Source organism: Halomonas campaniensis (assembly GCF_014193375.1).
Classification (GTDB): domain Bacteria; phylum Pseudomonadota; class Gammaproteobacteria; order Pseudomonadales; family Halomonadaceae; genus Halomonas; species Halomonas campaniensis.
Genome location: NZ_JACHZF010000005.1, coordinates 110,114 through 165,594 on the forward strand (window position 1 = coordinate 110,114; position 55,481 = coordinate 165,594).

Annotated in this window: 54 protein-coding genes (1 of these 54 cut by a window edge); 45 read left to right on the top strand and 9 right to left on the bottom strand. The window is 70.9% G+C overall.

Annotated features, from left to right (window positions below; all coding sequences use genetic code 11):
• Positions 1-69 precede the first annotated feature (69 nt).
• Positions 70-1,125 carry an agmatine deiminase family protein gene (locus tag BDK63_RS04410; RefSeq protein ID WP_183330126.1) on the bottom strand — a complete coding sequence of 352 codons (1,056 nt, stop codon included), beginning with the start codon at positions 1,123-1,125 and terminating at the stop codon, positions 70-72.
• 165 nt (positions 1,126-1,290) lie between these two features.
• Between BDK63_RS04410 and BDK63_RS04415 the strand changes: the two genes are divergently transcribed.
• The 4 genes from BDK63_RS04415 (at position 1,291) to BDK63_RS04430 (ending at position 6,464) form a co-directional block, all read left to right on the top strand.
• Complete coding sequence (locus BDK63_RS04415) at positions 1,291-2,112, top strand: sel1 repeat family protein (protein ID WP_183330128.1); 822 nt, start codon at positions 1,291-1,293, stop codon at positions 2,110-2,112.
• The gene (locus BDK63_RS04420) at positions 2,109-4,370 is read left to right on the top strand and encodes a bifunctional diguanylate cyclase/phosphodiesterase (protein ID WP_183330130.1); all 2,262 of its coding nucleotides are present in this window, start codon (positions 2,109-2,111) and stop codon (positions 4,368-4,370) included. Before BDK63_RS04415 ends, BDK63_RS04420 begins: the two co-directional genes overlap by 4 nt.
• Positions 4,371-4,468: 98 nt before the next feature.
• The gene (locus tag BDK63_RS04425) at positions 4,469-5,710 is read left to right on the top strand and encodes a lipoprotein-releasing ABC transporter permease subunit (protein ID WP_183330131.1); all 1,242 of its coding nucleotides are present in this window, start codon (positions 4,469-4,471) and stop codon (positions 5,708-5,710) included.
• Between the two features lie 37 nt (positions 5,711-5,747).
• Entirely contained in the window at positions 5,748-6,464 is a 717-nt protein-coding gene (locus BDK63_RS04430) for an ABC transporter ATP-binding protein (RefSeq protein WP_183330220.1), read from the top strand.
• Between the two features lie 64 nt (positions 6,465-6,528).
• Here BDK63_RS04430 and BDK63_RS04435 read toward each other — a convergent pair whose 3' ends face one another.
• The gene (locus BDK63_RS04435; protein ID WP_183330133.1) at positions 6,529-7,068 is read right to left on the bottom strand and encodes a DUF2062 domain-containing protein; all 540 of its coding nucleotides are present in this window, start codon (positions 7,066-7,068) and stop codon (positions 6,529-6,531) included.
• Between the two features lie 136 nt (positions 7,069-7,204).
• Here BDK63_RS04435 and BDK63_RS04440 point away from each other — a divergent pair, with 136 nt between their 5' ends.
• From BDK63_RS04440 to murB, 9 genes are all read left to right on the top strand, one after another.
• Positions 7,205-9,499 (top strand): DNA internalization-related competence protein ComEC/Rec2, encoded by a 2,295-nt coding sequence (locus BDK63_RS04440; RefSeq protein ID WP_183330135.1) that lies wholly within the window; start codon positions 7,205-7,207, stop codon positions 9,497-9,499.
• A gap of 38 nt (positions 9,500-9,537) precedes the next feature.
• The gene (locus BDK63_RS04445) at positions 9,538-10,230 is read left to right on the top strand and encodes a MotA/TolQ/ExbB proton channel family protein (RefSeq protein ID WP_183330136.1); all 693 of its coding nucleotides are present in this window, start codon (positions 9,538-9,540) and stop codon (positions 10,228-10,230) included.
• Positions 10,227-10,649, top strand: coding sequence for a biopolymer transporter ExbD (locus BDK63_RS04450; RefSeq protein ID WP_183330138.1), 423 nt, complete (start codon positions 10,227-10,229; stop codon positions 10,647-10,649). Before BDK63_RS04445 ends, BDK63_RS04450 begins: the two co-directional genes overlap by 4 nt.
• A complete protein-coding gene (gene msbA, locus BDK63_RS04455; protein ID WP_183330139.1) occupies positions 10,646-12,406 on the top strand; it encodes a lipid A export permease/ATP-binding protein MsbA in 1,761 nt (586 codons plus the stop codon). The genes BDK63_RS04450 and msbA overlap by 4 nt, the downstream gene beginning before the upstream one ends.
• Positions 12,407-12,485: 79 nt before the next feature.
• Positions 12,486-13,523 (top strand): tetraacyldisaccharide 4'-kinase, encoded by a 1,038-nt coding sequence (lpxK, locus tag BDK63_RS04460; protein WP_183330140.1) that lies wholly within the window; start codon positions 12,486-12,488, stop codon positions 13,521-13,523.
• Positions 13,524-13,551: 28 nt separating this feature from the next.
• Positions 13,552-13,761, top strand: coding sequence for a Trm112 family protein (locus tag BDK63_RS04465; protein ID WP_183330141.1), 210 nt, complete (start codon positions 13,552-13,554; stop codon positions 13,759-13,761).
• A complete protein-coding gene (gene kdsB, locus BDK63_RS04470) occupies positions 13,761-14,549 on the top strand; it encodes a 3-deoxy-manno-octulosonate cytidylyltransferase (protein WP_183330142.1) in 789 nt (262 codons plus the stop codon). Before BDK63_RS04465 ends, kdsB begins: the two co-directional genes overlap by 1 nt.
• Positions 14,549-15,025, top strand: a complete 477-nt coding sequence (locus BDK63_RS04475; RefSeq protein ID WP_183330143.1) for a low molecular weight protein-tyrosine-phosphatase — start codon at positions 14,549-14,551, stop codon at positions 15,023-15,025. Before kdsB ends, BDK63_RS04475 begins: the two co-directional genes overlap by 1 nt.
• A complete protein-coding gene (gene murB, locus BDK63_RS04480) occupies positions 15,022-16,044 on the top strand; it encodes a UDP-N-acetylmuramate dehydrogenase (RefSeq protein WP_183330144.1) in 1,023 nt (340 codons plus the stop codon). The genes BDK63_RS04475 and murB overlap by 4 nt, the downstream gene beginning before the upstream one ends.
• 91 nt (positions 16,045-16,135) lie before the next feature.
• On the opposite strand, the gene rne is transcribed toward murB, so the two are convergent.
• Positions 16,136-19,456: a ribonuclease E gene (gene rne / locus BDK63_RS04485; RefSeq protein ID WP_183330145.1), complete on the bottom strand. Its 3,321-nt coding sequence runs from the start codon at positions 19,454-19,456 to the stop codon at positions 16,136-16,138.
• Between the two features lie 567 nt (positions 19,457-20,023).
• On the opposite strand from rne, the gene BDK63_RS04490 reads away from it, so the two are divergent.
• Genes BDK63_RS04490 through sppA form a run of 3 tightly spaced genes read left to right on the top strand, consistent with a single transcriptional unit; the run spans position 20,024 to position 22,775 of the window.
• On the top strand, positions 20,024-20,971 hold the full coding sequence (locus BDK63_RS04490; RefSeq protein ID WP_183330147.1) for an RluA family pseudouridine synthase: 948 nt from the start codon (positions 20,024-20,026) through the stop codon (positions 20,969-20,971).
• A 27-nt stretch (positions 20,972-20,998) separates the two neighbouring features.
• Complete coding sequence (locus tag BDK63_RS04495) at positions 20,999-21,673, top strand: HAD-IA family hydrolase (protein ID WP_183330149.1); 675 nt, start codon at positions 20,999-21,001, stop codon at positions 21,671-21,673.
• Between the two features lie 25 nt (positions 21,674-21,698).
• A complete protein-coding gene (gene sppA, locus BDK63_RS04500; RefSeq protein WP_183330151.1) occupies positions 21,699-22,775 on the top strand; it encodes a signal peptide peptidase SppA in 1,077 nt (358 codons plus the stop codon).
• Positions 22,776-22,902: 127 nt separating this feature from the next.
• Here sppA and BDK63_RS04505 read toward each other — a convergent pair whose 3' ends face one another.
• Entirely contained in the window at positions 22,903-23,493 is a 591-nt protein-coding gene (locus BDK63_RS04505; protein WP_183330153.1) for a Maf family protein, read from the bottom strand.
• A 172-nt stretch (positions 23,494-23,665) separates the two neighbouring features.
• On the opposite strand from BDK63_RS04505, the gene BDK63_RS04510 reads away from it, so the two are divergent.
• The 16 genes from BDK63_RS04510 to BDK63_RS04585 all read left to right on the top strand — a co-directional run bounded on the left by BDK63_RS04510 (position 23,666) and on the right by BDK63_RS04585 (position 37,624).
• The gene (locus tag BDK63_RS04510) at positions 23,666-24,193 is read left to right on the top strand and encodes a YceD family protein (protein ID WP_183330155.1); all 528 of its coding nucleotides are present in this window, start codon (positions 23,666-23,668) and stop codon (positions 24,191-24,193) included.
• Between the two features lie 33 nt (positions 24,194-24,226).
• Positions 24,227-24,397: a 50S ribosomal protein L32 gene (gene rpmF, locus BDK63_RS04515; protein ID WP_023005526.1), complete on the top strand. Its 171-nt coding sequence runs from the start codon at positions 24,227-24,229 to the stop codon at positions 24,395-24,397.
• Between the two features lie 44 nt (positions 24,398-24,441).
• Positions 24,442-25,557, top strand: coding sequence for a phosphate acyltransferase PlsX (gene plsX / locus BDK63_RS04520; RefSeq protein WP_183330157.1), 1,116 nt, complete (start codon positions 24,442-24,444; stop codon positions 25,555-25,557).
• A 5-nt stretch (positions 25,558-25,562) separates the two neighbouring features.
• Positions 25,563-26,531 (top strand): ACP S-malonyltransferase, encoded by a 969-nt coding sequence (gene fabD / locus BDK63_RS04525; RefSeq protein WP_183330159.1) that lies wholly within the window; start codon positions 25,563-25,565, stop codon positions 26,529-26,531.
• A 31-nt stretch (positions 26,532-26,562) separates the two neighbouring features.
• Complete coding sequence (gene fabG / locus BDK63_RS04530; RefSeq protein ID WP_183330161.1) at positions 26,563-27,306, top strand: 3-oxoacyl-ACP reductase FabG; 744 nt, start codon at positions 26,563-26,565, stop codon at positions 27,304-27,306.
• Between the two features lie 133 nt (positions 27,307-27,439).
• Entirely contained in the window at positions 27,440-27,673 is a 234-nt protein-coding gene (gene acpP, locus BDK63_RS04535) for an acyl carrier protein (RefSeq protein WP_008956801.1), read from the top strand.
• A gap of 204 nt (positions 27,674-27,877) precedes the next feature.
• Positions 27,878-29,116: a beta-ketoacyl-ACP synthase II gene (gene fabF, locus BDK63_RS04540; RefSeq protein WP_183330163.1), complete on the top strand. Its 1,239-nt coding sequence runs from the start codon at positions 27,878-27,880 to the stop codon at positions 29,114-29,116.
• Between the two features lie 23 nt (positions 29,117-29,139).
• Positions 29,140-29,961, top strand: a complete 822-nt coding sequence (pabC, locus tag BDK63_RS04545) for an aminodeoxychorismate lyase (protein WP_183330165.1) — start codon at positions 29,140-29,142, stop codon at positions 29,959-29,961.
• Between the two features lie 21 nt (positions 29,962-29,982).
• A complete protein-coding gene (gene mltG / locus BDK63_RS04550) occupies positions 29,983-30,990 on the top strand; it encodes an endolytic transglycosylase MltG (RefSeq protein ID WP_183330167.1) in 1,008 nt (335 codons plus the stop codon).
• Between the two features lie 10 nt (positions 30,991-31,000).
• A complete protein-coding gene (gene tmk, locus BDK63_RS04555; RefSeq protein ID WP_183330169.1) occupies positions 31,001-31,642 on the top strand; it encodes a dTMP kinase in 642 nt (213 codons plus the stop codon).
• Positions 31,633-32,661 (top strand): DNA polymerase III subunit delta', encoded by a 1,029-nt coding sequence (locus BDK63_RS04560; RefSeq protein ID WP_183330170.1) that lies wholly within the window; start codon positions 31,633-31,635, stop codon positions 32,659-32,661. The genes tmk and BDK63_RS04560 overlap by 10 nt, the downstream gene beginning before the upstream one ends.
• Before the next feature lie 16 nt (positions 32,662-32,677).
• On the top strand, positions 32,678-33,013 hold the full coding sequence (locus BDK63_RS04565; RefSeq protein WP_183330171.1) for a PilZ domain-containing protein: 336 nt from the start codon (positions 32,678-32,680) through the stop codon (positions 33,011-33,013).
• Between the two features lie 130 nt (positions 33,014-33,143).
• On the top strand, positions 33,144-33,989 hold the full coding sequence (locus BDK63_RS04570) for a TatD family hydrolase (RefSeq protein ID WP_183330172.1): 846 nt from the start codon (positions 33,144-33,146) through the stop codon (positions 33,987-33,989).
• A 46-nt stretch (positions 33,990-34,035) separates the two neighbouring features.
• Positions 34,036-34,605, top strand: a complete 570-nt coding sequence (locus tag BDK63_RS04575; protein WP_183330173.1) for a DUF1285 domain-containing protein — start codon at positions 34,036-34,038, stop codon at positions 34,603-34,605.
• Complete coding sequence (locus tag BDK63_RS04580) at positions 34,602-36,803, top strand: UvrD-helicase domain-containing protein (protein ID WP_183330174.1); 2,202 nt, start codon at positions 34,602-34,604, stop codon at positions 36,801-36,803. The genes BDK63_RS04575 and BDK63_RS04580 overlap by 4 nt, the downstream gene beginning before the upstream one ends.
• Complete coding sequence (locus BDK63_RS04585) at positions 36,800-37,624, top strand: sulfurtransferase (RefSeq protein ID WP_183330175.1); 825 nt, start codon at positions 36,800-36,802, stop codon at positions 37,622-37,624. Before BDK63_RS04580 ends, BDK63_RS04585 begins: the two co-directional genes overlap by 4 nt.
• 140 nt (positions 37,625-37,764) lie before the next feature.
• Here BDK63_RS04585 and BDK63_RS04590 read toward each other — a convergent pair whose 3' ends face one another.
• Positions 37,765-39,429, bottom strand: coding sequence for a 4Fe-4S dicluster domain-containing protein (locus tag BDK63_RS04590; protein WP_183330176.1), 1,665 nt, complete (start codon positions 39,427-39,429; stop codon positions 37,765-37,767).
• 342 nt (positions 39,430-39,771) lie between these two features.
• On the opposite strand from BDK63_RS04590, the gene BDK63_RS04595 reads away from it, so the two are divergent.
• The 8 genes from BDK63_RS04595 (at position 39,772) to BDK63_RS04630 (ending at position 46,424) form a co-directional block, all read left to right on the top strand.
• On the top strand, positions 39,772-40,521 hold the full coding sequence (locus tag BDK63_RS04595; RefSeq protein ID WP_183330178.1) for an electron transfer flavoprotein subunit beta/FixA family protein: 750 nt from the start codon (positions 39,772-39,774) through the stop codon (positions 40,519-40,521).
• Positions 40,522-40,535: 14 nt separating this feature from the next.
• Positions 40,536-41,474: an electron transfer flavoprotein subunit alpha/FixB family protein gene (locus tag BDK63_RS04600; RefSeq protein ID WP_183330180.1), complete on the top strand. Its 939-nt coding sequence runs from the start codon at positions 40,536-40,538 to the stop codon at positions 41,472-41,474.
• A gap of 281 nt (positions 41,475-41,755) precedes the next feature.
• Positions 41,756-42,367, top strand: coding sequence for a superoxide dismutase (locus tag BDK63_RS04605; protein ID WP_183330182.1), 612 nt, complete (start codon positions 41,756-41,758; stop codon positions 42,365-42,367).
• 241 nt (positions 42,368-42,608) lie between these two features.
• Positions 42,609-43,391: a DUF3450 domain-containing protein gene (locus BDK63_RS04610; RefSeq protein WP_343065272.1), complete on the top strand. Its 783-nt coding sequence runs from the start codon at positions 42,609-42,611 to the stop codon at positions 43,389-43,391.
• Positions 43,388-44,761 carry a MotA/TolQ/ExbB proton channel family protein gene (locus BDK63_RS04615; RefSeq protein ID WP_183330186.1) on the top strand — a complete coding sequence of 458 codons (1,374 nt, stop codon included), beginning with the start codon at positions 43,388-43,390 and terminating at the stop codon, positions 44,759-44,761. The genes BDK63_RS04610 and BDK63_RS04615 overlap by 4 nt, the downstream gene beginning before the upstream one ends.
• Positions 44,745-45,278 carry a MotA/TolQ/ExbB proton channel family protein gene (locus BDK63_RS04620; RefSeq protein WP_183330221.1) on the top strand — a complete coding sequence of 178 codons (534 nt, stop codon included), beginning with the start codon at positions 44,745-44,747 and terminating at the stop codon, positions 45,276-45,278. Before BDK63_RS04615 ends, BDK63_RS04620 begins: the two co-directional genes overlap by 17 nt.
• Positions 45,271-45,678 carry an ExbD/TolR family protein gene (locus BDK63_RS04625; RefSeq protein WP_183330188.1) on the top strand — a complete coding sequence of 136 codons (408 nt, stop codon included), beginning with the start codon at positions 45,271-45,273 and terminating at the stop codon, positions 45,676-45,678. The genes BDK63_RS04620 and BDK63_RS04625 overlap by 8 nt, the downstream gene beginning before the upstream one ends.
• The gene (locus BDK63_RS04630; RefSeq protein ID WP_183330190.1) at positions 45,675-46,424 is read left to right on the top strand and encodes a TonB family protein; all 750 of its coding nucleotides are present in this window, start codon (positions 45,675-45,677) and stop codon (positions 46,422-46,424) included. The genes BDK63_RS04625 and BDK63_RS04630 overlap by 4 nt, the downstream gene beginning before the upstream one ends.
• Positions 46,425-46,452: 28 nt before the next feature.
• Here BDK63_RS04630 and BDK63_RS04635 read toward each other — a convergent pair whose 3' ends face one another.
• From BDK63_RS04635 to BDK63_RS04645, 3 genes are all read right to left on the bottom strand, one after another.
• Positions 46,453-47,655 (bottom strand): iron-containing alcohol dehydrogenase, encoded by a 1,203-nt coding sequence (locus BDK63_RS04635; RefSeq protein WP_183330192.1) that lies wholly within the window; start codon positions 47,653-47,655, stop codon positions 46,453-46,455.
• A 102-nt stretch (positions 47,656-47,757) separates the two neighbouring features.
• Positions 47,758-48,585, bottom strand: coding sequence for an exodeoxyribonuclease III (gene xthA / locus BDK63_RS04640; protein ID WP_183330194.1), 828 nt, complete (start codon positions 48,583-48,585; stop codon positions 47,758-47,760).
• Positions 48,585-48,830 (bottom strand): hypothetical protein, encoded by a 246-nt coding sequence (locus tag BDK63_RS04645; protein WP_183330196.1) that lies wholly within the window; start codon positions 48,828-48,830, stop codon positions 48,585-48,587. Before BDK63_RS04645 ends, xthA begins: the two co-directional genes overlap by 1 nt.
• 157 nt (positions 48,831-48,987) lie before the next feature.
• Here BDK63_RS04645 and rhlB point away from each other — a divergent pair, with 157 nt between their 5' ends.
• A complete protein-coding gene (rhlB, locus tag BDK63_RS04650; protein WP_183330198.1) occupies positions 48,988-50,265 on the top strand; it encodes an ATP-dependent RNA helicase RhlB in 1,278 nt (425 codons plus the stop codon).
• A gap of 4 nt (positions 50,266-50,269) precedes the next feature.
• Positions 50,270-52,411 (top strand): ATP-dependent DNA helicase DinG, encoded by a 2,142-nt coding sequence (gene dinG, locus BDK63_RS04655; protein ID WP_183330200.1) that lies wholly within the window; start codon positions 50,270-50,272, stop codon positions 52,409-52,411.
• Between the two features lie 81 nt (positions 52,412-52,492).
• Here dinG and BDK63_RS04660 read toward each other — a convergent pair whose 3' ends face one another.
• Positions 52,493-53,572 (bottom strand): 3-deoxy-7-phosphoheptulonate synthase, encoded by a 1,080-nt coding sequence (locus BDK63_RS04660; protein ID WP_183330202.1) that lies wholly within the window; start codon positions 53,570-53,572, stop codon positions 52,493-52,495.
• Positions 53,573-53,886: 314 nt separating this feature from the next.
• Between BDK63_RS04660 and rpoE the strand changes: the two genes are divergently transcribed.
• The 3 genes from rpoE to BDK63_RS04675 all read left to right on the top strand — a co-directional run.
• Positions 53,887-54,492, top strand: a complete 606-nt coding sequence (gene rpoE, locus BDK63_RS04665) for an RNA polymerase sigma factor RpoE (protein WP_183330204.1) — start codon at positions 53,887-53,889, stop codon at positions 54,490-54,492.
• 194 nt (positions 54,493-54,686) lie between these two features.
• Positions 54,687-55,403 (top strand): sigma-E factor negative regulatory protein, encoded by a 717-nt coding sequence (locus tag BDK63_RS04670; RefSeq protein WP_183330205.1) that lies wholly within the window; start codon positions 54,687-54,689, stop codon positions 55,401-55,403.
• Positions 55,404-55,419: 16 nt separating this feature from the next.
• Positions 55,420-55,481 carry the beginning of a MucB/RseB C-terminal domain-containing protein gene (locus BDK63_RS04675; RefSeq protein WP_246385807.1) on the top strand. The gene runs 934 nt beyond the window's last position, so the window shows 62 of its 996 coding nt (coding positions 1-62); it begins with the start codon at positions 55,420-55,422; its stop codon lies beyond the right edge, outside the window.

Genomic DNA, 55,481 nt, shown 5'->3' on the forward strand with positions numbered 1-55,481 from the left:
CCCTGTACGCTACCTTTTCCTTCCCTGGAAAAGGACCCCCGCGACGACCTGTCCCCGGCGCCTCTTGCTTCAGGTGGCGGCCGTCTTCTCGATGGCCAGGCTGCCCTTGGGCAGCTGCATGGTCAGGCAGTGCAGGCTGCCGTGCTGGCGGATCACGCTTAGGCAATCGATGGGGATGATATCGCGCCCCGGGAAGGCGCCGGCCAGGGCGGTGAGCGCCCGGGTGTCGGCGGCGTCGCCGTAGGTGGGCACCAGCACGGCGCCGTTGATGATAAGGAAGTTGGCATAGGTGGCCGGCAGGCGGTGGCCGTCCACCGGGTCGAGGCAGGGCCTCGGCCAGGGCAGCGGCACCAGCCGGTAGGGCTCGCCGTCGATGCGGCGCAGCGCCCGGAGCTCGGCCTCCATGGCGGAGAGCGCCGGGAAGTGCGGGTCACGGGGGTCGTCGCAGCGCACATAGGCGATGGTGCCCGGGTCGCAGAAGCGCGCCAGGGTGTCCACGTGGCTGTCGGTGTCGTCGCCTTCCAGGTGGCCGTGGGCCAGCCACAGCACCCGGGTGACCCCGAAGTCCTCGTGCAGCCAGTCCTCCACCGCCTGGCGGTCCAGGCCGGGATTGCGGTTGGGGTTGAGCAGGCACGCCTCGGTGGTCAGCAGGGTGCCCTCGCCGTCGCTCTCGATGGCACCGCCCTCCAGCACCAGGCCGCGCTCGCTCACCGGGCAGGCGTAGAGGCCGGCCTCCGCCAGGCGACGGGTCAGGGTGTTGTCCCGGCCGGCGGGAAACTTGCCGCCCCAGCCGGTGAAGACGTAGTCATGCAGGCGCAGCGCGCCGTTCTCCTCCACGGTCAGCGGGCCGTGGTCGCGGGCCCAGGTGTCGTCGGCCGGTGCCACCACCAGGCGCAGCCGCTCGCCGGGCACGCCCAGGTGCGCGAAGCGGCCGGCCAAGTGGGTGCGGGTGGCGGTGTCGGGGACGCTGACCAGCACCGACTGGTAGCGGGTGATGGCGACCACCATGGCCTCGAGGGTGGCCTCGATGCGCTCGAGCATGGGGGCCCAGTCGCTCTCGGGGCCGGGCCAGGTGAGCTGGACGGCGTCCTGGGGATGCCATTCGGGGAGCAGGCGGATGGCCATCGTGCGGGGCCTCGTGGTGGCATGGGTGTGGTCGCGAATGTAGGGGGCAATGGCACGGGATGCAATAGCCGGTCTGCTCCGCTCGCCGCGAGGTGCTTTTCCGTTCCGGTGGCAATGGTATCCTTGTGGGAACGCCGACCGACTCCCCGGTCGCTAAGGAGCTGCATGCGTCCCCTCACTCCCTTGTCGCTTGTTGCCGCCTGCGGCCTGCTGCTGGCCGGTTGCGCCGGGCTGCCGGATGGCCAGGATGTCCTCTCCACTTCCAGCGAGTGGCTGTCCCGCTCGGGCGAGGTGATCAGCACCCAGGGGCAGCGGCTGGCCCGCCTCGCCGGCGGGCCGGAGGATGAGCCCCTCGACGAGGCAGAGCGGGAGGCCGAGGTGGAGGCGCTGCTGGCCCAGCCCTGGATCGACCCGCTGACCCGCTTCCTCGAGGCCCACGGCGACGATCCCCGCTACGCCGACCAGCTGGTCACGCTCTCCCGCGAGCGCGACCGGCGCTGTGCCGAGGTGGCCGAGCGCTACCGCGAACGGCCGGCCACGCGGGAGCACCTGGACCGCTACCGCCGCGGCTACCTCTACTCCTGCCCGGCCGACGTCAATGCCTTCTTCGCGCGGGTCAGGGAGCGAGAGGCGTCGACCGCCATGGCCGCCCCGACGCCCCCACCCGCCGAGTCGACACCGGCCCCGCGAGTCGCGGAGGAGGCCGACGTCGAGCAGGCGGTGGACCGCCGCCAGGCCAACGACTGCTATCTCTATTTCACCATCCGCAACCTCCAGCAGGCGCGCGAGGCGTGCGCCGGCCCCGCCGAGCAGGGCGATGCTCGGGCCCAGCACCACATGGGCCGCCTGGAGGAACTCGAGGGCGACACCGCGTCGGCGATTCGCTGGTTCCGGCGCGCCGCGGACAACGGCGACGAAGTGGCGGCCACCCGCCTCGAGGCCCTCGCCGAGGCGGCCGACGGCGATGATCTCGAGGCCACGCCATGAGGCCTCCCGGCACCGGGCTGGCCGGGCGCCACGTCATCATGCTGCTGCTGGCCCTGCTGGTGGCGCTCTTCCTCGGCGGCATGTGGCTGCTCTCCGGCCTGAATCTGCGCATCGCCGAGTCCTCCCTGGCCGAACTGCGCGAGCGCCAGATCCACGAGACCTTCCAGGCCAACCGTGGGCGCATCGATGCCCACCACCGGCGCATGGAGCAGAACACCCGTGACCTGGCGCGGACCGGCGAGCTGCTGGTGGCGCTGGACGGTGGGCGCGAGGCCGTCGAGGCCGCCCTGCGCCAGGCGCTGGTCGACTTTCCCGATGCCCAGGGGGTGACCCTATGGCTCACCGACCCGTCATTGACGCTGGGCGTGCATGCCTGGCGGGACGGCGAGACGCTGCGCGTCGAGCCGCTGGAGGCCGGCTGGAACGAGGCCGACTGGCTGCGGCGTCGCCTGGACGCCTGGCGGGAGGGCGCCCCGGCCATTCACTGGACCGCCGCCTACTTCAAGTCACGCATCGACGACGTGGTGGTCAGCGTCGGTGTCCCGGTGGTCGACGCCGAGGGGCGGCTGCTGGGCATGGCGGCCAGCGACTGGGTGGCCGGTGACATCATCGGCCTGGTCAGCGACGTGGACGTGACCCCGAGCGCCTTCGCCTTCCTGGTGGACCGCGAGAACCGCAACCTCTCGAGCCTGGCCTGGGCGGAGGACCAGGCCCGTGCCCAGCCGCTGATCGAGGCGATCATCGACCTGGAGCTGCATCGCGACGCCACGGACGCGCAGGCGCGACGGTCCCTGGCCCTGGAGGGCGAGGCCTGGACGCTGCTGCATGCCACTACCCGGGCCGGCATGGTGTTCGGCATCGGCGTGCCCCAGGCCGAGATCGATGCGGTGCTGGTGCCCATGCGCCAGGCCAACCTGCGCATCATGTCCGCCGTCGGTGCGGGCGTGCTGCTGCTGGCGGTGGTGATCCTGCTGCGCGTCGCCGGCATGCTGCGCCGGCTGCGCACCCTCTATACCGACCCGCTCACCGGCCTGCCCAACCGGGCCCGGCTGCTGGCCGACCTCGAGGAGCAGCGTCCGGGGGCGCTGGTGCTGGTCAACGTCGATGGCTTCAAGCAGTTCAATGGAGTGTTCGGCCACGAGTGCGGCGACCAGGTGATCCGCCACATGGTCGCCCGGCTCGGGGCGTTGCTGGCGCTGCCCGAGTGGCGCGGCAGCCGGCTCTACCGCATGCCCGCCGACGAGCAGGCGATCTGGCTGCCGGGGCGCCTCCCGCCGGAAGCGTTGCCGGGGCGCCTGCAGGCGCTCCAGTCGGCGGTGGGGAGCACCCGCCTCGTCTGGCGGGGCCAGGAGCTGCCGCTGCATGCCACCCTGGGGCTGGCCGCCACCTGGCAGCTGGAGGAGGGGGGGCGCGAGGGGCTCCTCAGCGCCGCCGGTATGGCGCTGCGCCAGGCGCGGGAGCAGCAGCTGGGCTATCGGATCCACGACCCCGCGAGTCGCATGCGCGAAGGCTACGAGCAGAACCTGGCCTGGGCCAATCGGCTGACGACGGCCCTGGAGGAGGGGCGGATCGTCGCCTACTTCCAGCCGATCCTCGACCTGGCCAGCGGCCGGGTCGCCAAGCACGAGTGCCTGATGCGACTGATCGACGAGGCCGGCGAGCCGGTGGGCCCGGGCCAGTTCCTGGAGGTGGCCCGGCGCAGCCGGCTGCACCGGCGGTTGACGCTGACCATGGTCGAGCGCTGCCTGGAGGCCATGCGCGACAGCGACGGGGCCTTCTCCCTCAACCTCTCCGCCGAGGACCTGCTGGACCCCGAGATCAGCGAACCGCTGCTCGCCCGGGTGGCCGAGAGCGGCCTCGGCGAGCGGCTGATCCTCGAGCTCCTCGAGTCGGAGGGCATCGAGGACTATGCGGCGGTCGGCGCCGTCATCGCCCGGGCCCGGGCGCTGGGCGTGGGCATCGCCATCGATGACTTCGGCACCGGCTACGCCAACTTCGAGCACCTGCTGCGCCTGGACGTCGACCTGCTGAAGATCGACGGTAGCCTGATCCGCCATCTGGACCGTGACCCGGGCGCCCTGACCCTGACCCGGGGCATCGTGCGTTTCGCCCGGGAGCTGGGCCTGCAGACGGTGGCCGAGTTCGTCCACAGCCCCGAGGTGCTGGCCCTGGTGCGCGAGCTGGGCATCGACCATGCCCAGGGGGCCTGCATCGGCATGCCGGCGCCGCAGCCGCGGGGGGACTCACGCCTGGCCTGAGCGGCCAGGGTGCAAATCCGCGGCAAGGCGCAGCCACCCCCGATGCAGCGGCGCACGAAAAGCCTTACCATGGGCGCCCGCCGACAAGGAACGCCACCATGCTCGACCGACTGCCCTTCCTGATCGGGTTGCGCTATGTGCGCGCCAAGCGCCGCAACCACTTCATCTCCTTCATCTCCCTGACCTCCATGCTGGGCCTCATGCTGGGCGTGGCCGTGCTGATCCTCGTGCTCTCCGTGATGAACGGCTTCGACCACGAGCTGCGCACGCGCATCCTGGGCATGGTGCCCCACGCCAAGGTGGAGTCGCGCACCGGCATGGTGGAGTGGGAGTCGCTGGCCGAACGCCTGATGGAGCGCGAGCGGGTCATCGGCGCGGCGCCCTACGTGGAGCAGCAGGGCATGTTCTCGGTGGGCGGACGCAACCAGGGCGCCATGGTCAATGGCATCCACCCGGAGTGGGAGGATCGCGTCTCGATCATCGGCCGCCACATGCAGCAGGGCAGCCTGGCCGACCTGGAGCCCGGCGAGTGGAACATCGTGCTCGGCTCGATCCTGGCCCGACGGCTCGGGGTCGGCGTGGGCGACCGGGTGACCCTGCTGGTCCCCGAGGCCTCGATCACCCCCGCGGGGGTCTTCCCGCGCCTGAAGCGCTTCACGGTGAGCGGCATCTTCAACGTCGGCGCCGACCTCGACGCCGGCCTGGCCTATGCCAATATCGAGGATATGCAGACCCTGGCGCGCCTGGGCGAGGCGGTGGGTGGCCTGCGCCTGGAGCTCGATGACCTCTTCATGGCCGGCAGCGAGACCCGCGCGATCATCGACGAGCTGGGCCCGGGCTATCGCGGCGTCGACTGGACCTTCTCCCACGGCAACCTCTTCCAGGCGATCCAGATGGAGAAGCGCATGATTGCGCTGCTGCTCACGGTGATCATCGCCGTGGCCGCCTTCAACATCGTCTCGACCCTGGTGATGGTGGTCACCGACAAGCATGCCGATATCGCCATCCTGCGCACCATCGGGGCCACGCCGAGGTCGATCATGGGCATCTTCATCGTCCAGGGGCTGGCCATCGGGGTGATCGGCATCCTGATCGGGGTGGGGCTGGGCGTGCTGCTGGCCCTGACCATCTCCGACATCATCGACGGGGTCGAGAGCCTGTTCGGCATCCAGTTCCTCGATGCCGGGGTCTACTTCATCAGCAACCTGCCCTCGCGGCTCGACTGGACGGATGTGCGCGACATCGTCACGGCCGCGCTGGGCCTGACCTTCCTGTCGACCCTCTATCCCGCCTGGCGCGCGGCGCGCGTCCAGCCGGCCGAGGTGCTGCGCTATGAGTGAGCCGAACATGGACACGACACGCAACGAGGAGCGCCCGATGGAGCGCACCGCCGGCCAGCCGATGCTGGAGTGCCACGACCTGACCCGGATCTACCGCGAGGGGCCCCAGGACATCACCGTGCTCGACGGCCTGGCGCTGAAGGTGCATGCCGGGGAGCGGGTGGCCATCGTCGGCAGCTCCGGCTCCGGCAAGACCACGCTGCTCAACCTGCTGGGCGGGCTCGACCGGCCCAGCCGGGGCGAGGTGCGGATCGCCGGCGAGTCGCTGCTGGCGCTGGGCGAGGCGGCGCTGGGACGCTTCCGCAATCGCCATATCGGCTTCGTCTACCAGTTCCACCACCTGCTGGCCGAGTTCACCGCGCTGGAGAATGCGGCCCTGCCGCTGATCGTGCGCGGGCTGAGCAAGAAGGCCGCCGAGGTGCGGGCCCGCGAACTGCTGGACAAGGTCGGCATGGCGGCGCGTGCCGACCACAAGCCTGGCGAGCTCTCGGGGGGAGAGCGCCAGCGGGTGGCCATTGCCCGCGCCCTGGTCACCGACCCGAGCCTGGTGCTGATGGATGAGCCCACCGGCAACCTGGACCAGCACACCGCGGCCAGTATCCTCGCGCTGATGGACGACCTGGCCCGCAACGCCGCCTGTGCCTTCGTGGTGGTGACCCACGACCCCGCACTGGCGGCCCACCAGGACCGGGTGATGCGTCTCGATGAAGGCCGGCTCACCGCCCAGCCGCGCGAGGCCGCGACCGAGCGCTGAGGCGCGACGTACCCTGCAAGCAACGCGGCCGGTGCCCTCGGGCACCGGCCGCTTGCGTTGTCGCTCAGGGCGTCTCTCGGCCCCGGCGCCGGCGGCGTCGCCGGGCACGCTGCTTCCAGCTCCGCGAGACCTGCCAGCGCCACAGCAGGCGGATCACCACGTTGCCGAGGATCGCCAGCAGCACGGCAGTGACCACCGAGCCCACCGCCAGGGCCGGCAGGATGTCGGCCATCTGCTCGGCGATCCAGCGGGTGGACAGGCGCTCGGGGGCCTCCCGGGCGGGGGTGTCCATCAGCCAGGCGCCGAGGCGATAGTTGCCGTAGAAGATGATCGGCATGGTCAGCGGGTTGGTGATCCACACCAGGCCCACCGAGAGCGGCAGGTTGCAGCGGGCCAGCCAGGCGCCGAAGGCCGCCACCACCATCTGGAAGGGGATTGGCAGCATGGCGCTGAACAGCCCCACCGAGAAGGCGTTGGCCACGCTGCGGCGCGACAGCACCCACAGGGCGGGATTGCCGATCAGGTGACCCATGAAACGCAGCGAGCGCTGGCGCCTGAGCGTGTCGGGGTGGGGCATGTAGCGCTGGAGGAAGCGGCGCGGCATGACATCGGGCTCGCGGCATCGTGATGGGGGCTATTATCCATACAAGCCATGTCACCTGCCATGCCGCCGCTTCCACGGAATCGCGCTGCCGTCGCGGCCACCGGGGCGGGGCGGAGCACCATCCGGGAGCAACGGAATGCCGCTTGGACTGGCCATTCCCCTGGCGCTGGCCGTGCTGTTCGGCGTGGCGCTGGGGAGCCAAGCCCCGCCGGGCCTGGGGGAGGGCCTCGGCCTCGCCGTGCTGTGGGCAATGGCCGGGCGACGCTGGGCCTGGCTGCTGCCGCTGGGGGCCATGGCCGCGGTGGCCGTCGCGGTACTGCTGGCAAGGGGCGCGGACCTGCCCGAGGGCCTGGTGCGCGAGGACCTGGCCGTGGAGGGACGGCTGCTCGAGGTGTCGCCGGAGGCGCGCCTCACCCGGCTGACCCTGGCCGTCGAGAGCTGTACCTCGCTGGCCGAGGGCCGGCTGCCCTGCGACGCCCTGCGGCGGGTTCGGCTGAGTGCCTACGAGGCGCCGGCGATGCGGCCCGGCGAGCGCTGGTCCCTGGTCGTGCGCCTGCGCCCGCCGTCCGGCCTGGCCAACCCCGACACCTTCGATTACCGTGCCTGGCTCTGGCGGGAGGGGATCCAGGCCACCGGCTACGTGCGGCGCGATCCGCCGCCCCGGCGGCTGGCGCCGCCCGCACTCTCCCTGCGCCGCCCGGCGCTGGCCCATCTCGATGCCCGCGACCTCCCGCCGCGCCACGCCCGCTGGCTGGCGGCCCTGACCCTGGGGGCGAGCGAGCGCCTGACCCCCGACGACTGGGCGCTGCTCAATGCCAGCGGCACCACGCACCTGATGGTGATCTCGGGGCTCCACGTGGGGCTGGTGGCGACCTTCGTGCTGCTGCTGGGGCGCGGTGCCGCGCGACTGGCGACGCCGGGGCGATGGCGGCTGGCGGTCTGGCCCTGGTGGCTCGCCGGGGCGGCCGCGGTGGCCTATGCCGGCCTGGCCGGCCTCGAACCACCGGCCATGCGCGCCATGATCATGACCCTGGTGGGGCTCTGGGTGGCCAGCGGCCGGCACGCGCCGGGGCCCTGGCAGGGCTGGTGGCTGGCGCTGGCCCTGGTGCTGCTGGTCGATCCCCGTTCCGCCTGGCGGCCGGGGCTATGGCTCTCCTTCCTGGCGGTGGCGCTGCTGATCCTGATCTGGCAGGGCAGGCCCCGACCGCACGGGCTGCGCGGCTGGCTCCGGGCTCTGGTGCGCACCCAGCTGCTGCTGGCCCCGCTGATGGCCGCCGCCGTGCTCGTCGCCTTTGCCCGGCTGGCCCCGGCGGCGCCGCTGGTGAACCTCCTGGCCGTGCCGCTGGTGAGCAGCCTGATGGTGCCGCTCGGCCTGCTGGGCTGGCTGAGCGCCCCGCTGGCGCCGCTCTCGACGCTCTGCTGGTGGCTGTTCGGTCGCCTGGTCGAGCTCCTGACCGGGCTGCTCGAGCTGGCGGTCGAGTGGCTGCCGCTCTGGCTGCCGTCCCCCGACCAGGTGACGCCGCTGGCCCTGGCGCTGGGGCTCATGGCGCTGCTCTGGGTCCTGCCGGGGCTGGCCCGGGCGCTGCGCCTGGTCGGTTCCCTGGTGCTGCTGGCGGTGCCGGCGATCACCACGCCCCCGCCCGAGCTGGCGCCCGGCGAGCTGCGGGTGCGGGTCCATGACGTCGGCCAGGGGCAGCTGATCGAGCTGCGTACCGCCGGTTACCGGGCGCTCTATGACGCCGGGCCGCGCTTCGGCTCTGGCTTCACGCCCCTCGAGACCCTCTGGCCGCCCGGCCAGCGGTTCGACCGGGTGATCATCAGCCACGCTGACCTGGACCATGCCGGCGGGGTAGGGGGGCTGGTCGACCGGCACCGGGTCGGAGACTTCCTGGCGCCCCCCGGCGAGACGCTCGACGTGGCCTTCACGCCCTGCCGGGCGGGTGACGCCTGGGAGCGCGACGGGGTGCGCTTTCGCTTCCTGTGGCCGCCGGCCGACACCGCCGGCTTGTCCAGCAACGACCGCTCCTGCGTGCTCGAGGCCAGTGCCGGCGGCCAGCGGCTGCTGGTCACCGGGGACGTCGGGCGCGAGGTGGAACGCGCCTTCCTGCTCGAGGCCGAGGCGCCGCTGACGGCGCTGGTGGCCGGCCATCACGGCAGCCGCACCAGCTCCGGGCCGCAGCTTGTCCAGCACCTGGTGCCGCAGCACGTGGTCTTCAGCGCGGGGCGCCACAATCCCTTCGGCCACCCGGATGACGGCGTGGTGCGACGCTTCCGTGGCGTCGGCAGCTGCCTGTGGAGCACCGCCCACGACGGCGCCGTCACCCTGTGGCTGGGGGATGGCCAGGCGGCGAGGGTGCGGGGGGAGCATCCGCTACCCTGGCGGCACGGCGGTGTCGAAGGGGGCTGCCTTGCGTTAGAATCTCCCGAGTAACCGGGCTCGAGAGACCGGGCATCTGCAGGGGGAAGCGCATGGACATGATGGAGGCCCTGATCGCCGGGGGCTGGCTGATGCTGCCGCTGCTCGGCTGCTCGCTGCTGGCCACGGTGATCATCATCGAACGGCTGTGGACCCTGCGCGCCGGGCGCATCGCCCCCATGGGGCTGGGGCAGGAGGTCTGCTCGCTGGTGGCCCGCGGCCAGGTGAACCTCTACTGGCTCGAGAGTCATTCGCCACTGGGTGGCGTGCTGGCCGCGGGGCTGCGCAATGCCCGGCTTGGCCATGAGCAGGTGAGGGCGCGGCTGCAGGAGGCCGGCACCGCGGTGATCCACGACATGGAGCGCTTCCTCAGCCCGCTGGGCACCATCGCCGCCATTGCACCGCTGATCGGCCTGCTGGGCACCGTGGTGGGCATGATCGAGGTGTTCTCGGTGATCGTCTCGGGCGACGGGGCCAGCCGCACCGCCGACCTGGCCGGTGGCATCTCCCGCGCCCTGGTCACCACGGCGGCGGGCCTCACCGTGGCGATCCCGGCGCTGATGTTCCATCGGTACTTCCAGCGCCGGGTAGAGGACATCACCGTGCGCATGGAGGAGCAGGCCGGTCAGGTGGTGGAGTTCCTGGCCCACTATCCGGGTGAGCTGACCCTGGCGGAGCGCCACGAGGCCGAGGCCGAGCGCCAGGAGGCCGACGGGCGCATCGCGCCCCGGGTGCGGCAGCCGTGAGGTTGCCTCGCACCCGACGCGATCCGGTAGAGGTGAACCTCACGCCGCTGATCGACGTGGTCTTCCTGCTGCTGATCTTCTTCATGGTCTCGACCACCTTCGAGACCCGCCAGGCCCTGGAGCTGGAGCTCCCCGAGAGCGCCAGCGGGCTGGCCGCGGAGGCGTCGCCGGTGACCCTTGTGATCACCGCCGAGGGCCGCTACCGGCTCGGCGAGCGCGACCTCTCCGCCGCCGCCCTCGGTGACGCCCTGGCCGCCGAGGCCGAACAGGCCCGGGAGCACGGCCTGGTGGTGGAGGCCGATGCCCGGGCACGCCACGCCGACGTGGTGCGCGCCCTCGACCAGGCCGGCCTGCAGGGCATCCGCCAGGTGCGCATCGCCACCACCGAGGCTTCATCCACTCAAGCGGAGACACCGTGAACCAGGACGGGACCCCACACCATTCGGGCTGGACGCTCTACCGGCAGCTGCTGGGCTACGTGCGGCCGCACTGGCGCTCCTTTGCCCTGGCCATCCTCGGCTATGCCATCTATGCCGCCTCGAGCACCGCCCTGGCGGAGATGATGAAGCGGCTGATCGATGGCATCCAGAACCCCGATGCCGGCTTCCGGCTGTTCCTGCCGCTGTTCGTGGTCGGCATGTTCGCCGCCCGCGGGCTCGGCACCTTCCTCGGCACCTACTACATGAGCAACGTGGCCCGCAACGTGGTCCATGCGCTGCGCTGCAACGTGTTCAACCACATGCTGCACCTGCCGGGGCGCTTCTTCGACACCCACTCCAGCGGCCACCTGATCTCGCGGGTCACCTACCACGTGGAGCAGGTCACCGGCGCGGCCACCAAGGCGATCACCATCCTGCTGCGGGAAGGCCTCTTCGTCATCGGCCTGGTGAGCTACCTGCTGTGGACCAACTGGATGCTGACGCTGCTGTTCCTGGCGGTGACCCCGCTGATCGGCGGCGTGGTCAGCTATGCCAGCAAGCGGTTCCGGCGCATCTCGAGCCGCATCCAGGCCTCCATGGGCGACGTCACCCACGTGGCCTCGGAGGCCCTCTCCGGCTATCGGGTGGTGCGTACCCACGGGGCCGAGGCCTTCGAGAAGGCGCGCTTCGCCGCGGCCAGTGACTACAACCGCCAGCAGAGCATGAAGGAGGCGCTGACCAAGGCCATCAGCACCCCGGTGATCCAGCTGCTGGTGGCGCTCTCCCTGGCCGTGCTGGTGTGGCTGGCCATGTCGCCCGCCCTGATGGCCGACATGACCCCCGGCGAGTTCGTCGGCTTCGTGACCGCCGCCTCGCTGATGGCCAAGCCGGTCCGCCAGCTGACCGAGATCAACAGCGAGATCCAGAAGGGCATCGCCGCGGCCGCCGAGCTGTTCGGCCTGCTCGACGAGCCGCCCGAGCGCGACGAGGGCGCCCGCGAGCCGGGCCGGCTCGCGGGGCGGGTGATCCTGGAGGGCGTGCGTTTCGCCTATGGCGAGGGCCAGCCCGAGGTGCTCAAGGGGATCGACCTCGAGGTGTCGCCGGGGGAGATGGTGGCCATCGTCGGCCGCTCGGGCAGCGGCAAGTCGACCCTGATGGGCCTGCTGCCGCGCTTCTACCGGCCCACCGCCGGCCGCCTGCTGATCGACGGCGTGCCCGTGGAGGAGTACCGCCTGGCCCCGCTGCGTCGCCAGATCGCCCTGGTATCGCAGCAGGTGACCCTGTTCAACGCCAGCATCGCCGACAACATCGCCTACGGGGAGCCCGATGCCGACCCCGCCGCCATCGAGGCCGCCGCCCGGGCGGCCCATGCCGACGAGTTCATCGATCGCCTGCCGGGGGGCTATGCCACCGTGGTCGGCGACAACGGGGTGATGCTTTCCGGGGGCCAGCGCCAGCGCCTGGCCATCGCCCGCGCGATCTTCAAGGATGCCCCGCTGCTGATCCTCGACGAGGCCACCTCGGCGCTGGATACCGAATCCGAGCGCCATATCCAGGCGGCCCTGGAGGAGGTGTGCCGAGGGCGGACCACCTTCGTGATCGCCCATCGCCTGTCGACCATCGAGCGCGCCGACCGCATCCTGGTGATGGAGCAGGGCGAGATCGTCGAGCAGGGCAGCCACGCCGAGCTGATTGACCGCGACGGGGCCTACGCGGCCCTTCATCGCCTGCAGTTCCAGGAGGCGCCGTCGTCATGAACAGCATGGGAAGGCGCTGGCCGACGGGGGCACTTGCGGCGGCCCTCCATCGCCTGCAGTTCCAGGAGGCCCCGTCGGCATGAGCGGCGGGCTGGGCGAGCGCTGGCTGGCGGCCGCCTACGGCGGCGCCGGCTGGCTGCGCGCGCTGCGCCCGCTGGAGGCGCTGTACCGCCGCGCCGTGGCCCGACGGGCGGCGGCCTTCGCCGCGGGGCGCCGGCCGGTGTGGCGCGCGCCGGTGCCGGTGGTCGTGGTGGGCAACATCACCCTCGGCGGCACCGGCAAGTCCCCGCTGGTGGCCTGGCTCGCGGGCCGGCTGGTCGAGCGGGGCTGGCGCCCGGGCATCCTCTCGCGCGGCTACGGCGGACGGTCGGAGGCCTATCCGCTGCGGGTCACGGCCGATACCCCGGTGGCGCAGTGCGGTGACGAGCCACGGATGCTCGCGGAGCAGACCGCCCTTCCCGTGGTGGTGGATCCGGACCGCCCGAGGGGCGCGCGCCTGCTGCTCGAGGCCGGCTGCGATATCCTGCTGTCGGACGACGGCCTGCAGCATCTGGCGCTGGGGCGCGACCTGGAACTGGTGGTGGTGGATGGTCGGCGCGGGTTCGGCAACGGCCGCTGCCTGCCGGCGGGACCGCTGCGCGAACCTCTGTCGCGGCTGGCGAGCGTCGACGCGGTGATGGTCAACGGCGAGCCGGCCTTCGCGGCGCCGGACGGGGCCTTCAGCATGCGGCTGGTGCCGTCGGGCTGGCGACGGCTCGGCGATGGCCGGCGGTGTCCGCTGGCCCCGCTGCCCTTCGCGGGTCCGGTCCATGGCGTCGCCGGCATCGGCAACCCGTCGCGCTTCTTCGCCAGCCTGGAAGCCCTCGGCGTGGCGGTGATCCCCCACCCCATGGCGGACCACCACGCCTTCCGTGCCGAGGACCTCGCCTTCGGCGACGACCGGCCGCTGGTGATGACCGCCAAGGATGCGGTGAAGTGCCGGGGCCTTGCCCCCGACGACAGCTGGGTGCTGGACGTGGTCGCTGCCCCGGATCCGGCCTTCGAGGCCTGGTTCGAGGCGCGGCTGGAACGATTTCGAGCGCCTCGGGAGACTGCCCGAGGCGGAGCAAGCGGCTGACCCGCGGGTCGCCCCAGGAGGTTCGAGAATGGACAAGGAGCTATTGGCCATGCTGGTCTGCCCGCTCTGCAAGGGCAAGCTCAAGTATCACCGCGAGGCCCGGGAGCTGCACTGTCTCTTCGATGGCCTGGCCTATCCGGTGCGTGACGGCATCCCGGTCATGCTGCCCGAGGAGGCACGGGAGCTCTCCGTCGACGAGAAGCTCCACGACTCCCCCGGACGCCCGGGAGAGGCGTGATGGCGGCGCGCGAGTACATCGCCGTCATCCCGGCGCGGTTCGCCTCGTCGCGGCTGCCCGGCAAGCCGCTGGCGGAGATCGCCGGCGAGCCCATGGTGGCCCATGTCTGGCGCCGGGCCTGCGAGAGCCTGGCCGCCCGGGTGGTGGTGGCCACCGACGATGCGCGCATCCGCGAGGCGTTGCTGCCCTGCGGGGCCGAGGTGCTGATGACCCGGGCCGATCACCCCTCCGGGACCGACCGCCTGGGCGAGGTGGCCGAGCGGCTGGGGCTCGCCGACGACGCCGTGCTGGTCAACGTTCAGGGCGACGAGCCGCTGATCCCCCCGCGGCTGATCGACCAGGTCGCCGATCGGCTCTTCGACGACCCCGAGGCCTCCATCGCCACCCTGGCCGAGCCGATCAGCGATGTCGAGAGCCTGTTCAACCCCAACGTGGTGAAGGTGGTGCGGGCGCTCAGCGGCCGAGCCCTCTACTTTTCCCGCGCGCCGATCCCCTGGGACCGTGACGCCTTCGCCGCCCGGCCCGAGCTGCTCGAGACCGATGCCTGGCTGCGCCACATCGGCCTCTACGCCTACCGTGCCGGCTTCCTGGCCGACTACCGCGACTGGACGCCGTCCCCCCTGGAGCGCCTCGAGCATCTCGAGCAGCTGCGCGCCCTGCACCATGGCCATGCCATCCAGGTGGCCCTGGCCCGCGAGCCGCATCCGGCCGGGGTCGACACCGCGGAAGACCTGGCGCGGGTGCGCGCCCTGCTGGCCGATGTCCATGACGACAAGGGAGGTGCCTGATGAGAGTGCTGTTCGTCTGTCTCGGCAACATCTGCCGTTCCCCCACCGCCGAGGGGGTGTTCCGCCGCCTGCTCGACGAGCGCGGGCTGGCCCATCGGGTCCACGTGGACTCCTGCGGGATCGGCGACTGGCATGTAGGCAAGGGGCCGGACGCCCGGGCCCGGGAAGCGGCGGCCCGCCGGGGCGTCGACCTCTCCGCGCTGCGTGCCCGCCAGCTGGATGACGCGGACTTCGCGGCCTTCGACTACCTGCTGGCCATGGACCACGACAACCTGGCCGCCATCGAGTCCCGCCGGCCCGCCGACAGCCGGGCCCATGTCGGGCTCTTCCTCGAGTTTGCGGGGATGCCCGGCCGCGCCGTCCCCGACCCCTACTACGGCGGTGAGGCCGGCTTCGAGGAGGTGCTGGACCTGGTCGAGGCGGCGTCCCGCGGGCTGCTGGAGGCCGTCGAGGCCCGCCTGGAGGCCCGGCCTTGAGCCTGGCGCTCCAGGCCGACCATGACCTCTCCCGGGCCAATACCCTGGGGCTGCCGTGCCGCGCCGAGCACTTCGCCGCGCCGACGACCACGGCCGAGCTGAGAGAGGCCCTGGCGCTGGCCCGTCGCGAGGCATGGCCGCTGACGGTGCTGGGCGGCGGCAGCAACCTGATCCTGCCGGCCCGCCTGGCGGGCCTGGTGCTGCGGCCGGCCATGGATGCCTGGTGGCTGGAGGCGGGCGAGGGCGACGGCGTTCGCGTCCACGCCGAGGCCGCGGTGGTCTGGCATGACCTGGTGATGGCCCTGGCCGGTCGGGGCCTCTGGGGCACGGAGAACCTGGCGCTCATCCCGGGCCACTGCGGCGCCGCGCCGATCCAGAACATCGGTGCCTATGGCGTGGAGCTCGGCGAGGTGCTCGAGGCCGTGCACCTGGTGCATCTCGAGGACGGTCGCGAGGCGGTGCTGTCTGCCGACGACTGCGCCCTGGGCTATCGCGACAGCATCTTCAAGGGGGCGCTGGACGGCCGGGTGGTGATCACCCGGCTGGTCATGCGGCTCTCCCGCTCGCCGCGCCCGCGACTCGGCTACGGCGACCTGGCCGCCCGGGTGGGCGTCGCGCCCAGCGCCCTGGAGGTGGCCGAGGCGGTGTGTGCCATTCGTCGCGAGAAGCTGCCCGACCCCGCCTTGCTGGGCAATGCCGGCAGCTTCTTCAAGAACCCCCTGGTGGCGGGCGAGCAGGCCGCACGCCTGCTCGCCGCGTCGCCCGACATGCCGCACTTTCCCCAGCCGGACGGACGGGTCAAGCTGGCCGCCGGGTGGCTGATCGACCGCTGTGGCCTCAGGGGCTGGCGGGAGGAGCACTTCGGTGTGCATGACCGCCAGGCCCTGGTGCTGGTCCACTTCGGCGGCGGCAGCGCCGAGGAGCTGCTGGGCTTTGCCGGGCGCGTCGCCGACCGGGTGCGCGAGCGCTTCGGCGTCGAACTCGAGCGCGAGCCGCGGCTGGCCGGGGAGAGACCCTGAGCCGCTGAGAGATACCTGACCGGGAGCCCCAAACGACAGCGCCCGCAGCCTTGGCTGCGGGCGCTGTCATTGGTGAGGGCGATGCGGGGCCTCAGCCCTGCTTGCCCTCCTGGGCCTTCGCCTCCAACTCGCGACGGCGGATCTCGCGCGGATCGTTATGGGCGCGGCGGCGGCGACGGCTGGCACGGCGCTCTTCCGGCGTCTCCCCGGCGTTGGCGGGCGTCTGCGCGTCAGTCTTGGCTTCGGCGGCTTTCGGCTCGGCCTTGGGCGCCTCGGCCTTGGCTTCAGCGGCTTTCGGCTCGGCCTTGGGCGTCTCGGCCTTGGCTTCGGCAGCTTTCGGCTCGGCCTTGGGTGCTTCGGCCTTGGCTTCGGCCTTCGGCTCGGTCTTGGCCTCGTCAGCTTTCGGCTCGACCTTCTGTGCCTCGGCCCTGGCCTCGGCGGCTTTCGGTTCGGCCTTGGGTGCCTCGGCCTTGGCTTCGGCGGGCTTCGGCTCCGCCTTGGGTGCCTCGGCCTTGGCTTCGGGCTTCGGCTCAGCCTTGGCTTCGGGCTTCGGCTCGGCCTTGGCTTCGGGCTTCGGCTCGGTCTTGGCTTCGGGCTTCGGCTCGGCCTTGGCTTCGGGCTTCGGCTCGGCCTTGGCTTCGGGCTTCGGCTCGGCCTTGGCTTCGGGCTTCGGCTCAGCCTTGGCCTTGGCCTCGTCAGCTTTCGGCTCGACCTTCTGTGCCTCGGCCCTGGCCTCGGCGGCTTTCGGTTCGGCCTTGGGTGCCTCGGCCTTGGGCTCGGGCTTCGGCTCTGCCTTAGGCGCTTCGGCCTTGGCTTCGGGCTTCTGCTCCGCCTTGGGCGCCTCGGCCTTGGCTTCCGGCTTCGGCTCGGCCTTGGGCTCGACGGGCTCCTGCTCCGCCTTGGGCGCTTCGGCCTTGGGCTCCGGCTTCTGGTCTGCCTTCGGTGCCTCGACCTTGGCTTCCGTCTTCTCTTCTGCCTTGGTCTCAGGCTTGGCGTCTGCCTTCGGGGCCTCGGACGTCTCTTCCACCTTCGGGGCGGCGTCGGGCTTGGCGTCTTCCTTCGGGGCTTCCGCCAGCAGGCGCTGCTGCTCCTCTACCGCCTTGGGGTTGATAGCATGCTGCCGGCTGCGGTTGCGCGGGTTGTTGCGGGTGCGCTTGGGCTTGCCGTCATCCACCGGTGCCTCTGCCTGGGGCGCGTCGGCCTTGGGGCCAGCGGGTTTCTCGGCGGCACGCTCGTCGCGGCGCTCGCTGCCGCGACGACGCGAATCGTCGCGCGGCTTGTCATCCCGGGGCTTGTCGTCCCTGGACTTCTCGTCGCGGGTGCGGGGCGCCTCCTGCTGACGGGCCGGGCGGCCATCGTCCTGGCGCCCGCGTCCGCGACCGCCACGGCTGCCGCGGTTGTCACGGCTCTCGGCGCCGTCGCCCCTGGCCTCGCCGCGCTCGCTCTCCTGGCGCGGCGCGCCGCGGCGCTCCTCGTTGCGGGGGCGACGCTGGCGGCCGTTGCGGTTACCGCGTTCGCTGCCCCGCTCGTCGTCACGCGGGGAGGGCTTGCGGGCGCCCTTGTCGTCGCGCGATGCGTCCTGGCGGGGGGACGGTTTCTGCTCGCCATCGGCGGGGGCCTCGTCGCTGCCCAGCAGCTTGGCCAGGCCCTTGACCAGGCGGCCCAGCACGCCGGCCTGGGGCTCGGCGACGGGCGGCTGCACGGCCGGCGGCCGGGCACTCCTGGCCGCCGGCGCCGGCGCCGGCGCCGGGGTCGTCGGCGGGGCGGCCGGGGCCTCTTCCTGCTGCAGGGAGGCCGGAGCCGGCTCGTGGTGGATCACGGTCTTCACCGCGGCCTCGGCCCGCTGTATCGGCTTGCCGAAGGCGGCCTCGGGCTCGCGGCCCACCTCGGTGTCGGTGGAGAGCTCGAAGCTGGAGAGGGTGGCGGTGCCTTCCTCGTCCACATGGTCGTCGCGCAGGCGCTGGACGTCGTAGTGGGGCGTGTCCATCTCGGGACTCGGCAGCAGCACCACCCGCACGCCCTGACGACGTTCGATGTCGGCCAGCACGTTGCGCTTCTCGTTGAGCAGGTAGGTGGCCACCGGCACCGGCAGGATGGCGCGGATCTGGGCGCTGCGCTCCTTCATGGCCTCCTCCTCGATCAGGCGCATGATCGAGAGCGAGATGGAGCGCACGTCGCGGATGGTGCCCTGGCCGTCGCAGCGCGGGCAGACCACGCCGCTGGTCTCGCCGAGGGAGGGGCGCAGGCGCTGACGGGACATCTCCATCAGGCCGAAGCGGGAGATGCGGCCGATCTGCACCCGGGCGCGGTCCAGCTTCAGCGCATCGCGCATGCGGTTCTCGACCTCGCGCTGGTTGCGCGCCGGGCTCATGTCGATGAAGTCGATCACCACCAGGCCGCCGATGTCACGCAGGCGCAGCTGGCGGGCGATCTCGTCGGCCGCCTCCAGGTTGGTCTGCAGTGCCGTCTCCTCGATGTCGCTGCCACGGGTGGCGCGAGCCGAGTTGATGTCGATGGAGACCAGTGCCTCGGTGTGGTCGATGACGATGGAGCCGCCGGAGGGGAGCTTCACCTCGCGCTCGTAGGCGGTCTCGATCTGCGACTCGATCTGGAAGCGCGAGAAGAGCGGCACCTCGTCGACGTAGAGCTTGATCTTCTGCTGGTAGGAGGGCATCACCTGGCGGATGAAGGCCAGGGCCTCCTGGTGCACCGCCTCGCTGTCGATCAGCACCTCGCCGATGTCCTGGCGCAGGTAGTCGCGCATGGCGCGGATGATGACGTTGGATTCGCGGTAGATCAGGAAGGGGGCGGGGCGCTTGCCGGCCTCGGCGGTGATCGACTCCCACACCTGGACCAGGTAGTCCAGGTCCCACTGCAGCTCCTCGGGGGAGCGGCCGATGCCGGCGGTGCGCACGATCAGGCCCATCCTGTCGGGCACCGTGAGCTGGTTCATCGCCTCCTTGAGCTGGCTGCGCTCCTCGCCCTCGATGCGCCGCGAGATGCCGCCGGCCTTGGGGTTGTTGGGCATCAGCACCAGGAAGCGGCCGGCCAGGGAGATGAAGGTGGTCAGCGCCGCGCCCTTGTTGCCGCGCTCCTCCTTGTCCACCTGGACGATGACTTCCTGGCCCTCCTTGAGGACCTCCTTGATGCTGGGGCGACCGGAGGCGGGCTCCTTGACGAAGTACTCCCGGGAGATCTCCTTCAGCGGCAGGAAGCCGTGGCGGTCGGCGCCGAAATCGACGAAGGCGGCTTCCAGGGAGGGTTCGATGCGGGTGATCTTGCCGCGGTAGATATTGGCTTTCTTCTGTTCCCGGGCACCGGACTCGATGTCCAGGTCGTAGAGGCGTTGTCCATCGACCAGTGCGACGCGCAGCTCTTCGGGCTGGGTCGCATTGATGAGCATCCGTTTCATGTTGACTCGCAATATGGGGCGCCGGCGAGCATCGGCGTGGGCGAACCTCTGGGTGCTGCGTGCTTGTGCTCAGCGCATGTCGCGGATGCGCAGTAGCGTCCGGCCGTGTCGGGGCCCGCCCGAGGCGGGGCACCGGCACGACATGACCATGTTGAGTACGGGGCGGAGGCAGGACATGTCTCGGTGGGGTGTCACCCATCCGGCCCTGCGGTCACCGCCAACACCTGGCATTCATCGATTCGCCGACGCCGACCTGCGGCACGATGGTGGAACGTTTCCCGTGGCCTGCCGCCGCTCCATGACGGGGGAGCGACTTGGGGATCCGGGCGTGGCGTTGTATCGTTGCTTTCTCTTTCCTACGCGGCGGCGGGACGGGTGAGCGTCGTCGCGGCCTGATCTTTTCGCCTCGACCTGCGTGTCTGTCGTGCAGGCGCTCGATGGGGCCCGTAAAGGCCCACTGAAGCGAGTTGGCAATATAACAGCAAAGGGGGTGGCCAGCAATTGGCGCAGGATGGCGTGCACTGCGATAGAATGCGGCTTTCGCAGGTCTGGCAGTGGAGTCTCGGCATGGCCGAAGGGCGCGATGTACAGTGGGTGGAAGTGACCGAGGGCCAGGTGGGGCAGCGGGTCGACAATTTCCTGATGACCCGGATCAAGGGGGCGCCGCGGGCGCTGATCTACCGCATCGTGCGCAAGGGCGAGGTGCGGGTGAACAAGAAGCGTGTCAAGGCCGATACCCGCCTGGCGCTGGGTGACGTGGTGCGCATCCCGCCGCTGCGGCTCTCGCCCCGCGAGGCGGTGCGCGAGGTCAGTGACAACCTGCGCAACCTGCTGGCCGGCAGCGTGCTGGTGGAGGGACGCGACTGGCTGGTGATCAACAAGCCCTCGGGGCTGGCGGTGCATGGCGGCAGCGGGGTCAAGATCGGCCTGATCGAGGCCCTGCGCCAGGTGCGCGAGGACCTGGACTTCCTCGAACTGGTCCATCGCCTCGACCGGGACACCTCCGGCTGTCTGCTGCTGGCCAAGTCGCGTCCGGCGCTGCTGGCCCTGAACGCCTCGCTCAAGCAGCACCAGATGGACAAGCAGTACCTGGCCCTGGTGGCCGGTCGCTGGTCGGCCCGGCGTGACTTCGTGGCGGCCCGGCTCGACCGCTATGAGCTCGGCAACGGCGAGCGCCGGGTCAGGGTCGATCCGGCCGGCAAGGTGGCACGCACGCGCTTCGCGGTGCGCGAGACCTTCGCTCGGGTGACCCTGGTGGAGGCCGAGCCGGTCACCGGTCGCACCCATCAGATCCGCGTGCATGCCGCCCACGCCGGTCATCCGCTGCTCGGTGACGACAAGTACGGCAGTCGCGACAGCCAGAAGCTGTCCGCCGAGCTGGGCCTGTCGCGACTCTTCCTGCATGCCGCGGCGCTGACCTTTCCCGAGCCCACCAGCGGGCGGCCGGTGCAGATCCGGGCGCCGCTGCCCGAGGAGCTCGAGACGGTGCTGACCCGAGCCCGCCGCGCCTCCTGACCCCTTCAGCCTGACACGGAGACGACAATGCGCTACCGACTGGTGATCTTCGACTGGGACGGGACCCTGATGGATTCCGCCGCGCGGATCGTCGCCTGCATGCAGGCGGCCTCCCGGGACGCCGGCTGGGGGGAGCTGGCGCCGGAGAGCGTGCGCAACATCATCGGCCTGGGCCTGCCCGAGGCGATCGCCACCCTCTGTCCGGGCATCGACCCCGATCGCGCCGAGCTGCTGCGCAGCCGCTATGCCTGGCACTTCGTCGAGGGCGATCATGCGCCGATGCGCTTCTTCCCCGGTGCCGAGGAGGGGCTGGCCGGCCTTCACGGGCGACCCGGTCAGCGCCTGGCGGTGGCCACCGGCAAGAGCCGCCGCGGCCTCGACCGGATCTTCCGCGAGAGCGACAGCGGCCGCTGGTTCCACGCCAGCCGCACCGCCGACGAGACCCTCTCCAAGCCCCACCCCCGGATGCTGGAGGAGCTGCTGGCCGAGCTGGGCGTCGGCGTGGAGGAGGCGGTGATGGTGGGGGATACCGAATATGACCTGGAGATGGCCCGGGCGCTGGGCATGGATCGGGTGGCGGTGACCTGGGGGGTGCATGCGCCGGAGCGCCTGGCCGCCAGCCGCCCCGCGTTCACCGCCGAGGCGATGCCTGAGCTCTTCGACTTTCTGCACGGGCGAGCCGGCGTCGGCCGCGCCCTCTGATGACGGCTGCAAGGACGAGACTGCCATGAGCGACGACAGACGAGACGACCGCTGGACCCAGGGGCCCGAGCTCAGCCCGGAGGAGGCGCGTCGCGCCCGCCAGAGCGATGCCACGCCGCCCCCGCCGGCCGAGGATGCCGAGACCCTGCGCGAGCGGCAGCGCCTGGCCCAGCTGGAGATGATGGATCGCTGGGTCGGCGGGGTGCTGGCCGAGCAGCGCCGCTCCCGGCGCTGGAAGCTGTTCTTCCGCTTTCTCTTCGTGGCGCTGATCCTGGCGTCGCTGTCGGCCACCCTCTATGGGCTCCTCGCCGGCCCCGGCGTCAGCGCGCCGGCCGGCCCCCACCTGGGGCTGGTCAAGGTGAAGGGCGTGATCGACGCCGACTCGCCGGCCAGTGCCGAGCGGATCACCACCGGCCTCAGGCGCGCCTGGGACGCCGAGGAGAGTGCCGCGGTGGTGCTGCAGATCGACAGCCCCGGGGGCAGCCCGGTGCAGTCCCAGCGGATCTTCGACGAGATCATGCGGCTGCGCGCCGAGGGCGACAAGCCGATCATCGCGGTCATCGAGGACGTGGGCGCCAGCGGGGCCTACTATATCGCCGCGGCCGCCGACGAGATCGTCGCCGCCCCGGCCAGCCTGGTGGGCTCCATCGGGGTGATCTCGGCCAGCTTCGGCTTCGAGGAGGCGATCGAGCGGCTGGGCGTGGAGCGCCGGGTCTTCGCCGCCGGCGACAACAAGGCCTTCCTCGATCCCTTCTCGGAGCTGGCGCCCGAGCAGCGCGAGTTCTGGCAGTCGGTGCTGGAGACGACCCATGACCAGTTTATCGCCGCCGTCCGCGAGGGACGTGGCGACCGGCTGGTCGACGACGAGCGGCTGTTCAGCGGGCTGGTGTGGAGCGGCGAGCAGGCCGTCGAGCTGGGCTTGATCGATGCCATCGGCAGCCTGGACGGGCTCGCGCGCGAGCGGCTGGAGGAGGCGAGGGTGCGCGACTACACCCCGCGGCTCGACCCCTTCGAGCGCTTCACCCGGCAGTTCGGTCGCGTCGCCATGGAGTGGCTGGGGGTGCCGCGCGCCGACTCGCCGCTGCGCTACCAGCTTCCGTGAAGCGTAGGAGGGCAGCGCTGCTGCGCGACTGGCGCCGTCAGGCGCCTGATGGTGCGGCGAGCTCGAGGCACACCTGGGAGGCCTTCGGACTCCATTCGCCCAACAGAGTTGGCCTCCTACAACTTGCCTAGACGCCAGGCGCCAGCGGATCCAGGCCTGCCTCGCGCAGCAGGGCGCAGAGGCGCATCAGCGGCAGGCCGATCAGGGTGTTGGGATCGTCGCCCTCCAGCCGCTCGAACAGGGCGATGCCCAGCCCCTCCATGCGGAAGCTCCCGGCGCTGTCCAGGGGCTGTTCCTTCGCCACGTAGCGAGCGATCTCCTCGTCGCCGAGCCGGCGGAACACCACGTCGTAGCGCTCGTGGCAGACGCGGTGGCGACCCAGGCGGGTATCCAGCAGCGCCAGGCCGGTGAGGAAGCGCACGCGGTGCCCGGAGAAGCGCGCCAGGTTGGCGCGGGCGGTGGCCGCGTCGCCGGGCTTGCCGAGGATCTCGCCCTCGAACAGGGCGACCTGGTCCGAGCCGATGATCAGGTGGTCGGGCCAGGCGTCGGCCAGCCGCTCGGCCTTGGCGAGCGCCAGTCGATGCACCAGGGCCTCCGGGCTCTCCCCCGGGCGGGGAGTCTCGTCGATATCGGGGCTCTCCCAGGCGTAGGGGATCTCCAGGCGGTCGAGCAGCTGGCGCCGCCAGCGCGATCCGGAGGCAAGAACGAGGCGTGGCATGGGCATGTTTCCTGACCGGGGTGACGGGCGCAGCGTAACATGAAGTCGACGCGCCGCTGGACGATCCCGGAGAGGGGGCGGGCAGCGCCGTCGCCGTCGCCACCCGGAGCAGGCGCGATTGCGCCACGGCGGCTTTGACAGGGACAGGGGGAGTGCCTATCATTGCGCGCCTATGTTGACCACACGACTCCCCAGCAGGGTCGAGCCCTACCGGCTCGCCGCCCGCGCCGAGCACCTCGAAGGACTGATGTCCCTCGATGATTTCGCGCGTCTCGCCGACGAGGTCGGCCCCCAGAGCGGCGACTGTCGTGTCTGGCTCGACTTCGCCATCGACGCCCAGGGGCGCCGGGTGATCCACGGCCGCCTGGAGGCCGAGCTGCAGCTGCCCTGTCGCCGCTGCCTCTCGCCGATGGCGCAGCGCGTGGCGAGCGAGTTCCTGCTGGGCATGGTCACCAGCGACGCTCTGGCAGCCGAGCTGCCGAGCACCCACGAGCCGGTGCTGGTGGAAAACGAACAGCTGAACCTGCTGACGGTGGTCGAGGATGAACTGATCCTCAGTCTGCCCCAGGTGGTTTACCACGACGAGGCCGACTGTGAGGTCTCTCGCGACCAGCTGACCAGTGGGGCGGATGCCGCGGCATCCCGTGAGCCCGCTGCGAGCCCGTTCGAGGTGCTCAAGCGCCTCAAGGGCAAATCCTGATTCATCATCGATTGCACTCTGGAGTGACATCCCATGGCAGTTCAACAGAACCGCAAGACCCGTTCCAAGCGCGGCATGCGTCGTAGCCACGACGCGCTGAGCGCACCGGCCCTTTCCCAGGACAAGGAGACCGGTACCACCCACCTGCGTCACCACGTCTCCCCCGACGGCTTCTACCGTGGCCGCAAGGTCGTCGACGCCTGAGGCGACGACGCGCCCTGCGGTGACGCCTGGCCGCTGACCCTGTCGTGAGAATCGCCATCGATGCGATGGGCGGAGACCTCGGTCCCCGCGCTACCGTGCAGGGGGCGGCCAGTGCCGTGATCCAGGACCCCCGTCTCGAGATCCGGCTGTTCGGCGTGCGCCGAACGCTGGAAGACGAGATCTCCTGCCTGCCGCGGCGGCTCGCCGCGGCCGGTTCGCGTCTGGAGGTCGTCGATGCCCCGCGGGTCATCGACCAGGGCGTGCGCCCCTCCGATGCGCTGCGTCACGGCCAGGACTCCAGCATGGCCAGGATGCTGGCCTGTGTCGCTTCCGGGGAGGCAGCGGCCGGGGTCAGTGCCGGCAACACCGGCGCCCTGATGGCCCTGGCGCGGCGGGCCCTGGGAACGGTGGCCGGCATCCCCAGGCCGGCGATCAGCACGGCGATCCCCACCCGCCAGCAGGGGCGCTGCTATCTGCTCGACCTGGGGGCCAACGTCGAGGCCTCGGCGGAGCGGCTGGTGGACTTCGCGCTGATGGGCGAGCTGATGGCGCGCCACGTGGATGGGCTTGCCGCGCCCCGGGTCGCCCTGCTCAATGTCGGGCTCGAGGGGACCAAGGGTACGGCCAGCGTCCGCGAGGCGGATGCCCGGCTGCGCGAGCTGCCCCACCTCGCCTACCAGGGCTTCGTGGAGGGAGACGGGATCTTCAGCGGCCGCGTGGACGTGGTGGTCTGCGACGGCTTCGTCGGCAATGCGGTGCTCAAGGCCAGCGAGGGCCTTGCGCGCATGCTGGTCGAGCGGGTGCAGACCACCTTCGAGGCCCACTGGAGCAGTCGACTGGTGGGGGCGCTGGCGAGGCCGGCGCTGCGGCGGCTCAGGAGCGAGCTGGATCCGGTGCGCTACAATGGCGCCAGCCTGCTGGGCCTGGCCGGCATCGTGGTGAAGAGCCACGGCAGTGCCGATGCGACCGGCTTCCACTATGCGGTGCAGCGGGCGGTCCAGGAGGTCAGTCGTGACCTGCCGAGACATCTGGCGGCGGAGCTGGTGCCGCGACGGCCCGCTATCGATTCGGTCGACCGCGGCGGTCGAACCGACAGCGGACCTCGAGTCCTCGCACCGGGAAGCGCCGGTGACGATGAAAGCCAACAAGAGCATAGGTGATTGACATGACCCAACCCCTCGCCCTCGTGTTCCCCGGGCAGGGTTCCCAGCAGATGGGCATGCTGCGGGAACTGGCGGAACGCTACAGCGTGGTGCGCACCACCTTCGAGGAGGCCTCCGACGCCCTCGGCTACGACCTCTGGCAGGTGGTCCAGGAGGGACCCGAGGAGGCCCTCAACGCCACCGCCTGTACCCAGCCGGCGCTGCTCAGTGCCAGCGTGGCGATCTGGCGGGTCTGGCAGGAGCTGGAAGGCCCCCGCCCCGGCGCCATGGCCGGGCACAGCCTCGGCGAGTACAGTGCCATGGTCTGTGCCGGGGCGCTCCCCTTCGCCCAGGGCGTGCGCCTGGTGAAGCTGCGCGGCGAGGCGATGCAGGAGGCGGTGCCGGTGGGCGAGGGCGCCATGGCGGCGATCCTCGGTCTCGACGACGCCGTGGTCGAGAAGGCCTGTGCCGACGCCGCCCATGGCGAGGTGGTCTCTGCCGTGAACTACAATGCCCCCGGTCAGGTGGTGATCGCCGGCGGCAAGGCGGCGGTGGAGCGTGCCATCGCCGCCTGCCAGGAGGCGGGGGCCAAGCGTGCCATGCCGCTGCCGGTCTCGGTGCCCTCCCACTGCGCGCTGATGGAGCCGGCCGCCGAGCGACTGGCCGCCGCCATGGGCGAGCTGGAGCTGCGGGCCCCGCGCTACACCGTGATCCAGAACGTCGACGCCCAGGCCCACGCCGATGTCGAGACCCTGCGTACCCGCCTGATCGAGCAGCTCTATCGCCCGGTCCGCTGGACCGCCTGCGTCGAGGCGATGGTCGAGCGCGGTGCCGAGGTGTTCATCGAGTGTGGCCCGGGCAAGGTGCTCACCGGTCTGAACAAGCGGATCGCGCGGGGCAGCAAGGGGCTGGCGGTCAACGATCCCGACAGCCTGGATGCGGCCCTCGAGCTGGCCCGGGACGCGGCCGGCCAGTCGTCAGCCAACGGCTGATTTCCCTCACCAGGACGAAGGCGGAACCACCATGACTACCGAAACCAGAGTCGCCCTGATCACCGGTGCCAGCCGCGGCATCGGCCGGGCCATCGCCCATGAGCTGGGGCGCCAGGGGCGCATCGTGATTGGCACGGCCACCAGCGACGCCGGTGCCGAGAGGATCGATGCCGACCTCAAGGCCCAGGGGATCGAGGGCGCCGGGCGCCGGCTCGACGTGACCGACCAGGCCAGCGTCGACGCCCTGGTCAAGGCGATCAGCGAGGAGTTCGGCGCCCCGACCATCCTGGTCAACAACGCCGGCATCACCCGGGACAACCTGCTGATGCGCATGAAGGAAGACGAGTGGGATGCGGTGGTCGACACCAATCTCAAGTCGGTCTACCGCGTCAGCAAGGCCTGCCTGCGCGGCATGACCCGGGCGCGCTTCGGCCGTATCGTCAGCATCAGCTCGGTGGTGGCCAGCATGGGCAACCTGGGACAGACCAACTATGCTGCCGCCAAGGCGGGGATGGAGGGCTTCACCCGGGCGCTGGCCCGCGAGGTGGCGTCCCGTGCCATCACCGTCAATGCGGTGGCGCCCGGCTTCATCGCCACCGACATGACCGAGGCCCTGCCGGAGGAGCAGCACAAGGTGCTGCTCGGCCAGATTCCCCTGGCGCGCCTCGGCCAGCCGGAGGAGATCGCCGCGGCGGTGGGCTTCCTCACCGGCGAGACCGCCGGCTACATCACCGGCGAGATCCTGCACGTCAATGGCGGCATGAACATGCGTTGAGACCCGCCGGGTCCGGCGGTTGCGCCGGCCCCGGGGCGTCTATAAACTACCCCGCAGCTTCCGGCTTGCGGATCTGGAACTTAAAACGGCTGGACATCTGAACGGCCAACGTGAACGACTGGAGTACGTCATAATGAGCACCATCGAAGAGCGCGTTAAGAAGGTTGTGGCCGAGCGTCTGAACGTCAAGGAAGAAGATATTCAGAACTCCTCTTCCTTCACCGAGGACCTCGGCGCTGATTCCCTGGATACCGTCGAGCTGGTCATGGCGCTCGAGGAAGAGTTCGACACCGAGATTCCCGACGAGGAAGCCGAGAAGATCACCACCGTTCAGGAAGCCATCGACTACGTCAACGCCCACCAGTAAGCTGGTGGCGGTCGATACCGCTTGCTGACGCTCGGGGCTCGTCCCCGGAAAAGAGCCGCCCTGTGAGGCGGCTTTTTCGTCGGCAGGCCGGTCGGCCATGGGCTTGTCAGGGCGGCACGCGACGGGGAGACTCGTTATAATGCGCGCACACGACGGCTCCCTCGGGTCGGAGTCGTGTCATTGAGGATGTCTGGAGGAAAGCTGATGGCTCGTAGAAGGGTTGTGGTGACCGGGCTCGGCCTGGTCACGCCGGTGGGAAATACCGTGGACGAGAGCTGGTCGAACATCGTGGCCGGCAAGAGCGGCATTGCCCCCCTCGAGCACTTCGATGTCAGCGGCTTCAACACGCGCTTCGGGGGGTCCGTCAAGGACTTCGACATCAGTCCCTACCTGAATCCCAAGGAAGCCCGCAAGATGGACCTGTTCATCCAGTACGGCATGGCCGCGGGTGCCCAGGCCATCGCGGATTCGGGGCTCGCCTGCACCGAGGAGAATGCCGGCCGCATCGGCGTGGCGATCGGCTCCGGGATCGGCGGCCTGCCGATGATCGAACACAACCACAGCGTCATGCTCAAGAGCGGCCCGCGGCGCATCTCACCCTTCTTCGTGCCCGGCTCGATCATCAACATGATCTCCGGCAACCTGGCGATCCAGCACGGGTTCCGGGGCCCCAACATCGCCATCACCACCGCCTGCACCACCGGCACCCACAACATCGGCTACAGCGCGAGGACCATCGCCTACGGTGACGCCGATGTGATGATCTGCGGCGGTGCCGAGATGGCCACCACTCCGCTGGGCCTCGGCGGCTTCTCCGCGGCCCGGGCGCTCTCCACGCGCAACGACGATCCCCAGGCGGCCAGCCGGCCCTGGGACCGGGACCGCGATGGCTTCGTGCTCTCCGACGGGGCGGGCGTCATGGTGCTGGAGGAGTACGAGCACGCGAAGGCGCGCGGCGCGACCATCTATGCGGAGCTCAGCGGCTTCGGCATGAGCGACGATGCCTACCACATGACCTCTCCGCCCGAGGACGGCAGCGGCGCGGCACTCTCCATGGCCAATGCCGTGCGTGATGCCGGCATCGACGCCTCGGCCATCGACTACATCAACGCCCACGGCACCTCGACGCCGGCCGGTGACCTGGCGGAGAGCCTGGCCGTCGAGCGGGTGATGGGCGAGGCGGCAAGATCCGTCGCAGTGAGCTCCACCAAGTCGATGATCGGCCACCTGCTGGGCGCGGCCGGCGCGGTGGAGGCGGTGTTCTGCGTGCTGGCGATCCGCGACCAGGTGGCGCCGCCCACCATCAACCTGGACAACCCCCAGGAGGGCTGCCGCCTCGACTATGTCCCGCACACCGCCCGCGAGATGAAGATCGACGTGGCACTCTCCAACTCCTTCGGCTTCGGCGGCACCAACGGCACCCTGGTCTTCACGCGGGCGTGAGCCATGAGGCGGGAGGGCGCGAGGTGAGGGGGGCTGCCGCCGGGGAGGGCTGGCCCCTCGACGACCGCGGTGCGGCCTATGGCGATGGCCTGTTCGAGACCGTGCTGGTGCGCGACGGCCGGCCGCGGCTGTGGGACGAGCACCTGGCGCGCCTGGCCCGCGGCTGCCATGTGCTGGGCCTGCCGCTGCCCGCGGAGCACCGGCTCGCCGCGCCCCTGGCCGAGGCGCCGTCGGGCCTTGCGGTGCTCAAGCTGATGCTGACCCGCGGCAGCGGCGGGCGCGGCTATCGTGCCCCGGCGACCCCGGCGCCGCGGCTGCGTTGGCAGCTGGCCCCCTTCACCCCCGACGTGGCGCGCTGGCAGGAAGGGGTCAGGGTGCGCCACTGCGCCCTGCGCCTGGGGATCCAGCCGCGGCTGGCCGGCCTCAAGCACCTCAACCGGCTGGAGAATGTCCTGGCGCGCGCGGAGTGGGACGACGACGAGGTGGCCGAGGGGCTGCTCTGCGACAGCGACGGCCGCCTGGTGGAGGCCACCGCCATGAACCTCTTCTGGCGACGGGCGGGTGCCCTGGAGACGCCGCGGATGGACCGCTGCGGCGTGGCCGGCACCCTGCGGGAGGCGCTCATCGAACGCCTGGAGGTCCGCGAGGTCGATATCCTGCCCGAGGCGCTCGAGGCGGCCGAGGCGGTCTGGCTCGGCAACTCCGTGCAGGGCGTCTGGCCGGTGACCCGCCTCGATGACGCGGCCGGCAGGCCGCTCCTCCGCTGGCGGCTGTCCGCCAGCCACCGCGCCTTCCAGGCCGAGGCCCATCGCCTGCTGGGCTACCCCCTTCCCGACCTGAACTGAGATGAGACGACGAGGACACCGATGCTGCGTGTGGTGAAGATCCTGCTGGTGCTGGCCCTCCTGGCTGGCGCGGCGTTGTTCGCCGGCCATCGCTACTGGGAGTCGCGGCTCGCCGCGCCCATCGCCGTGGACGAGCCGACCCTCTACGAGGTGCCCCGCGGTGCAGGCTACAACCGCGTGGTGGCCGACCTGGCCGAACGCGGGGTGATCGCCGACGTCTGGGCCTTCCGCCTGCTCACGCGGCTCGAGCCCGAGGCGGTCCCGAGCCTGCGTGCCGGGGAATACATGCTGGAACCCGGCATGAGCGGGCGCGAGATGATCGCCCTGCTGGGCAGCGACCGGGTCGTCACCTACCCCCTGACCATCCCCGAGGGCTGGACCTTCCGCCAGATGCGCGACCTGCTCGAGGCGGCGCCCAAGCTGGAGACGCGCACCGAGGGGCTCTCCGACGAGGAGGTGATGGCGCTGCTCGACCGCGAGGGGGTGCATCCCGAGGGCTGGTTCTTCCCCGACACCTACCGCTACCACAAGGGCGTGAGCGACCTGGAGATCCTGGGCCAGGCGCTCTCCCGCATGGAGCGCATCCTCGAGGAGGTGTGGGCCTCGCGGGTCGACGACCTCACCATCGAGACGCCCTACGAGGCGCTGATCATGGCCTCGCTGATCGAGCGGGAGACCGGCGCCCCGGAGGAGCGCCGCGAGATCGCCGGCGTCTTCAAGCGGCGGATGGAGCGGGGCATGCGCCTGCAGACCGATCCCACGGTGATCTACGGCATGGGCGAGCGCTACGAGGGGCGGATCACCCGGGCCGACCTCCGCGAGGCCACGCCCTACAATACCTACGTGATCGACGGGATGCCGCCGACGCCCATCGCCATGCCGGGCCGGGCTTCCCTCGAGGCCGCGGTGGACCCGCTGCCCGGCGAGACCCTCTACTTCGTGTCGCGTGGCGACGGTACCCACCACTTCTCGCGGACGCTGCGCGAGCACAACAACGCGGTCAATCGGTATATCCGCAATCGCCAGTAAGGAGACACAAATGGCCGAGCGCGGGCGCTTTATCACCCTGGAAGGGGGCGAGGGGGTGGGCAAGTCCACCAACCTGGCCCGGGTGGTCGAATGGCTGGAGGCCCGGGGCCTCGAGGTGGTCCAGACCCGCGAGCCGGGGGGCACGCCCCGCGCCGAGGCGATCCGGACGCTGCTGCTCGACCCCGCCGGCGACGAGCCGCTGGACGACGATGCGGAGCTGCTGCTGGTGTTCGCCGCCCGTGCCCAGCACCTGGCCCGGGTGGTCCGCCCGGCCCTCGAGCGGGGCGCCTGGGTGGTGTGCGACCGCTTCACCGACGCCACCTTTGCCTATCAGGGCGGCGGACGCGGCATTCCCGCCCCACGCATCGCCGAGCTGGAACGCTTCGTCCAGCAGGGGCTCGAACCCGACCTGACCCTGCTGCTGGACATGCCCGTGGAGGCGGCCCAGCGGCGGGTCGCGGCGCGGGGTGGCGAGCGGGATCGCTTCGAGCGCGAGCGCGCCGACTTCTTCACCGCCGTTCGCGACGCCTACCTGGCCCGGGCCGCCGCGGCGCCCCGGCGCATCGCGGTGATCGATGCCTCCCGGGACCTGGCGGCCGTGGGCGAACAGATCCGGGCGACCCTGGCCGAACGGGTGGCGGCATGGCGCTGAACGAGGCGGGGCCGGTCGTGGAGGCCCCGGGGCTGCCGCTGCCCTGGCTGCGCGCGCGCTTCGACGAGCTGACCAGGCTGATGGATGCCGGGCGGCTGCCCCACGCCCTGCTGATCTCCGGGCCGCGGGGGGTGGGCAAGCGCTCGCTGGCCGATGCCCTGATCGCCCGGGTGCTCTGTGCCGCTCCCGGCGAGGCCGCCTGCGGCCACTGCCACGGCTGCCGGATGCTGGCCTCGGGCTACCACCCGGACCTGCTGCGCGTCGAGCCGGAGCAGGGCAAGCGCCAGATCCGCATCGACCCCATCCGCGAGGTCAACGCCTTCGTCGCCCAGACCGCCCAGCAGGGCGGCTATCGGGTGATCCTGATCGCCCCGGCGGAGACCATGAACGTCGCCGCCGCCAACGCGCTGCTCAAGAGCCTGGAGGAGCCCGGTGGGCGGACCCTGTTCGTGCTGCTCGCCGACATTCCCTCGCGCATGCTGCCCACCATCCGCTCGCGCTGCCAGCACTGGAGCCTGGCCCCCCCGCCGCCGGAGGCGTGCCTGCCCTGGCTGACCGAACGGCTGGGCGGCGAGGATGAGGCGCGCTTCTGGTGGCGCGTCGCCGGCGGGCTGCCGCTGGCCGCGCTCGACCGGGCCGAACCGGAGTCCCGGGCGCTGCGCCAGCAGCTCGTGGAGACCTTCGAGGCGCTGGTGCGGGGGGCGGAGCCGGTGGCCGAGGCGGCGCGCCTCGAGCGCCAGTCCACCGAGGCGATACTGTGGTACGGTATCGCCTGGCTGGAGGACCTGATCCGCCTGGGTCTCTCCGGCGAGAGCCCGGAGCGGGCCCCGTCGCTTCGCAACCCGGACCTGCTGCCGCTCTACCGGCAGGCGGTCAAGAACGCCCGGGTGCGCGACTGGTTCCGCCTGCTCGACTACGCCCGGGAACAGCGCCGCCTGCTGGCCTCGGGCGGCAACCCCAATCCCCAGCTGGTGCTGGAAGCCTGGCTGGTGCGCTGGTCCGCGCTGCTGCGCTCTTGAGCGAGGAGATATCCCCATGGCTGCCCAGAAGGCGCTGTCGCTGAACATCCAGGACGTCCAGACCCTGCTCTCGGCCTACATGCCATCGCTCGAGCGAGGCGGCATCTTCGTGCCGACCCGCGAGCGCTACGAGCTGGGCCAGGAGATCTACCTGCTGCTGACCCTGCCCGGCGAGAGCGACCGGGTACCGGTCACCGGGCAGGTGGTATGGGTCTCTCCCGAGGGCGTCAGCGGCCGGCGGATGCCCGGCGTCGGCATCCATTTCAGCGCCGGTGACCAGGCGGTGCGGGATCGCATCGAGAACCTGCTGGCCGGCCACCTGGACAAGGGGGCGCCGACCTATACGCTCTAGGAGCGCCGAGCGCCGAGCGCCGAGCGCCGAGCGCCGAGCGCCGAGCGCCGAGCGCCGAGCGCCGAGCGCCGATTGACGCCATTCGCCGCCATCGAGCGGTAACTTTCTTCTGTCCCTGGTATTTTTCTGCATGTTTGTCGACTCCCACTGCCATCTCGACCGTCTCGATCCCCGTACCCACGGTGGTGACCTCGCCGCGACCCTGGATGCCGCTCGAGCGCGAGGCGTCCGCCAGTTCCTGGCCATCGGCGTCACCCTGGAGGAGGTGCCCGGCATCGCCGCCATCGCCCGCGAGCACGACGACGTGGTGATCTCTGCCGGCGTGCACCCGCTGCACCGGGTGGCCGAGGAGCCGACGGTCGAGGCGATCAGGGAGACCGCCGAGCGCTTCGGCGCCGTGGCCATCGGCGAGTGCGGCCTGGACTACCACTACCTGGAGAAGGCCCCCGAGTCGGTGCCCTCCCGGGAGGTGCAGCGCGAGCGCTTTCGCCGTCAGCTGATCGCGGCGACCGAGCTCGAGCTGCCGGTGATCATCCACACCCGCGAGGCCCGCGAGGAGACCCTCGCGCTGATCCGCGAGCACACCGACCCGGCCATCGGCGGCGTGCTGCACTGCTTCACCGAGGACCTGGAGATGGCCCGCGAGGCGGTCCGCCACGGCTTCTTCATCTCGCTCTCCGGCATCGTCACCTTCCGCAATGCCGAGGCGCTGCGCGAGGTGGCCCGCCGGGTGCCGCTGGATCGCCTGCTGATCGAGACCGACAGCCCCTACCTGGCACCGGTGCCCCATCGTGGCAAGCCCAACGAACCCGCCTGGGTGGTGGAGGTGGCCGAGTGCATCGCCACCGAGCGCGGCATCAGCGTGGAGGAGGTCGCCATGCAGACCACCGCCAACTTCTACCGGCTGTTCCGGGCCGCGGTGCCCGAGGCGCCGGCCGGGGTGCGCGAGTCCCTGCGCGACGCCGGGCTGGTCTAAGCTTCCCTCATCACCCTGTCTTCCGCGGCCCGGAGGAGGGCGCACCATGCATCTCGACCCGCTGCTGTCCCAGATCGACCCCGAGGGCGAGATCCCGCCCGTGGACCGCTGGCACCCCGATCGCCAGGGACGCATGGACCTGGTGATCGCCGCCGATGGCCGCTGGATCCACGAGGGCGTCGCCATCGCCCGGCCGCGCCTGGTGCGGCTGCTCTCCACCATCCTGCGCCGCGAGGCCGACGGCGGCTATGCCCTGGTGACGCCCGCCGAGCTGCAGCGCATCCGCGTCGAGGATCGCCCCTTCCTGATCGTCGACGCCGAGCGCGACGACAGCGGCCGCTGGTGGCTGACCACCAACGTCGGCGACCGGCTGGTGCTGGACGAGGCCCGTCGGCTGACGCCGAGCGAGACCCCGGCCGGCGAGACGGTCCCCGAGGTGCCGGTGCGCTTCGGGCTCTCCGCGCGGCTGGGGCGCAACGTCTACTACCGCCTGGTGGAAGCGGCCGAGAGCCTAGCGCTGCCCGACGGCGGCGAGGAGCTGGGCCTCGTGAGCGATGGCGCCTGGCAGCCCCTCGGCCGGCTGGCGGCCGGGGGCGCGGACGGCGAGGCCCCGTGAGGCTTACCGAGGAACAGCGGGCCGTCGTCGCGCACGGTGCCGGCCACGCCCGGGTCGCCGCCGTGGCCGGCTCGGGGAAGACCACCACCATGGTGGCGCGGGTGCTCACCCTGCTCGAGCAGGGCGTGACGCCGTCGCGCCTGCTGGTGCTGATGTTCAACCGCTCGGCCCGCGAGGACTTCCAGGCGCGTCTGGCGGCCATGGCCCCGCCCGGCCAGCCGCTGCCCGACGTGCGCACCTTCCACTCCCTGGGCCACCGGCTGACCGCCACCCTGACCCGCTGGGGGGCGCTGGCCCCCCGTGAGCTGCTGACTGCCGACTGGCAGCTGGAGAGGCTGCTGCGCCAGGCCACCCAGCGGGCCCTGGCGGAGGTGGCCGAGCCGCGCGAGTCGGCGCTGGACGCCGAGCGCCTCGAGGCCCTGGCCCACTTCTGTGCGCTGGTGAAGGCCGAGATGGTGCCGCCGGCGACGCTCTTCGAGCGCCTCGACTTCGGCGAGGAGACCGACCACTTCGTGGCCGCCTTCGACCACGCCGAGGCGCTGCTCGCCGAGCATGGCCTGATGAGCTATTCGGACCTGCTCTATCGCCCGCTGCGGGCCCTGGAGGCCGACGCCGGCCTGCGCGCCCGGGTCCAGGGGTTTCTCGACCACGTGATCATCGACGAGTACCAGGACATCAACGTCGCCCAGCAGCGCCTGCTGGCGCTGCTGGCGGGCCGGGATGCCGCGGTGATGGCGGTCGGCGATGCCAACCAGTGCATCTACGAGTGGCGCGGCGCCCACCCCGACACCATGCTCGAGCGCTTCACCGCCACCTTCGGCGAGGCGGTCGACTACCCGCTCTCCACCACCTTCCGGCATGGCCATGCCCTGGCGCTGTCGGCGAACCATGCCATCGCCGCCAACCGCCGCCGCCCCGACCAGCTCTGCGTGGCCGCTCCCGGCAATCCCGACACCTCACTGGGCCTGGACCAGGGCAGCCGCGGCCTGCTGCAGGCGCTGGCCGCCTGGCAGCACGAGGGGCGCCGGCTCGACGAGGCCTGCGTGCTGGTGCGCAGCTGGGCGCTCTCCGTGCCGCTGCAGCTGGCGCTGCTGCGCGAGGGCATCCCGTTCCGGCTGGCCCGGGAGGATCGCTTCGTCTTCCGCCTGCCGCTGGTCCAGGCGCTGGCCGGCTACCTGATGCTGGCGCGGACCCCGGCCCTGCTCGCCGACCCCGCCCACCTGGCCCTGCTGCTGGGCCAGCCGACCCCCTTCGTGGCCCGCGAGCGCCTGGTGGCCCTGGCCACGCGCCTGGCCGAGACCCAGCGCTGGCCCGAGCGCCACGACCCGCTGCTCGAGGGGCTCAGGCCCCACCAGAAGCGCACCCTGAAGCGGCGCTGGGCGCTGCTCTGCGAGCTGCCGCGTCTCGCCGCCTGGCCGCCGGCGCGGCTGCTCGCCCACGTGGTAGAGGCGGTGGAGGCCGAGAAGGTGCTCAAGCGCGCCGCGGCGCGCCGCGACAAGGGGGAGGAGGACGTGCGCCTGCTCGACGTTCTGCTCGAGCAGGCCGCGGAACTCGGCAACGATCCGGACGCCTTCATCGAGCTGCTGCGCCGCCCGGTGGAGAACCGCGAGGACGGGGTGCTGATCACCACCGTCCATGGCGCCAAGGGACTGGAGTGGCCGCTGGTGGTGCTGGCGGGCGCCAACGAGGAGGACTTTCCCCACTACAGCCGCGACAACCCCCTGTCGCCGCAGCGCCTCGAGGAGGAGCGACGGCTCTTCTACGTGGCCATCACCCGGGCCCGCGAGCGGCTGCTGCTGCTCCACGACGGCGGTGATCATCGCCCCAGCCGGTTCATCGCCGAGAGCGCCTGGCAGGACGCCGAACGCGTCCGCCGACGCCTCGCGGCCGGCGCGACAGAGGACGGCCCCCTGGCCGTGGCCTGTCCCGACCTGGTGGGGCGCTATCTCGAGGCCCTGGGCGAGAGCCTGCCGCTGGCGGCCCTCTCCCGGGACGAGGTCGCCGAGCCCACCGCGCCCTATGCCGGCTTCAGTGTCGGCCAGTGGCTGCGCCATGCCGTGTTCGGCGAGGGCGAGATCCACCTGGTGGAGGGCGACCCGGCCAACCCGGTGATCGAGGTCCGCTTCCGGCATGCCGGCCGGCGGCGGCTGATCGCGCGGCGCGCCCCCATCGAACTGATCGCAGGAGAACCCGCATGAGCACGCCCCTGATCACCTCCACCGAACTGGCCGATGCCCTGGAGGGCGCGCGGCCCCCCCGTCTGCTCGACTGCCGCGCGCGCCTCGGTGACCCGGATGCCGGCCACGGCCTCTGGTGGGCGGCCCACCTGCCGGGCAGCGTCCATCTGGACCTGGATCGCGACCTGGCGGCGCCGCCGGGGCAGGGCGGTCGCCATCCGCTGCCGTCGACCGCGGCCTTTACCGCCACCCTGCAGCGGCTCGGCATCACCCCCGAGCTGCCGGTGGTGGTCTACGACGACATGGGGGGACAGCTGGCGGCGGCGCGTGCCTGGTGGATGATCGCCTGCTGGGCCGGGCACCCCGACGTCAGGCTGCTCGATGGCGGCCTCAAGGCCTGGCTCGGCGCGGGGGGAGAGCTGGCCGAGGGGGACCGCTCCCCGCTGCGGCCCAGCGACTGGACGCCGGTCTACGATGACACGCGGCGGGTGGACGCCGACCAGGTCTTCTCGGGGCGCGCCCTCAAGGTGGACGCCCGCTCCCGTGAGCGCTTCCGCGGCGAGGCGGAGCCCATCGATCCGGTGGCGGGGCATATCCCCGGGGCGGTCTGCCGGCCCTCGGCGGACAACCTGACGGCGGAGGGACGCTTCAAGTCGCCGTCACGGCTCGCCGCGGAGCTGCCCGAGGCCGAGGAGGCCGTGGCCTACTGTGGCTCCGGCGTCACCGCCTGCCATACCATCCTGGCCTACGCCGTGGCCGGCCGCTCCCTGCCGCGGCTCTACCCCGGCTCCTGGAGCGAGTGGATCCGCGATCCCGCGCGGCCGGTGGCCACCGGCGACTGACGCCGGGCTGTGCCCGGAGCTGCCAGCCACAAGGATCAAGCCGCAAGCCGCAAGCCACCCCCCGCTGCCTTCGGACAAGGAAAAAGGGGCAGGCCTTTGGTGGCCTGCCCCTTGAGCACCTCATCCTGTCTTCTTGCAGCTTACATATTCGGATAGTTCGGCCCGCCGCCGCCCTCCGGCGCCACCCAGGTGATGTTCTGGGCCGGGTCCTTGATGTCGCAGGTCTTGCAGTGCACGCAGTTCTGGAAGTTGATCTGGAACCGCGGCTTGCCGTCGTCGTCCTCGACCACCTCGTAGACCCCGGCCGGGCAGTAGCGGCTTGCCGGCTCGGCGTACTCGGGCAGGTTGTCGCGGATCGGCAGCTCCGGGTCCGCCAGCTTCAGGTGGCAGGGCTGGTCCTCCTCGTGGTTGGTGTTCGACAGGAACACCGAGGAGAGCTTGTCGAAGGAGAGCTTGCCGTCGGGCTTCGGGTAGTCGATCTTCTCGAATTCGGCGGCGGGCTTGAGGGCCGCGTGGTCCGGGGTAGTGTCGTGGACGTTGGGCAGCTTGCCGCCCAGCAGCTGGTTGGCGAAGTTGTAGGCGCCACCGCCGATGGTGCCGTACTTGTGGATCGCCGGGCCGAAGCTGGCGCTCTCCTTGAGCTCGGCCCAGGCCCAGCTCGCCTCCCACTTCTCGGTGAAGGCGGTCAGTTCCTGGCCACCCTCGTCGCCTGCCGCAATGGCCTCGAAGACCGCCTCGCCGGCCACCAGGCCCGACTTCATGGCGGTGTGCAGCCCCTTGATCTTGGCGAAGTTCAGGGTGCCGGCATCGCAGCCGATCAAGAGGCCACCGGGGAAGGTCATCTTCGGCAGGCAGTTGAGGCCCCCCTTGACGATGGCCCGGGCGCCGTAGGCGACGCGCTTGCCGCCCTCCAGGTGCTTGGCCAGCACCGGGTGGTGCTTCATGCGCTGGAACTCGTCGAAGGGCGAGAGCCAGGGGTTCTGGTAGGAGAGGTCCATGATCAGGCCGACCATGACCTGCTGGTTGTCGCCGTGGTAAAGGAACCAGCCGCCGTGGGTCTTGCTGTCCAGGGGCCAGCCCGAACCGTGCACCACCAGGCCCGGCTCGTGCTTCTCCGCCGGGATGTCCCACAGCTCCTTCAAGCCGATGCCGTAGTGCTGGGGATCACGGCCCTCGGCGAGGTCATAATCCGCGATCAGGCGCTTGCCGATATGGCCCCGGGCGCCCTCGGCGAACAGAGTGTATTTCGCGCGCAGCTCCATGCCGGGCATGTAGCTGTCCTTGGGCTCGCCGTCGGCGCCCACGCCCATGTCGCCGATCAGGATGCCCTTGACCACCCCCTCCTCGACGATCGCCTCCTGGGCGGCGAAGCCGGGGAAGATCTCCACCCCCAGCCCCTCGGCCTGCTCGGCCAGCCAGCGGCAGAGGTTGCCGGCGCTGATCACATAGCGCGGCATGTCGCCACCGGTGTTATGCATGCTCTTCGGCACCAGAGCGTTGGGCAGCTTCTGGGCCTTCTCGGCGTCCTTGAGCAGGTAGACCTCGTCGCGGGTCGCCGGGGTGGTCAGCGGGGCGCCGCGCTCCTCCCAATCGGGAAAGAGCTCGGCCAGGGCGCGGGGCTCGAAGACCGCGCCGGAGAGGATATGGGCGCCCACCTCGGAGCCCTTCTCCACCACGCAAACCGTCAGCTCCTGCTCGGCCTCATTGGCCTGCTGCATCAGTCGGCACGCGGCGGCCAGGCCCGAGGGGCCGGCGCCGACGATCACCACATCGAACTCCATCGAATCGCGTTCTACCTGTTCCACCTGCATCTCCTCCCTCGCATCACCGCCGATGGCCTGCCACCAACGTCGATGGCCTGCCACCAACGTCGATAGCAATTAAAACGGTCGTTTGCTTCTTGCCTGTCTCCATGATAGGCATAATAGTCGACTCAGGTCACCCCTTCGATGTCGTCCGTTCCGAGAGGGGAGCCGATAGTGGGATTGTTGCCATGGGGCCGCCTGTGGCACATTGACAAGGTTTTTCGATGCGGCGCCTATCAAACGCTCGCATGAAACGTATAAGGGCATGCCGCGCCGTTCTATGCGGCCCGTTTCAGTAGGGTGCGGATGGCACTGTCGCACCAGAAACCAAGCGAGGACACCATGAAAGTACTCGTCGCGGTCAAACGCGTCATCGACTACAACGTCAAGATCCGGGTCAAGCCCGACAACTCCGACGTCGACCTCACCAACGTCAAGATGGCCATGAACCCCTTCTGCGAGATCGCCGTGGAAGAGGCGGTGCGCCTGAAGGAGAAGGGCGTGGCGACCGAGATCGTCGCGGTGACCATCGGTCCCAAGGCCGCCCAGGAGCAGCTGCGTACCGCCCTGGCGCTGGGTGCCGATCGCGCCATCCACGTCGAGACCGACGAGCGTGTCGAGTCGCTGGGCGCCGCCAAGGCGCTGGCCAGGCTGGTGGAAGAGGAGCAGCCGGGCCTGGTGATCCTCGGCAAGCAGGCCATCGACACCGACAACAACCAGACCGGCCAGATGCTGGCGGCCCTGACCGGCCTGCCCCAGGGCACCTTCGCCTCCGAGGTGGTGATCGATAACGACAAGGCCCAGGTGACCCGCGAGATCGACGGCGGCCTGCAGACCATCGAGCTGACCCTGCCCGCCATCGTCACCACCGACCTGCGCCTCAACGAGCCGCGCTACGCCAAGCTGCCCGACATCATGAAGGCCAAGAAGAAGCCGATGGACGTCAAGAGCCCAGCGGATCTCGGCGTCGAGGTAGCCTCGAAGGTCAAGCTGCTGAAGGTCGAGCCGCCGGCCGAGCGCCAGGGTGGCGTCAAGGTGGGCTCCGTGGATGAGCTGGTCGACAAACTGAAGAACGAAGCCAAAGTGCTTTGAAAGGAGCGGATCTCATGAGCATCCTGGTACTCGCCGAACATCACGACGGCGCCCTGGCCGGCGCCACCGCCCATGTGGTCGCGGCCGCCCAGCAGATTGTCAAGGAGAGCGGTGGTGATATCGACGTGCTGGTGGCAGGCGAGGGCGTCTCCGCGATCGCCGAGGCCGCTGCCAAGCTTGACGGCGTCTCCCGCGTTCGCGTGGCCGACCACGCCGCCTACGCCCACCTGCTGGCCGAGCCCACCGCGGCGCTGATCGCGGAGCTTGCCGCGGACTACAGCCACGTGCTGGCCTGTGCCTCCACCACCGGCAAGAACGTGCTGCCCCGGGTCGCCGCGCTCAAGGACGTGGCGCAGATCTCCGAGATCATCGCGGTGGCGTCCGCGGACACCTTCAAGCGCCCGATCTACGCCGGCAACGCCATCGCCACGGTGCAGAGCGAGGACGCCCTCAAGGTGATCACCGTGCGCACCACCGGCTTCGATGCGGTGGGCGAGGGTGGTTCCGCCAGCGTCGAGGCCGTCGACTTCGTCGCCGACAACACCCAGTCCACCTTCGTCAAGGAGGAGCTCGCCCAGTCCGACCGTCCCGAGCTGGGGGCGGCCAAGGTCGTGATCTCCGGCGGCCGCGGCATGGGCAACGGCGAGAACTTCAAGCTGCTGGACGGCATCGCCGACAAGCTGGGCGCGGCCATCGGTGCGTCGCGGGCCGCGGTGGATGCCGGCTTCGTGCCCAACGACATGCAGGTGGGCCAGACCGGCAAGATCGTCGCCCCGGACCTCTACATCGCCGTGGGCATCTCGGGTGCCATCCAGCACCTGGCCGGCATGAAGGACTCCAAGGTGATCGTCGCCATCAACAAGGACGAGGAGGCGCCGATCTTCCAGGTGGCCGATTACGGACTCGTTGCCGATCTCTTCGAGGCCCTGCCAGAGCTCGAGAGCAAGCTGTAGGGAAGATCGCTTCCAGGTCGCGCTCTCCACACTTGCGGCCTCGTAGCCGATCTCTTCGAGGCGTTGCCGGAGCTGGAGAGCAAGCTGTAACGCCTGCCCCATGACCTGGGGGCAAGACGCCGGCACCGGATGGTGCCGGCGTCGTTGTGTCGGGGGTCCATAACCCCCGTCTATATCAGCGATAACGGGAATTATTAGCGTCACGCGCCCGTGTCTGCCATCCTGTGTAGTTGAGGTCACGAGGCGACTGCCTCGTTAAGTCCATTCACGGAGGAGTCACTATGCCGCATACACTACCCGAGCTGCCCTACGGCTATGATGCCCTTGAGCCGCACATCGATGCGATGACCATGGAGATCCACCACTCCCGTCACCACCAGACCTATGTCAACAACCTCAACGGCGCCCTGGAGGGCACCGGCCTCGAGGAGGTCCCGGTGGACGAACTGCTCGCCAGCCTGGACCGGGTGCCCGAGGAGAAGCGCCAGGCCGTGATCAACAACGGCGGTGGCCACTCCAACCACTCGATGTTCTGGCAGATGATGTCGCCCAGCGGCGGTGGCTCGCCCAAGGGCAAGGTCGCGGAGGCCATCGACGCCGAACTGGGGGGCTTCGACGCCTTCAAGGATGCCTTCACCAAGGCGGCACTGGGCCGTTTCGGCAGCGGCTGGGCCTGGCTGAGCGTCACGCCGGCAGGGAAACTGGTGGTGGAGAACACCCTCAACCAGGACAGCCCGATCTCCCAGGGCAACACGCCGGTGCTGGGGCTGGATGTCTGGGAACACGCCTACTACCTGAAGTACCAGAACAAGCGCCCGGACTATATCGCCGCGTTCTTCAACGTGGTCGACTGGGACGAGGTCGAGCGGCGCTACCAGCAGGCCACCGGCTGAACCACCGACACCGCATGGCTGCAAGGGGGGTGCCCGGCCGGGCCCCTCCGCATGGCAAAGGGCCCCGCTCATGGCGGGGCCCTTTGCGTATCAGGGGAGCCTCATCCAGGCAGGGCGCGATGTTCGCCACGTCACGATTGATAATTGTTATCATTTGTGGCATCGTCATGCCGCTGCCGAGAGCGGCATTTTCCGAACACCTTTTCCGACCACCTTTTTCTACCACCAGGGGAGTCAATCCGTGGAGATACGTCCAAGGTCGCTGCTGTGGGGGGTGGCCCTCTGCCTGCTGGGTGCGCCGGCCAGTGCTGACACGTTGCAGCAGCAGGCAGAGGGCCAGCGCACCCGGGCCGCGCTGGAGTCGCGGATCGAGGCCGCCGACGACGACGTGCGCGAGCGGCTCGAGGAGCTGCGCCGGCTGGAGCGGGAGACGCGCCAGCTGAGTGCCCGCAGTGACGCGCTGGCTCCGCGGCTCGAACACCAGGCCGAGGCCCTGGACCGCCGCGAGGCGGCGCTCGCGACCCTGGGCGAGACCCGCGAGGCGCTGCCCGATCTGCAGCGCCGCCTGGTGGAGCGCCTGGCGCGCTGGGTGGACCGGGACCTGCCGTTCCTGGTCGACGAGCGCCGTGCCCGGGTGGCCAGCCTGGAGAGGGGCCTGGGCGACCCCGACGCGTCGGCGGCCGAGCGCCTGGAGTCTGTCCTGGCCGCCTGGCGGGCCGAGCTCGACTACGGTCGCGAGTTCGACGCCTGGCGAGGCACCCTGGAGGAGGGCGAGACGCGTCGCGAGGTGGAGTTCCTGCGCCTGGGCCGGATCGGCCTCTACTACCTGACGCCCGATGGCCGCCAGGGTGGGGTCTGGCGTACCGACGAGGGGCGCTGGGTGGCGCTGGACGAGCCGGCGCGTCGCCAGCTGCGCCATGGGCTGCACATCGCCCGGGATCGGCGCGCCCCCGAGCTGTTGCACCTGCCGCTCTCCGTCTCGCTGGCCGCGTCCTCGGCATCCGACCGGGAGATGCTGCCATGACCCGCTGGCAAGGATGGGGTGGCGTGCTGGCCATGGCCCTGCTGCTGGTGCCGGGCAGCCAGGCCTGGGGAGAGGTCGAGCCGCCGGAGACGCTGCGCGCCGAGCGACAGGCGGCCGAGGCGCGGGAGCTGGTGCGCCTGGAAGGGCTGCTGGACGACGAGGCCCTGGAGGCGGCCCTGGAGGAGGCGCGCGCGGCCCATGTCGAGGCCGCGACGCGTCATGCGGCCCTTCAGGCCCGTGAGGCGACGCTGGCCGAACGGCGCGCCGAGCTGGAGGCTCGCCAGGACGAGGCGGGCGACGACCTGGCGGCGGTGCTCGGGGTGCTGGCCCGCCATAGCGGCGAACTGCGCGATGCCCTGGCCGACAGCTGGCTGACGGTGGGGGGCACGGCGCTGCCGCCGCGTCTGGACGAGGCCGAGGTGCTGACCCGCGAGCACCTGGAGGGCCTGGGCGATGCGCTGATGGCCCTGACCGCCGAAACCGGTCGCGCCGTGCGCTTCACCGCGCCGGTGGCCGATGCCGGGGGCGAGATCGCCTCACGGGAGGGGGTGCGCCTGGGCGACCTGCTCGCCTTCAGCGACGGCGAGCTGTTGCAGCGTGGCGCCGACGAGGCGAGCCTCGCCACCCTGGCCCGGACCCCGCCCGAGGTGGCCGGAAGCCTCATCGCCCTCCAGGCCGGCGAGGGCGAGACCCTGGCGCTGGATCCCACCGGTGGCCAGGTGATCGCGGCCCTGGCCCAGCGGCCGAGCCTGGTCGAGCGCTTCCACCAGGGCGGCGCCGTGGGCTACGTGGTGGTGGGCCTGGGGGGCATTGGCCTGCTGGTGGCGCTCCTGCAGTACGGCTACCTGCTGCGGGTCAGCTGGACGATGCGCCGCCAGCGCCGCGACCTGGCACGGCTGCGCGACGACAACCCCCTGGGCCGAGTCCTCGCGCGTTTCGAGTCCCTTCCCGATGATCCCGTACCGGAGGCGCTTGAGGCCCGCCTCGACGAGGCGGTGCTGGCCGAACTGCCGCGCCTCGAGCGGGGCCAGCCGCTGGTCAAGCTGCTCGCCGCCGTGGCGCCGCTGCTGGGCCTGCTGGGCACCGTCACCGGCATGATCGTCACCTTCCAGGCGATCACCGTCTTCGGCACCGGCGACCCCCAGCTGATGGCCGGCGGGATCAGCCAGGCGCTGGTCACCACCGTGCTGGGCCTGGTCACCGCCGTGCCGCTGCTGTTTGCCCATACCGCCCTGGCCGGTCGCAGCCGCCACCTGGCCGGCGTGGTGGAGGGCCAGGCCAGTGCGGCCCTGGCCGAGCGGCTGGAGCAGCGCGGCAGCGCCGCGACGACCGCGAACGGGAGTGGCCGCCGTGCTGCCGCTCTGGCTTGAGCCACTGGAGCGGCTGGTCGAGGCCGGCGGTGCCATCCTGGTGGTGATCGCCCTGGTGGCGACCCTGCTGTTCAGCCTGGCGCTGGAGCGGGTGCTGTTCTTTCGCCTCGGCTACCGCCGCGCCCGCCGAGCGCTGATCCGCCGCTGGGCCGCACGCGGCGACCACCTGAGCTGGAGCAGCCTGGCGCTTCGCGAGGCCTGGACCCGGGAGCTGATCGCCCGGCTGCGCCGGCCGCTGCCCTGGCTCAGGCTGCTGGTGGCACTCTGTCCGCTGCTGGGACTGCTCGGTACCGTGACCGGCATGATCGCGGTGTTCGACAGCCTGGCGCTCACCGAGACCGGCCAGGCGCGGGCCATGGCCGATGGCGTGTCGCGGGCCACCCTGCCGACCCTCGCCGGCATGGCGGTGGCGGTGGTGGGACTGCTCTTCACCAGCCGTCTGGAACAGATCATCCGGCGCGAGGACCAGCGGCTGCATGACCGCCTGGCCCGGGCCGTGGAGGAACCTCATGCGTAGACGCCGCACTCTCGCCGCCGAGGGCGACGCCGGCGAGGTCAACCTGACCCCGATGCTGGACGTGGTCTTCATCATGCTGATCTTCTTCATCGTCACTACCAGCTTCATCAAGGAGAGCGGGGTGGAGATCCAGCGTCCCGAGTCCAGCGCGGCGAGCCCCCGGCCCGACGCCCAGCTGATGGTGGCGATCACCCCCGAGGGGGCCGTCTGGGTCGACGGCCGTCCGGTGGATGCCCATCGGGTCGGGGAGGCGGTGGCCGCCCTGCTCGGCGATGCCGGCGGGGTAGTGATCCAGGCCGATCGCCAGGCCACCACCGGCCTGCTGATCGAGGTGATGGACCGCCTCCGCGAGGCGGGGGTGGAGGAGATGGCGGTGGCAGCCACCCGAGGCGGTCCATGACCCGCACGCTGCTCTCTCTGCTGGGCGGTGGCGCCATGGCACTGGGGCTCTTCTGGCTGCTGGCCCTGCTGGTCGCGCCGCCGCAGGAGGCGGTCGAGCGGCCGGCCCCGGCGATGCCGCTGAGGCTGGCCACGGTGGCGGAGCTTGCCGAGCCCGCCGAGCCGGATGCCCCGACGGCGCCCGAGGCCGGGCCGCCCGCTTCCGCCGCCGAGCCCGCCCCCTTGACCCGGCGGCCCGAGGCGACTCGCCTGCCGGAACCGGAACCGGAACCGGAACCGGAACCGGAACCGGAACCGGAACCGGAGCCGGAGCCGGAGCCCGAGCCACAGCACGAGCCCGAACCACAGCCTGAAACGGAACCAAGGCCCGAGCCAGCGACCTGGGCGCCAGGCGAGTCGACGCCCGTCGCCGAGCCGTCTGTCGCGTCGGCCCCCGACGCCGAGGCGGCCGGGCCGCAGGGCGACGCCGGCCCGGTGCCGGTGGAGGTGGGTGAGGCCGTCCCGGTCAGCCGGGTGCCGCCGAGCTATCCGCGTCGCGCCCAGCGCCGCGGGCTGGAGGGCCATGTGGAACTGGAGTTCCTGATCCAGCCCGATGGTCGCGTCGACCCCTCGAGCATCCGGGTGGTGGAGGCCCGGCCGCGCCGGGCCTTCGAGGAGGCCGCCGAGTCGGCCGTGGCGGCATGGCGCTTCGAGGCGGATGGCCGCCTGCGCCGGGCGCGGCAGCGCCTGGAGTTCCGGCTGCGCTGATGCCGTGATGCGCCCGGGCGGCGCTCTCTCAGAGGCGGCTGGCCAGCAGGGCGGTCAGTTCTTCATCGCTGAGCACCAGCGGGTTGGTCTTCATGCTGCCGCCGCGTGCGCCGGCCACCACCCGTGCCAGGTCGGCGGGGGTCATGCCGAACGCGCCGAGTCGCGGCATCGCCAGGCGGCGGGTCCAGTCGCGCAGGGTCTCTACGAGGGCGTCGCAGGCCGCCTGCTCCCCCAGCTCGGGCGAGTCGGCGAGCAGGCGGCCCACGCGGGCATACCTGGCCAGGGCCCCGGGGGCCTCGCCGCGCTCGCGCAGTGCCGCTATGTTCAGCGCGGTGGCCTCGGCCAGCAGGGTGCCGCACACCACGCCGTGGGGAATCGGGAAGAGGGCGCCCAGCGGCGAGGCCAGGCCGTGCACCGACCCCAGCCCCGCCTGGGCCAGGGTGATACCGGACATCAGCGAGGCGTAGGCGAGCCCCGGGTAGCCCTCCCTGGCACGGTCGGGATCGTCGTCCAGGGCGGTCCAGAGGGCCTGATGGAAGGCTTCCATCCCGGACCAGGCCAGCGCGTCGGTGGGCGGGCTGGCGCCCGCCGAGACATAGGATTCCAGCAGCTGGGTGAAGGCATCCATGGCGTTGGCGGCCAGCTGGTCGGCGGGACAGCCGGCCAGCAGGTCCGGGTCGACCAGGGCGACCCGGGCCATCAGCCGGTCGTCCCGGAACGACTTCTTGAAGCCACCCGGCCCCCGCTCGCTCAGCACCGCATTGCGGGTGGCCTCGCTGCCGGTCCCCGCGGTGGTGGGGACGGCGATCAGCGGTGCCGCGGGCCCGGGGTAGGGCAGGCCACGGCCGACGCCCTCGAGGTGATCCATGACCGAGGTCCCGGTTCGCAGCAGCCCGGCCACGGCCTTGCCGGCATCCAGGGCGCTGCCGCCGCCGATGGCCACCACGGCGTCGATGCCCCCGTCGCGTTGCGCCGCCACGATCTCGTCCACCTGGCGGGGCGAGGGTTCCCCGTCGATGCTGACCTGCGCCCAGCTCAGCCCCTGCTCGGCCAGCGCCGAGCGAAGGGCCGGCCAGCGGGGCGAGTCGATGAAGGAGTGGCGGCCGGTAACCAGCAGGACGCGCCGGCCGTGCCGGGCGATCAGCGCCGGCAGGCGGTGGATGGCCTGGCGGCCGAAGTGGATCTCGGGAAGGGGCGAGAGGCGGAAGGCGTCGAGGTGCGTGTCGGGCATGGGGGCGATCCCTGGGATGGCAGGCAGGAGATCCACTATAGGGGCTCATCCCGCCCGGGCCAAACCGCCGCACTGGCCCATGCCCCGGCCCTTCTCACCGACTCACAGCGCGAGGTCGGTCCATACCGGGGCGTGGTCGGAGGGTCTCTCCATGCCGCGCAGGCGGTAGTCGATGCCGGCCTCGGTCACCTGCTCGGCCAGCGGCGCGGTGACCAGGATATGGTCGATGCGCAGGCCGCGCTTCGGGTCGCGATCGAACCCCTTCGAGCGGTAGTCGAACCAGCTGAAGCGGTCGTCGACCGCCGGGTGGCGGACCCGGTAGCTGTCGACCAGGCCCCAGGCCTTGATACCGTCGAGCCATTCGCGCTCCACCGGCTGGAAGCTGGTCTTGCCGTCGCGCAGCCAGCGCTTGCGGTTGGCCTCGCCGATGCCGATGTCGATGTCCGCGGGGGAGATGTTGAAGTCGCCCATCACCACCAGGCGCTCGTCGGGGCGATGCTCGCCCTCCAGCAGCCGCCTGAGCTGGGCATAGAACTCGCGCTTGTGGGGAAACTTTACCGGGTGCTCGACGTTCTCGCCCTGGGGGAAGTAGCCGTTCCACACGGTCAGCGGCTCGCCGCCACCCGGGCGCAGGCAGGCGCCGATCATGCGGCGCTGGGCCTCGTCGCCATCGTCGGGGAAGCCCAGCCGCACCCACTCGGGCTCGCCGCACTGGGCAGGGTCGACCATCAGCGCCACGCCGTAGTGTCCCTTCTGGCCGTGAAAGAACACCCGGTAGCCCAGCGCCTCCACGGCCTCGCGGGGAAACTCGCTGTCCTGGACCTTGGTCTCCTGCAGGCCGATCACCGCCGGGCGCGAGTCGTTGACCAGCGCCGCGAGCTGGTGGAGTCGGGCACGGATGCCGTTGATATTGAAGGAGACCAGCCGCATCACTGCTCCGAGCTCCCCGTGTCGCTGCCCTGCTCGGGGTGGATGGCGATGCTCTGGCCGGCCTCCTGGCGCGCCAGCTTGCGGGCCGCCTGGATCTTGCGCTGCTGGCGCTTCTTCTGGGTGTAGCGGGTCGACGAGGTCACCTGGTCGGGGTTCTCGTGGCGCCACTTCTTGTAGTCCTTGCGCCGGCCGGTGCGGATCTGCACCTTGTCGGCCAGCGAGCGGGTCTTCTTGCGACGGGTCATGGAAACTACTCCTCTGGTCTGGCGAGCATTCTACCAGTCCGGCGGCCGTCGCCACAGGCGCCTGCGCGCACGAGACGCGCCCTTGGCGCCGTAGGCTGTTACAATGGGCGATCGTGTCATGCCTCCTATCCACCGAAACGGACTAGACAGCAAGCCTATGAGCGAGTCGGAACAGATCAACGCACCGGCCCAGGATCGCAAGCCCAAGCGCCGTCGTCGCAAGCCGCGCCGTCGCCAGTCGTCCGGCTGGGACCTGCGCCAGTTTCAGGTGCCTGCCGCGGCGGGCAAGTGGCGCTTCCATGACTTCGATCTGCCGCTGCCGCTGATGAGGGCCATCCATGCCCTGGGCTTCGAGTACTGCACGCCGATCCAGGCCGAGGCGCTGACCCACACCCTGCTGGGTGGCGACGTGGTCGGCAAGGCCCAGACCGGCACCGGCAAGACGGCCGCCTTCCTGATCTCGATCCTCGCCTACTTCCTCGAGGAGGAGGCGCCCAACGGCCAGAAGACCGGCGCACCGCGGGCGCTGATCGTCGCGCCGACCCGCGAGCTGGCCCTGCAGATCGAGAAGGACGCCAAGGCACTGGCGCGCTTCACCGACCTCAAGGTGGCCAGCGTGGTCGGCGGCATGGACTACCAGAAGCAGCGCGAGAGCCTCGGCGGCCGCCTCGACATCCTGGTGGCCACCCCCGGACGGCTGCTCGACTTCCACCAGAAGCGTGACGTCGACCTGACCCAGGTCGAGGTGCTGGTGCTGGACGAGGCCGACCGCATGCTGTCCATGGGCTTCATCCCCGACGTCAAGCGGATCATCCGCCACACGCCCAAGAAGGAGGAGCGCCAGACCTTCCTCTTCTCGGCCACCTTCACCGAGGACATCCTCAACCTGGCCAGCCAGTGGACCCATGAGCCGACCCATGTGGATATCGCGGTCACGGTGGAGAACGCCGCCGACATCGACCAGCGCGTCTACCTGGTCGGCGACGAGGACAAGCAGCGCCTGCTGGTCAACCTGCTCAAGCAGGAGAGCTTCGACCGGGTGATGGTCTTCGGCAACCGTCGCGACCTGGTGCGAAAGCTCGACGAGCTGCTGCGCAAGGCCGGCATCAATGCCGCCATGCTCTCCGGCGACGTGCCCCAGAACCAGCGCATCAAGACCCTGGAGCAGTTCCGCGAGGGCGAGATCCAGGTGCTGGTCGCCACCGACGTGGCTGGCCGTGGCATCCACATCGAGGACGTCAGCCACGTGATCAACTACACCCTGCCGGAAGACCCGGAGGACTACGTCCACCGCATCGGCCGCACCGGCCGCGCCGGCGCCAAGGGGGTGTCGATCAGCTTCGTGGGTGAGGAGGACGCCTTCTCGCTGCCCGAGATCGAGCGCTTCATCGACGACAAGCTGCCCTGCGAGCATCCCCCGGAAGGCCTGCTCTGACCCCATGCTCGACGAGGCCCTGAAGGGCGAGATCCAGGCCGCCTATCGCCGCGTGCTCGAGGGCCTCGACCTCACCCCCCGTTACGGCCAGCGGCTGATGATCGCCGAGATTGCCCGCACCCTGGCCGGCATCGAGGCCGACGAGGCCGGCAGGCGCATCAGCGACGAGCATGTCTGCGTGCTCGAGGCGGGCACCGGCACCGGCAAGACCCTGGCCTACCTGCTGGCCGCGCTGCCGGTGGCCAAGGCCCGCGGCAAGCGCCTGGTGGTGGCCACGGCCACCGTGGCCCTGCAGGAGCAGGTCCTCCACCAGGACCTGCCGGCCCTCAAGGCCCACAGCGGCATCGACTTCGACTACGCCCTGGCCAAGGGGCGCGGCCGCTACGTCTGCGTGGCGCGCCTGGACCAGGCCCTCGACGGCGGCGAGGAGAATCCCACCCTGTCGCTCTTCGAGCAGACCCTGGACAGCGGTGGCGACGACTTCCAGGCGCTGGTGGCGTCGCTGGGCGAGGCCTACGGCAATGGCCGCTGGGCCGGTGATCGCGACAGCTGGCCCGAGGCCATCGAGGATGCCCACTGGCGCCGGCTCACCGTGGACCACCGCCAGTGCACCAACCGCCGCTGCGGCCACTTCGGCGCCTGCGCCTTCTTCCGCGCGCGCCGCGACCTCGACACTGCCGACGTGATCGTCGCCAACCACGACCTGGTACTGGCCGACCTCTCCCTGGGCGGCGGGGTGGTGCTGCCCGACCCGGGGGACTGCATCCATGTCTTCGACGAGGGGCACCACCTGCCGGACAAGGCGCTCAACCACTTCACCCATCGCTTCGCGGTGGGTGGCGCGCTGCGCTGGCTGCGGACCCTGAAGAAGTCGCTGACCGAACTGAACCAGGCGCTGGCCGTGCAGCCGACCCTGGCGCGGCTGCTGGCCGGCCTGCCCCAGGCGATCGAGGCGCTGGAGCCGAAGCTCGGCGAGGCCTTTGCCCTGGGCCACCAGCTGGCCGGGCGCCCCGAGGGGCTCGCCGATGGCGAGGAGGGGCGCCAGCATCGCTTCGAGATGGGCCGCGCCCCGGAGGCGCTGCGCGAGCTGGCCGGGGCCCTGCTGGTGATCTTCGCCGAGCTCTCCCGCACCCTGGAGAGCATGGCCGACATCCTGCGCGAGAGCCTCGACCCCGACAAGCACACCGGGCTGCCCCGGGAGCAGGCCGAGGCGTGGCTGCCGCTGGTGGCGCTGCTCCACGGCCGGGCGCTGGAGGCCCACGCCCTGTGGCAGGCGTTCGCCGAAGGCGACCCCGAGGGCGAACCGCCCCGGGCGCGCTGGCTGACGCTGGAACGCTTCGGTACCGACCCCGAGCTGACCTTCTCGGCGAGCCCCGTCTCGGCGGCCCACACCCTGGCGAAGAGCCTGTGGGGGGCCACCTTCGGCGCCGTGGTCACTTCGGCCACGCTGACGGCGCTGGGGCGCTTCGAGCGCCTGCAGGAGCGTGCGGGGCTGGCCAACCGCTACCGCTACCAGCGCCTGCCCAGCCCCTTCGACTACTCCCGGGCGGTGCTCAGCGTGCCGCGCGAGGCCGTCGACCCCGCCGACCGCGAGGGGCACGAGCGCGCCATCGTCGACTTCGTCCGGGGGCTGGGGGAGAAGGAGGCGGTACTGATGCTGTTCTCGTCCCGGGCGCAGCTGCGGGCGGTGGAGAAGGCGCTGCCGAAGGCCCTGGCCGGGCGGGTGCTGGCCCAGGACCGGCTGCCCAAGCGCGAGCTGATCAGCCGCCACCGGGCGCGGGTCGATGCCGGGGAGGGCAGCATCATCTTCGGCCTGGCGAGCTTCGCCGAGGGCATCGACCTGCCCGGCGACTACCTGACCCACGTGGTGATCACCCGGCTGCCCTTCGCGGTACCCGACGATCCGGTGGGGGCGACGCTGGCCGAATGGATCGAGAGTCGCGGCGGCAACCCCTTCATGCGCATCAGCGTGCCGGATGCCTCCATCAAGCTGGTCCAGGCCTGCGGCCGGCTGATCCGCAAGGAGGCCGACAGCGGGCGTATCACCCTGCTCGATCGCCGGGTGCTGACCCGGCGCTACGGCCGGGCGCTGCTCGATGCGCTGCCGCCCTTCGTGCGCGAGATCGACGGCGTGCCCGAGGCCTGACCCCGGCGTCGCCGGTTTCTGATCCCCCTGAAACACACAGGCCCGCCGATCGGCGGGCCTGTGGCGTTCCGGGGGCTCGGTTCAGGCGGCCCGGGCCCGGGCCGCCAGCACCGGGGCGAGCTTCTGGTCCATCTCCCTGAAGGCACTCACCGTGGTGTCCCAGTCGATGCAGGCATCGGTGATGGAGACGCCGTACTTCAGCTGGCTGTGGTCCTCGGGGACCTTCTGGTTGCCCCAGCCGATGTTGGATTCCACCATCAGGCCGATGATCGAGCGGTTCCCCTCGAGGATCTGGTTGGTGACGTTCTCCAGCACCAGGGGCTGCAGCGCCGGGTCCTTGTTGGAGTTGGCGTGGGAGCAGTCGATCATGATGTTGGGCTTGACGCCGCCCTTGCGCAGCTCCTGCTCGGCCAGTGCCACGCTGACGCTGTCGTAGTTCGGCTTGCCGTTGCCGCCACGCAGCACCACGTGGCCGTAGGCGTTGCCGCGGGTACGGATGATCGCCACCTGGCCCGCCTGGTCGATGCCCAGGAAGTTGTGCGGATGGGAGACCGACTGCAGGGCGTTGACGGCCACGTCCAGGCTGCCGTCGGTGCCGTTCTTGAAGCCCACCGGGCAGGAGAGGCCGGAGGCCATCTCGCGGTGGGTCTGGGACTCGGTGGTGCGGGCGCCGATCGCCGACCAGCTGATGCAGTCCTGCAGGTACTGCGGCGAGATCGGGTCCAGCGCCTCGGTGGCCAGTGGCAGGCCCATCTCGGCCAGGTCCACCAGCAGGCGGCGGGCGATATGCAGGCCCTCCTCGATCTCGAAGGAGCCGTTGAGGTGGGGGTCGTTGATCAGTCCCTTCCAGCCCACGGTGGTGCGCGGCTTCTCGAAGTAGACGCGCATCACGATGTAGAGGCTCTCCTTGACCTCGTCGGCCAGGCGGCGCAGGCGGCGCGCATAGTCCAGGGCGGCATCCACGTCGTGGATGGAGCAGGGGCCCACCACCACCAGCAGGCGCGGGTCCTCGCCGTCGAGGATGCGCTGGATGGTCTCGCGACCCTCGATCACGGTGCGCTCGGCGGCCTCGGTGAGGGGGACCTCCTGCTTGAGGGCCTCGGGAGTGATCAGGACGTCCTGGGCCAGGACGTTGAGGTTATGGACCTGCTGCTCTGACATTGTGCTACCTGTGTCGTGTCTGCGCTGATGGCGAATAATAGTGGGGCCTACTATCACCCGCGGGGGGAGGAAAAATCAATCGCGGGGGAACCCGCCGGGCCCTCGGCTGTCCCACCGCGGGCGCATTTCGGCAGGGTTCGGCTTGATGGATGGGCGAGAAACGGGAACACTTGTGCGACTCCGGCTACGGCCTTCGACTTTCAGCTGCCCCAGGGCTTCAGGTTGACGCTATGCATTTCATCGTCAGGCACGTTCTACCCGTCCATGCGAGACGGCCCGCCTCTTGCTTCCGCCTCCCGGCGGGGAGGGTGTGAATGGGCACCAGGGAGACCGACCAGCAGCTCGTCGAGCGCGCCCAGAAGGGGGATACCCGCGCCTTCGACCTGCTGGTAAGGAAGTACCAGCACAAGATCATCGGACTGATCGGGCGCTACGTCCACGACCATGCCGAAGTGCAGGACGTGGCTCAGGAGGCTTTCATCAAGGCCTACCGGGCGCTGGGCAAGTTTCGTGCCGAGAGCGCCTTCTACACCTGGATGTATCGTATCGCCATCAATACTGCCAAGAACCACCTGGTCTCCCGGGGGCGCCGGCCGCCGGGCAGCGACCTCGATATCGTCGACGCCGAGATCGTCGACCACAGCGGGCGCCTGGCGGACACCGAGACACCGGAGGCGGCGATGGCCCGCGACCAGCTCGAGGCCGCGGTCTTCGAGGCGATCGACAACCTGCCGGATGACCTGCGCACGGCGATCACCCTGCGCGAGCTCGAGGGGCTCTCCTACGAGGATATCGCCAACATCATGCAGTGTCCGGTGGGCACGGTGCGCTCGCGGATCTTCCGCGCCCGGGAGGCGGTCGACCAGCATATCCAGCCGCTGGTGACCACGGCCCGCAATCGCGAGACGGTGGAGGAGTGAGTCAGCCGGCGGGAGTCGGCTGCAAGGTTTTTGACGTTTTGCTGAACTGTCCGGCGTCAGTGACGTCAGAAGCAGTGATCGATCCGCCGCCGGTGGATCTCGGGTGTCGTCATTCCCGGCTCGGGCCGGGAATGCCGATACCAGGCTGTCAACGGACGCAAGGCGGGGCGCCTTGCCACTGTGAGGTGTGAAGAATGAGTCAGAACGCACGGGAATCGCTTTCTGCCCTGATGGACAACGAAGGTGATGAGCTCGAGTTGCGCCGGGTACTCAAGTCGCTCGAGGACGAGCCGGACGCCGCCGAGGCGTGGCGACGCTACCATCTGATGCGTAGCCTGATGCGCCGCGAACCGGACGTGGATGTCTCGGCCGACCTCTCCGCCGGCATCATGGCTCGCCTGCAGGAGGAACCCGCCCCGGGGCAGGCGTCCGCCCCCGCGGCCGCCCGGCGCTCCCTGCCGCTGGCCCGCAGTGCCGGGATCGCCGCGGCGGTGTCGCTGATGGTGATCACCGGCGTGCAGTTCTACTCGGGTGGCGTGCCGGGGGGCGGCGCCCCCGGCGCTGCCGACCAGGACATGGCCGGCAGTGCCCCGACCGGCCAGACCAGCCCCGCCTCGGCCTCCCCGGCGAATGCCGGCGGCAGCCCGTCGCGCCCCTCGCTGGTCGACCTCCCGCTGTTCCAGCTGCCTCAGACGGGCGGCGGTTCGGGCCTGATGACCGTCGGGGCGGGCGCCGAGTCTCCCATGTTCATGGCGCCCGGCCACCGGCAGTCGCTGCTCGCCGACGAGGAGCAGGCCCGGCTGCTGCAGTCCTACCTGGATCGCCATGCCGAGGGCTCTGCCTACCGCAGCGGTGATGCCTGGATGCCGCTGCTGCGCGCCTCCGGTGGCGACAACCTGGGCCAGCGCTGACAGGGGAGCGGAGCCGATGATGCGGTTGATCCGCCCCCGATGGACCCTCCTGATGGCCGCGGGCTGGCTGCTCGTCGG

Bases quoted from the DNA above. Each gene is read 5' to 3' on its own strand.
- BDK63_RS04410 (WP_183330126.1), bottom strand. From the start codon at position 1,125: ATGGCCATCCGCCTGCTCCCCGAATGGCATCCCCAGGACGCCGTCCAG.
- BDK63_RS04415 (WP_183330128.1), top strand. From the start codon at position 1,291: ATGCGTCCCCTCACTCCCTTGTCGCTTGTTGCCGCCTGCGGCCTGCTG.
- BDK63_RS04420 (WP_183330130.1), top strand. From the start codon at position 2,109: ATGAGGCCTCCCGGCACCGGGCTGGCCGGGCGCCACGTCATCATGCTG.
- BDK63_RS04425 (WP_183330131.1), top strand. From the start codon at position 4,469: ATGCTCGACCGACTGCCCTTCCTGATCGGGTTGCGCTATGTGCGCGCC.
- BDK63_RS04430 (WP_183330220.1), top strand. From the start codon at position 5,748: ATGGAGCGCACCGCCGGCCAGCCGATGCTGGAGTGCCACGACCTGACC.
- BDK63_RS04435 (WP_183330133.1), bottom strand. From the start codon at position 7,068: ATGCCGCGCCGCTTCCTCCAGCGCTACATGCCCCACCCCGACACGCTC.
- BDK63_RS04440 (WP_183330135.1), top strand. From the start codon at position 7,205: ATGCCGCTTGGACTGGCCATTCCCCTGGCGCTGGCCGTGCTGTTCGGC.
- BDK63_RS04445 (WP_183330136.1), top strand. From the start codon at position 9,538: ATGGACATGATGGAGGCCCTGATCGCCGGGGGCTGGCTGATGCTGCCG.
- lpxK (WP_183330140.1), top strand. From the start codon at position 12,486: ATGAGCGGCGGGCTGGGCGAGCGCTGGCTGGCGGCCGCCTACGGCGGC.
- BDK63_RS04465 (WP_183330141.1), top strand. From the start codon at position 13,552: ATGGACAAGGAGCTATTGGCCATGCTGGTCTGCCCGCTCTGCAAGGGC.
- kdsB (WP_183330142.1), top strand. From the start codon at position 13,761: ATGGCGGCGCGCGAGTACATCGCCGTCATCCCGGCGCGGTTCGCCTCG.
- BDK63_RS04475 (WP_183330143.1), top strand. From the start codon at position 14,549: ATGAGAGTGCTGTTCGTCTGTCTCGGCAACATCTGCCGTTCCCCCACC.
- rne (WP_183330145.1), bottom strand. From the start codon at position 19,456: ATGAAACGGATGCTCATCAATGCGACCCAGCCCGAAGAGCTGCGCGTC.
- BDK63_RS04490 (WP_183330147.1), top strand. From the start codon at position 20,024: ATGGCCGAAGGGCGCGATGTACAGTGGGTGGAAGTGACCGAGGGCCAG.
- BDK63_RS04495 (WP_183330149.1), top strand. From the start codon at position 20,999: ATGCGCTACCGACTGGTGATCTTCGACTGGGACGGGACCCTGATGGAT.
- sppA (WP_183330151.1), top strand. From the start codon at position 21,699: ATGAGCGACGACAGACGAGACGACCGCTGGACCCAGGGGCCCGAGCTC.
- BDK63_RS04505 (WP_183330153.1), bottom strand. From the start codon at position 23,493: ATGCCACGCCTCGTTCTTGCCTCCGGATCGCGCTGGCGGCGCCAGCTG.
- BDK63_RS04510 (WP_183330155.1), top strand. From the start codon at position 23,666: ATGTTGACCACACGACTCCCCAGCAGGGTCGAGCCCTACCGGCTCGCC.
- rpmF (WP_023005526.1), top strand. From the start codon at position 24,227: ATGGCAGTTCAACAGAACCGCAAGACCCGTTCCAAGCGCGGCATGCGT.
- fabD (WP_183330159.1), top strand. From the start codon at position 25,563: ATGACCCAACCCCTCGCCCTCGTGTTCCCCGGGCAGGGTTCCCAGCAG.
- fabG (WP_183330161.1), top strand. From the start codon at position 26,563: ATGACTACCGAAACCAGAGTCGCCCTGATCACCGGTGCCAGCCGCGGC.
- acpP (WP_008956801.1), top strand. From the start codon at position 27,440: ATGAGCACCATCGAAGAGCGCGTTAAGAAGGTTGTGGCCGAGCGTCTG.
- fabF (WP_183330163.1), top strand. From the start codon at position 27,878: ATGGCTCGTAGAAGGGTTGTGGTGACCGGGCTCGGCCTGGTCACGCCG.
- mltG (WP_183330167.1), top strand. From the start codon at position 29,983: ATGCTGCGTGTGGTGAAGATCCTGCTGGTGCTGGCCCTCCTGGCTGGC.
- tmk (WP_183330169.1), top strand. From the start codon at position 31,001: ATGGCCGAGCGCGGGCGCTTTATCACCCTGGAAGGGGGCGAGGGGGTG.
- BDK63_RS04560 (WP_183330170.1), top strand. From the start codon at position 31,633: ATGGCGCTGAACGAGGCGGGGCCGGTCGTGGAGGCCCCGGGGCTGCCG.
- BDK63_RS04565 (WP_183330171.1), top strand. From the start codon at position 32,678: ATGGCTGCCCAGAAGGCGCTGTCGCTGAACATCCAGGACGTCCAGACC.
- BDK63_RS04570 (WP_183330172.1), top strand. From the start codon at position 33,144: ATGTTTGTCGACTCCCACTGCCATCTCGACCGTCTCGATCCCCGTACC.
- BDK63_RS04575 (WP_183330173.1), top strand. From the start codon at position 34,036: ATGCATCTCGACCCGCTGCTGTCCCAGATCGACCCCGAGGGCGAGATC.
- BDK63_RS04585 (WP_183330175.1), top strand. From the start codon at position 36,800: ATGAGCACGCCCCTGATCACCTCCACCGAACTGGCCGATGCCCTGGAG.
- BDK63_RS04595 (WP_183330178.1), top strand. From the start codon at position 39,772: ATGAAAGTACTCGTCGCGGTCAAACGCGTCATCGACTACAACGTCAAG.
- BDK63_RS04600 (WP_183330180.1), top strand. From the start codon at position 40,536: ATGAGCATCCTGGTACTCGCCGAACATCACGACGGCGCCCTGGCCGGC.
- BDK63_RS04605 (WP_183330182.1), top strand. From the start codon at position 41,756: ATGCCGCATACACTACCCGAGCTGCCCTACGGCTATGATGCCCTTGAG.
- BDK63_RS04615 (WP_183330186.1), top strand. From the start codon at position 43,388: ATGACCCGCTGGCAAGGATGGGGTGGCGTGCTGGCCATGGCCCTGCTG.
- BDK63_RS04625 (WP_183330188.1), top strand. From the start codon at position 45,271: ATGCGTAGACGCCGCACTCTCGCCGCCGAGGGCGACGCCGGCGAGGTC.
- BDK63_RS04630 (WP_183330190.1), top strand. From the start codon at position 45,675: ATGACCCGCACGCTGCTCTCTCTGCTGGGCGGTGGCGCCATGGCACTG.
- BDK63_RS04635 (WP_183330192.1), bottom strand. From the start codon at position 47,655: ATGCCCGACACGCACCTCGACGCCTTCCGCCTCTCGCCCCTTCCCGAG.
- xthA (WP_183330194.1), bottom strand. From the start codon at position 48,585: ATGCGGCTGGTCTCCTTCAATATCAACGGCATCCGTGCCCGACTCCAC.
- BDK63_RS04645 (WP_183330196.1), bottom strand. From the start codon at position 48,830: ATGACCCGTCGCAAGAAGACCCGCTCGCTGGCCGACAAGGTGCAGATC.
- rhlB (WP_183330198.1), top strand. From the start codon at position 48,988: ATGAGCGAGTCGGAACAGATCAACGCACCGGCCCAGGATCGCAAGCCC.
- dinG (WP_183330200.1), top strand. From the start codon at position 50,270: ATGCTCGACGAGGCCCTGAAGGGCGAGATCCAGGCCGCCTATCGCCGC.
- BDK63_RS04660 (WP_183330202.1), bottom strand. From the start codon at position 53,572: ATGTCAGAGCAGCAGGTCCATAACCTCAACGTCCTGGCCCAGGACGTC.
- rpoE (WP_183330204.1), top strand. From the start codon at position 53,887: ATGGGCACCAGGGAGACCGACCAGCAGCTCGTCGAGCGCGCCCAGAAG.
- BDK63_RS04670 (WP_183330205.1), top strand. From the start codon at position 54,687: ATGAGTCAGAACGCACGGGAATCGCTTTCTGCCCTGATGGACAACGAA.